Source organism: Microbacterium arabinogalactanolyticum, assembly GCF_030268005.1.
GTDB lineage: Bacteria > Actinomycetota > Actinomycetes > Actinomycetales > Microbacteriaceae > Microbacterium > Microbacterium arabinogalactanolyticum.
On sequence record NZ_BRZC01000007.1, the window covers coordinates 335794 to 393464 of the forward strand.

General features: G+C 70.4%; 51 protein-coding genes, 1 tRNA gene and 1 other RNA gene (1 of these 53 running past the window's edge). 19 read left to right on the forward strand and 34 right to left on the reverse strand.

Going from position 1 to position 57671, the window contains the following annotated elements:
• The first annotated feature begins 16 nt into the window (after window positions 1-16).
• Window positions 17-1987, forward strand: coding sequence for an acetate--CoA ligase (gene acs / locus MIAR_RS13115; RefSeq protein ID WP_285636693.1), 1971 nt, complete (start codon window positions 17-19; stop codon window positions 1985-1987).
• A gap of 80 nt (window positions 1988-2067) precedes the next feature.
• On the opposite strand, the gene MIAR_RS13120 is transcribed toward acs, so the two are convergent.
• Both MIAR_RS13120 and sp36 read right to left on the reverse strand, forming a co-directional pair.
• Complete coding sequence (locus MIAR_RS13120; protein WP_285636696.1) at window positions 2068-2526, reverse strand: RidA family protein; 459 nt, start codon at window positions 2524-2526, stop codon at window positions 2068-2070.
• On the reverse strand, window positions 2523-2747 hold the full coding sequence (gene sp36 / locus MIAR_RS13125; RefSeq protein ID WP_285636699.1) for a Sp36 family protein: 225 nt from the start codon (window positions 2745-2747) through the stop codon (window positions 2523-2525). The genes MIAR_RS13120 and sp36 overlap by 4 nt, the downstream gene beginning before the upstream one ends.
• A gap of 81 nt (window positions 2748-2828) precedes the next feature.
• Here sp36 and MIAR_RS13130 point away from each other — a divergent pair, with 81 nt between their 5' ends.
• The 4 genes from MIAR_RS13130 (at window position 2829) to MIAR_RS13145 (ending at window position 7696) form a co-directional block, all read left to right on the forward strand.
• A complete protein-coding gene (locus tag MIAR_RS13130) occupies window positions 2829-5423 on the forward strand; it encodes a transglycosylase domain-containing protein (RefSeq protein WP_285636702.1) in 2595 nt (864 codons plus the stop codon).
• Complete coding sequence (locus MIAR_RS13135; protein WP_285636706.1) at window positions 5420-6358, forward strand: metallophosphoesterase; 939 nt, start codon at window positions 5420-5422, stop codon at window positions 6356-6358. The genes MIAR_RS13130 and MIAR_RS13135 overlap by 4 nt, the downstream gene beginning before the upstream one ends.
• Window positions 6359-6503: 145 nt before the next feature.
• A tRNA-Pro gene (locus MIAR_RS13140) sits at window positions 6504-6577 on the forward strand.
• A gap of 345 nt (window positions 6578-6922) precedes the next feature.
• Entirely contained in the window at window positions 6923-7696 is a 774-nt protein-coding gene (locus tag MIAR_RS13145; RefSeq protein WP_285636708.1) for an HAD-IIB family hydrolase, read from the forward strand.
• Window positions 7697-7829: 133 nt separating this feature from the next.
• On the opposite strand, the gene MIAR_RS13150 is transcribed toward MIAR_RS13145, so the two are convergent.
• The 20 genes from MIAR_RS13150 to MIAR_RS13245 all read right to left on the reverse strand — a co-directional run bounded on the left by MIAR_RS13150 (window position 7830) and on the right by MIAR_RS13245 (window position 31806).
• Window positions 7830-9089 (reverse strand): alpha-hydroxy acid oxidase, encoded by a 1260-nt coding sequence (locus MIAR_RS13150; RefSeq protein ID WP_285636711.1) that lies wholly within the window; start codon window positions 9087-9089, stop codon window positions 7830-7832.
• Window positions 9090-9115: 26 nt separating this feature from the next.
• Entirely contained in the window at window positions 9116-9829 is a 714-nt protein-coding gene (locus MIAR_RS13155) for a FadR/GntR family transcriptional regulator (protein WP_285636713.1), read from the reverse strand.
• Window positions 9830-9888: 59 nt separating this feature from the next.
• Entirely contained in the window at window positions 9889-10518 is a 630-nt protein-coding gene (locus MIAR_RS13160) for a thymidine kinase (protein WP_285636715.1), read from the reverse strand.
• Window positions 10519-10528: 10 nt separating this feature from the next.
• Window positions 10529-11989 carry a malate dehydrogenase (quinone) gene (gene mqo / locus MIAR_RS13165; protein ID WP_285636717.1) on the reverse strand — a complete coding sequence of 487 codons (1461 nt, stop codon included), beginning with the start codon at window positions 11987-11989 and terminating at the stop codon, window positions 10529-10531.
• 47 nt (window positions 11990-12036) lie between these two features.
• Window positions 12037-13110 carry an aspartate-semialdehyde dehydrogenase gene (locus MIAR_RS13170; protein ID WP_285636719.1) on the reverse strand — a complete coding sequence of 358 codons (1074 nt, stop codon included), beginning with the start codon at window positions 13108-13110 and terminating at the stop codon, window positions 12037-12039.
• A gap of 141 nt (window positions 13111-13251) precedes the next feature.
• A complete protein-coding gene (locus tag MIAR_RS13175; RefSeq protein ID WP_285636721.1) occupies window positions 13252-13734 on the reverse strand; it encodes a GNAT family N-acetyltransferase in 483 nt (160 codons plus the stop codon).
• A gap of 145 nt (window positions 13735-13879) precedes the next feature.
• Window positions 13880-15166: an aspartate kinase gene (locus tag MIAR_RS13180; protein ID WP_285636723.1), complete on the reverse strand. Its 1287-nt coding sequence runs from the start codon at window positions 15164-15166 to the stop codon at window positions 13880-13882.
• Window positions 15167-15253: 87 nt separating this feature from the next.
• The gene (locus MIAR_RS13185) at window positions 15254-16177 is read right to left on the reverse strand and encodes a DMT family transporter (RefSeq protein WP_285636725.1); all 924 of its coding nucleotides are present in this window, start codon (window positions 16175-16177) and stop codon (window positions 15254-15256) included.
• A complete protein-coding gene (gene recR, locus MIAR_RS13190) occupies window positions 16174-16767 on the reverse strand; it encodes a recombination mediator RecR (protein ID WP_285636729.1) in 594 nt (197 codons plus the stop codon). Before recR ends, MIAR_RS13185 begins: the two co-directional genes overlap by 4 nt.
• Window positions 16767-19463, reverse strand: coding sequence for a DNA polymerase III subunit gamma and tau (locus MIAR_RS13195; RefSeq protein ID WP_285636732.1), 2697 nt, complete (start codon window positions 19461-19463; stop codon window positions 16767-16769). The genes recR and MIAR_RS13195 overlap by 1 nt, the downstream gene beginning before the upstream one ends.
• A gap of 41 nt (window positions 19464-19504) precedes the next feature.
• Window positions 19505-20569 (reverse strand): DUF2207 domain-containing protein, encoded by a 1065-nt coding sequence (locus MIAR_RS13200; protein ID WP_285636735.1) that lies wholly within the window; start codon window positions 20567-20569, stop codon window positions 19505-19507.
• A gap of 2 nt (window positions 20570-20571) precedes the next feature.
• Entirely contained in the window at window positions 20572-23064 is a 2493-nt protein-coding gene (locus MIAR_RS13205) for a glycoside hydrolase family 65 protein (protein WP_285636738.1), read from the reverse strand.
• A gap of 34 nt (window positions 23065-23098) precedes the next feature.
• The gene (locus MIAR_RS13210) at window positions 23099-23854 is read right to left on the reverse strand and encodes an HAD family hydrolase (RefSeq protein WP_285638519.1); all 756 of its coding nucleotides are present in this window, start codon (window positions 23852-23854) and stop codon (window positions 23099-23101) included.
• 380 nt (window positions 23855-24234) lie between these two features.
• Window positions 24235-25269, reverse strand: coding sequence for a GTP 3',8-cyclase MoaA (moaA, locus tag MIAR_RS13215; protein ID WP_285636740.1), 1035 nt, complete (start codon window positions 25267-25269; stop codon window positions 24235-24237).
• Between the two features lie 49 nt (window positions 25270-25318).
• Window positions 25319-27619, reverse strand: a complete 2301-nt coding sequence (locus MIAR_RS13220; protein WP_285636742.1) for an FdhF/YdeP family oxidoreductase — start codon at window positions 27617-27619, stop codon at window positions 25319-25321.
• Between the two features lie 84 nt (window positions 27620-27703).
• The gene (fdhD, locus tag MIAR_RS13225; protein WP_285636744.1) at window positions 27704-28618 is read right to left on the reverse strand and encodes a formate dehydrogenase accessory sulfurtransferase FdhD; all 915 of its coding nucleotides are present in this window, start codon (window positions 28616-28618) and stop codon (window positions 27704-27706) included.
• Window positions 28619-28796: 178 nt separating this feature from the next.
• Window positions 28797-29708 (reverse strand): ABC transporter ATP-binding protein, encoded by a 912-nt coding sequence (locus MIAR_RS13230; protein ID WP_285636747.1) that lies wholly within the window; start codon window positions 29706-29708, stop codon window positions 28797-28799.
• On the reverse strand, window positions 29705-30535 hold the full coding sequence (gene modB / locus MIAR_RS13235) for a molybdate ABC transporter permease subunit (RefSeq protein ID WP_285636750.1): 831 nt from the start codon (window positions 30533-30535) through the stop codon (window positions 29705-29707). Before modB ends, MIAR_RS13230 begins: the two co-directional genes overlap by 4 nt.
• Window positions 30535-31386 (reverse strand): molybdate ABC transporter substrate-binding protein, encoded by an 852-nt coding sequence (modA, locus tag MIAR_RS13240; protein WP_285636753.1) that lies wholly within the window; start codon window positions 31384-31386, stop codon window positions 30535-30537. The genes modB and modA overlap by 1 nt, the downstream gene beginning before the upstream one ends.
• A gap of 27 nt (window positions 31387-31413) precedes the next feature.
• Window positions 31414-31806, reverse strand: coding sequence for a TOBE domain-containing protein (locus tag MIAR_RS13245; RefSeq protein ID WP_285636756.1), 393 nt, complete (start codon window positions 31804-31806; stop codon window positions 31414-31416).
• Between the two features lie 96 nt (window positions 31807-31902).
• Between MIAR_RS13245 and MIAR_RS13250 the strand changes: the two genes are divergently transcribed.
• Genes MIAR_RS13250 through MIAR_RS13275 form a run of 6 tightly spaced genes read left to right on the forward strand, consistent with a single transcriptional unit; the run spans window position 31903 to window position 35868 of the window.
• Window positions 31903-32988 carry a ThiF family adenylyltransferase gene (locus MIAR_RS13250; RefSeq protein WP_285636759.1) on the forward strand — a complete coding sequence of 362 codons (1086 nt, stop codon included), beginning with the start codon at window positions 31903-31905 and terminating at the stop codon, window positions 32986-32988.
• Window positions 32985-34205 (forward strand): molybdopterin molybdotransferase MoeA, encoded by a 1221-nt coding sequence (locus MIAR_RS13255; RefSeq protein ID WP_285636762.1) that lies wholly within the window; start codon window positions 32985-32987, stop codon window positions 34203-34205. The genes MIAR_RS13250 and MIAR_RS13255 overlap by 4 nt, the downstream gene beginning before the upstream one ends.
• The gene (gene moaC, locus MIAR_RS13260) at window positions 34202-34681 is read left to right on the forward strand and encodes a cyclic pyranopterin monophosphate synthase MoaC (protein WP_285636765.1); all 480 of its coding nucleotides are present in this window, start codon (window positions 34202-34204) and stop codon (window positions 34679-34681) included. The genes MIAR_RS13255 and moaC overlap by 4 nt, the downstream gene beginning before the upstream one ends.
• 2 nt (window positions 34682-34683) lie before the next feature.
• Window positions 34684-35376 (forward strand): molybdenum cofactor guanylyltransferase, encoded by a 693-nt coding sequence (gene mobA / locus MIAR_RS13265; protein WP_285636768.1) that lies wholly within the window; start codon window positions 34684-34686, stop codon window positions 35374-35376.
• Complete coding sequence (locus MIAR_RS13270; RefSeq protein WP_285636771.1) at window positions 35373-35633, forward strand: DUF6457 domain-containing protein; 261 nt, start codon at window positions 35373-35375, stop codon at window positions 35631-35633. Before mobA ends, MIAR_RS13270 begins: the two co-directional genes overlap by 4 nt.
• 1 nt (window position 35634) lies before the next feature.
• Entirely contained in the window at window positions 35635-35868 is a 234-nt protein-coding gene (locus tag MIAR_RS13275; protein WP_285636775.1) for a MoaD/ThiS family protein, read from the forward strand.
• 150 nt (window positions 35869-36018) lie between these two features.
• Here the strand turns inward: MIAR_RS13275 and MIAR_RS13280 are convergent, their stop codons facing one another.
• Window positions 36019-36444 (reverse strand): molybdenum cofactor biosynthesis protein MoaE, encoded by a 426-nt coding sequence (locus tag MIAR_RS13280; protein ID WP_285636778.1) that lies wholly within the window; start codon window positions 36442-36444, stop codon window positions 36019-36021.
• Complete coding sequence (locus tag MIAR_RS13285; protein WP_285636781.1) at window positions 36441-36920, reverse strand: MogA/MoaB family molybdenum cofactor biosynthesis protein; 480 nt, start codon at window positions 36918-36920, stop codon at window positions 36441-36443. Before MIAR_RS13285 ends, MIAR_RS13280 begins: the two co-directional genes overlap by 4 nt.
• Window positions 36921-37080: 160 nt before the next feature.
• Between MIAR_RS13285 and MIAR_RS13290 the strand changes: the two genes are divergently transcribed.
• Window positions 37081-38871, forward strand: a complete 1791-nt coding sequence (locus tag MIAR_RS13290) for an HNH endonuclease signature motif containing protein (protein WP_285636784.1) — start codon at window positions 37081-37083, stop codon at window positions 38869-38871.
• 36 nt (window positions 38872-38907) lie between these two features.
• Here MIAR_RS13290 and MIAR_RS13295 read toward each other — a convergent pair whose 3' ends face one another.
• Window positions 38908-39540 carry a hypothetical protein gene (locus MIAR_RS13295; RefSeq protein WP_285636787.1) on the reverse strand — a complete coding sequence of 211 codons (633 nt, stop codon included), beginning with the start codon at window positions 39538-39540 and terminating at the stop codon, window positions 38908-38910.
• The gene (locus MIAR_RS13300; RefSeq protein WP_285636790.1) at window positions 39537-40136 is read right to left on the reverse strand and encodes a rhomboid family intramembrane serine protease; all 600 of its coding nucleotides are present in this window, start codon (window positions 40134-40136) and stop codon (window positions 39537-39539) included. The genes MIAR_RS13295 and MIAR_RS13300 overlap by 4 nt, the downstream gene beginning before the upstream one ends.
• A gap of 85 nt (window positions 40137-40221) precedes the next feature.
• Between MIAR_RS13300 and MIAR_RS13305 the strand changes: the two genes are divergently transcribed.
• The gene (locus MIAR_RS13305; RefSeq protein ID WP_285636793.1) at window positions 40222-41109 is read left to right on the forward strand and encodes an arginase family protein; all 888 of its coding nucleotides are present in this window, start codon (window positions 40222-40224) and stop codon (window positions 41107-41109) included.
• A gap of 74 nt (window positions 41110-41183) precedes the next feature.
• Here MIAR_RS13305 and ffs read toward each other — a convergent pair.
• Window positions 41184-41280, reverse strand: an RNA gene (gene ffs / locus MIAR_RS13310) — signal recognition particle sRNA small type.
• A 93-nt stretch (window positions 41281-41373) separates the two neighbouring features.
• Here ffs and MIAR_RS13315 point away from each other — a divergent pair.
• From MIAR_RS13315 to MIAR_RS13330, 4 genes are all read left to right on the forward strand, one after another.
• Window positions 41374-44265: a DEAD/DEAH box helicase family protein gene (locus tag MIAR_RS13315; RefSeq protein ID WP_285636796.1), complete on the forward strand. Its 2892-nt coding sequence runs from the start codon at window positions 41374-41376 to the stop codon at window positions 44263-44265.
• A 66-nt stretch (window positions 44266-44331) separates the two neighbouring features.
• Window positions 44332-45339 (forward strand): AAA family ATPase, encoded by a 1008-nt coding sequence (locus MIAR_RS13320; protein WP_285636799.1) that lies wholly within the window; start codon window positions 44332-44334, stop codon window positions 45337-45339.
• A 5-nt stretch (window positions 45340-45344) separates the two neighbouring features.
• Window positions 45345-46526, forward strand: a complete 1182-nt coding sequence (locus tag MIAR_RS13325; protein WP_285636802.1) for a DUF58 domain-containing protein — start codon at window positions 45345-45347, stop codon at window positions 46524-46526.
• The gene (locus MIAR_RS13330; protein ID WP_285636805.1) at window positions 46519-48717 is read left to right on the forward strand and encodes a transglutaminase TgpA family protein; all 2199 of its coding nucleotides are present in this window, start codon (window positions 46519-46521) and stop codon (window positions 48715-48717) included. The genes MIAR_RS13325 and MIAR_RS13330 overlap by 8 nt, the downstream gene beginning before the upstream one ends.
• On the opposite strand, the gene trhO is transcribed toward MIAR_RS13330, so the two are convergent.
• From trhO to MIAR_RS13360, 6 genes are read right to left on the reverse strand one after another with little or no spacing between them, the layout of a single operon-like run.
• Window positions 48701-49615, reverse strand: coding sequence for an oxygen-dependent tRNA uridine(34) hydroxylase TrhO (trhO, locus tag MIAR_RS13335; RefSeq protein WP_285636808.1), 915 nt, complete (start codon window positions 49613-49615; stop codon window positions 48701-48703). The genes MIAR_RS13330 and trhO overlap by 17 nt on opposite strands.
• 46 nt (window positions 49616-49661) lie before the next feature.
• On the reverse strand, window positions 49662-50660 hold the full coding sequence (locus MIAR_RS13340; protein WP_285636811.1) for a carbohydrate kinase family protein: 999 nt from the start codon (window positions 50658-50660) through the stop codon (window positions 49662-49664).
• Window positions 50661-50664: 4 nt separating this feature from the next.
• Window positions 50665-51855 (reverse strand): trans-sulfuration enzyme family protein, encoded by a 1191-nt coding sequence (locus MIAR_RS13345; RefSeq protein ID WP_285636814.1) that lies wholly within the window; start codon window positions 51853-51855, stop codon window positions 50665-50667.
• A 46-nt stretch (window positions 51856-51901) separates the two neighbouring features.
• Window positions 51902-52816 carry a carbohydrate ABC transporter permease gene (locus tag MIAR_RS13350; RefSeq protein WP_285636817.1) on the reverse strand — a complete coding sequence of 305 codons (915 nt, stop codon included), beginning with the start codon at window positions 52814-52816 and terminating at the stop codon, window positions 51902-51904.
• Window positions 52813-53757: a carbohydrate ABC transporter permease gene (locus MIAR_RS13355; RefSeq protein ID WP_285636820.1), complete on the reverse strand. Its 945-nt coding sequence runs from the start codon at window positions 53755-53757 to the stop codon at window positions 52813-52815. The genes MIAR_RS13350 and MIAR_RS13355 overlap by 4 nt, the downstream gene beginning before the upstream one ends.
• Before the next feature lie 37 nt (window positions 53758-53794).
• Window positions 53795-55084, reverse strand: coding sequence for an ABC transporter substrate-binding protein (locus MIAR_RS13360; RefSeq protein ID WP_285636823.1), 1290 nt, complete (start codon window positions 55082-55084; stop codon window positions 53795-53797).
• Window positions 55085-55201: 117 nt separating this feature from the next.
• Between MIAR_RS13360 and MIAR_RS13365 the strand changes: the two genes are divergently transcribed.
• Window positions 55202-56053: a MurR/RpiR family transcriptional regulator gene (locus MIAR_RS13365; RefSeq protein ID WP_285636825.1), complete on the forward strand. Its 852-nt coding sequence runs from the start codon at window positions 55202-55204 to the stop codon at window positions 56051-56053.
• A gap of 34 nt (window positions 56054-56087) precedes the next feature.
• Window positions 56088-56765 (forward strand): phosphoribosylanthranilate isomerase, encoded by a 678-nt coding sequence (locus MIAR_RS13370; RefSeq protein ID WP_285636827.1) that lies wholly within the window; start codon window positions 56088-56090, stop codon window positions 56763-56765.
• Window positions 56766-56792: 27 nt separating this feature from the next.
• Here MIAR_RS13370 and MIAR_RS13375 read toward each other — a convergent pair whose 3' ends face one another.
• On the reverse strand, window positions 56793-57671 hold the 3' end of the coding sequence (locus tag MIAR_RS13375; protein ID WP_285636829.1) for a transketolase-like TK C-terminal-containing protein. It continues 1446 nt past the right edge of the window; the window shows 879 of its 2325 coding nt (coding positions 1447-2325); its start codon lies beyond the right edge, outside the window; the stop codon is at window positions 56793-56795.

Below are 57671 nucleotides of genomic sequence, written 5' to 3' on the forward strand. Positions count from 1 at the left end.
AAAGGAGCGAAGTGCCATGAGCAGCCAGATCGACCACCTCCTCGACGAGTCGCGGAAGTTCCCGCCGTCTGACGAGTTCGTCGCCCACACCATCGACGACCCGGCTCTGTACGAGCGCGCGAAGGCCGACAGAGAGGGCTTCTGGGGCGACCAGGCCCGCGAGCTCATCACCTGGAGCAAGCCGTTCACGCAGGTGCTCGACTGGTCGAACCCGCCGTTCGCGAAGTGGTTCGACGACGGTGAGCTGAACGTCGCCTACAACTGCCTGGACCGCCACGTCGAGGCCGGCCTCGGTGACCGCGTCGCCATCCACTGGGAGGGCGAGCCGGGCGACTCCCGCAGCATCACCTACGCCGAGCTGACCGAGGAGGTCAAGCGCACGGCGAACGTGCTCTCCGATCTGGGCATCGGACACGGCGACCGCGTCGCCATCTACCTGCCGATGATCCCCGAGGCGGTCATCTCGATGCTCGCCGTCGCCCGCCTCGGCGCGATCCACTCCGTCGTGTTCGGCGGGTTCAGCGCCGACAGCCTGCGCTCGCGTATCGACGACGCCGGCGCGAAGGTCGTCATCACCGCCGACGGCGGCTGGCGCAAGGGCAAGGTCTCGGCGCTCAAGCCCGCCGTCGACCAGGCGCTCAGCGACCGGAACGGCGAGGGCGAGCAGGCCACCGTCGAGCACGTCCTGGTCGTCAAGCGCGGCGAGAACGAGGTCGACTGGGACGCGGATCGCGACGTCTGGTGGCACGAGGTGGTGCCGCAGGCATCCGCCGAGCACGAGGCGCAGGCGTTCCCCGCCGAGAACCCGCTGTTCATCCTCTACACCTCCGGCACGACCGGGAAGCCCAAGGGCATCCTGCACACCACGGGCGGATATCTGACCCAGGCCGCGTACACGCACAAGTACGTCTTCGACCTGCATCCCGAGACCGACGTCTTCTGGTGCACGGCCGACATCGGCTGGGTCACCGGCCACACCTACGTCACCTACGGTCCGCTCGCCAACGGCGCCACCCAGCTGATGTACGAGGGGACGCCGGATGCCCCGCATCCCGGCCGCTGGTGGGAGCTGATCCAGAAGTACGGCGTGACGATCTTCTACACGGCCCCCACGGCCATCCGCTCCTTCATGAAGACCGGCCGTCAGATCCCGCAGCAGTTCGACCTGTCCAGCCTGCGCCTGCTCGGCTCGGTGGGCGAGCCCATCAACCCCGAGGCGTGGATGTGGTACCGCGAGGTCATCGGCGCCGACAGGACGCCGATCGTGGACACCTGGTGGCAGACCGAGACCGGTGCGGCGATGGTCTCCCCGCTCCCCGGCATCACGGCGGCCAAGCCCGGTTCCGCGCAGGTGCCGCTGCCGGGCATCTCGATCGACGTCGTCGACGACGACGGCAACGAGGTCGGCAACGGCAACGGCGGCCTGCTGGTCATCACCGAGCCGTGGCCCTCGATGCTGCGCGGCATCTGGGGCGACCCGGAGCGGTTCAAGGAGACGTACTGGGAGAAGTTCCAGGACAGGGGCTACTACTTCGCCGGCGACGGCGCCCGCCTCGACGAGGACGGCGACCTCTGGCTGCTCGGCCGCGTGGACGACGTGATGAACGTCTCGGGCCACCGCCTGTCGACCACCGAGATCGAGTCCTCGCTGGTGGCGCACGAGGCCACCGCCGAGGCGGCTGTCGTGGGCGCGAACGACGAGACCACCGGCCAGGCGGTCGTGGCTTTCGTCATCATCAAGCAGAGCTACCTCGACCAGCACTCTCCCGAGGGCCTTGTGGCGCAGCTGCGCGGCTGGGTCGGCGAGCAGATCGGCCCGATCGCCCGTCCGCGCGACGTGTACATCGTGAACGAGCTCCCCAAGACCCGCTCCGGCAAGATCATGCGCCGCCTGCTGCGCGACGTCGCGGAGGGCCGCGAGGTGGGCGACACCACGACGCTGGCCGACACCATGGTCATGACCACCATCACGAGCCAGGTCAAGTAGCACGGATGCAGAAGGCGGTCCCTCCCGTTCGGGAGGGACCGCCTTTCGTTCGCAGCTGGGTCGCTGAGCCTGTCGAAGCGTCAGGCGAGGAGGAACGCGACCTCGACCTCGACGGGGGTGTCCAGCGGCAGCACGGTCACGCCGACCGCTGCGCGGACGTGCTTGCCCGCGTCACCGAAGATCTCGCCGAGCACCTCGCTCGCGCCGTTGATCACACCGGGCTGGCTCGTGAACGACGGGTCGGATGCCACGAAGCCGCCGACGCGGAGCACTCCGGCGAGCCTGTCGACTCCGCCGGCGGCCGCGGCCGCCGCGGCGACGGCGTTCAGCGCGCAGGTGCGGGCATAGCCCTTGGCAGCATCCACGTCGACCTCCGCGCCGACCTTGCCGGTCTCGGGAAGCGCGCCGTCCACGAACGGCAGCTGGCCGGAGGTGTACACGACGCCGCCGTGCACGACGGCGGGAACGTACGCGGCCACAGGTGCGGCGACGGCGGGAAGCTCGATGCCGAGCTCCTCGAGGCGGGTGGCGATGCTCACTTGGTGTCTCCTTCGAACTGACGTGCCGCTTCCGCGGCGGCGGCGAGGCCGGTGTTGGCCGCCTGATCCTGGCTGACCGGGCGCTTGAAGTAGGCGACCAGACCGCCCTCGGGACCCTGCACGACCTGCACGAGCTCCCAGCCCTGCTTGCCCCAGTTGTTGAGGATGGCCGCGGTGTTGTGGATCAGCAGCGGCGTGGTCAGATACTCCCACGTGGTCATGGCACTCCTGCGTGTCGTCGGCGCGCCGGACGGTCCGTGCGTCGAGGCTTCTATTCAGGGAACTCCCCTAGCATCAAGCGTATGCCTCAAAAGAATCGGACGCTGAAGGGTGTGCTCGGCGGTCTGCTGGGCCTCGTCGGCCTGAGCGCTGTCGCCGGCGTGCTGGCCACGGCCGCCGTCACCCCCGCCATCGCCATCGCCGGTGTCAGTGGCTCGCAGGCCCTCTCGATCTTCGAGAACCTGCCTGATGCGCTCAACCCCAGCACCCCGATGGAGCCCACCGTCTTCTACGCGACAGGCGCCGACGGAAAGCCCTTCGAGCTGGCGAGGTTCTTCGACCAGAACCGCGTGCCCGTGACCTTCAATCAGGTCTCGCCCGTCATGTACGACGCGCTCCTCTCCAGTGAGGACAAGAGCTTCTACGAGCACGGCGGCGTGAACCTGGGTGCGACTGTCAAGGCGGTCTACGACAACGTCCGCGGCACCTCCTCCCGCGGTGCTTCGACGATCAGCCAGCAGTTCGTGAAGAACGTGCTCATCCAGAAGTGCGAGCAGGACGTCTCGGCAGGCGATCCGAAGTACAGCGAGAAGCTCAACGCCTGCTGGAATGACGCCACCAACGCCACCGGCGCCAAGGGCGTCGAGCGCAAGCTGCAGGAGATGCGCTATGCGATCCAGATCGAGAAGGACTACTCCAAGAACGACATCCTCCTCGGCTACCTGAACATCGCCAACTTCGGCGGTCAGACCTACGGCATCGAGGCCGCCGCGAACTACTACTTCGGTACGACCGCCGCCAAGCTCACGCTCGACCAGGCGGCCACGCTCGCCGGCGCCGTGCAGAACCCGAACCGGTTCCGCTTCGACAAGCAGGGTGGGTCATGGACTGACAAGACCGGCAAGGCGAGGAACAGCAAGGAAGACGGCTACGCCGACACCAAGTTCCGCCGCAACTACGTGCTCGATCGCATGCTGATCGACGGCAAGATCACGAAGAAGCAGCACGATGAGGCCGTGGCGCTGCCCATCACCCCGAACATCCACTCGACGACCCAGGGCTGCCAGGCCGCGGGGCAGCAGGGCTACTTCTGCCAGTACGTGAAGAATGTGATCGAGGACGACAAGGTCTTCGGTGCCACCGTCGGCGACCGCCGAGACACCCTCCGTCGCGGCGGTATGAGCGTGTACACCTCGCTCGACATGCGCGTTCAGAACGCCGGCAACGAAGCGATGGCGGCGAGGGTCCCCACCCATCTCGACGACCCCAACCACGTGATCGCCGGCAGCGCGGTCACCCTCGAGGCCAGCACGGGTCGCATTCTCGCAATCGCGCAGAACACCCAGTTCAACGAATCCGCGAATGCCAACAGCACTCCGGGGCAGAGCAGCTTGGTATATGCAGCGGACCGCGACCACGGCAACTCCGAAGGATTCCAGCCGGGTTCGTCGTACAAGGTCTTCACCCTGCTCGATTGGCTGGAGAAGGGTCACTCGGTCAACGAGACGCTCGACGGGCGTCGCAGTTCCCTCCTGCCGAGTTCGACGTACCAGACGTGCGGAGAGCCCGTGACGTACAGCGGCAGCGCCAACATCTCGAAGAACTACGGCAGCGTTCCTGGGTATGTGGGCACCCCGATGCGCTTCACTGCGGCCTCGCTGAACAGCGGTTTCTACGCCATGGCGAAGGACCTCGATCTCTGCGACATCAACAAGGTGGCCGAGCGACTCGGCGTGCACCAGGGCAACATGGTTCCCGTCACCAAGACCAACACGCTGTACGAGTCGATCCTCGGTTCGCGCAATATCGCACCGATCCAGATGGCGGGCGCCTATGCCACGATCGCGAACAAGGGCGTCTACTGCACGCCGAAGGCGATCGACAAGATCGTCGGAGCCGACGGCAAGGAGATGCCGCTGCCGGAGTCGTCCTGCACGCAGGTCATCTCTCCCGAGGTCGCGGCCACTGCGTCATATGCGCTGCACGGTGTGATGAACGCGACGGGCAGCGCGGCCAACACGAGGGATGGCATCCCCATGTTCGGCAAGACCGGAACCCACCAGGAGATCGGTACCGCTATGGCGCTGTCGAGCACGAAGACGACCACCTTCGTGTACGTCGGGAAGAACGGCGGCAAGGACTTCCCGATCGCCAAGAACTTCTACAAGGGCAAGTCGCTGAACACTGCGAGATTCGACATCGCCAGGGCCTTGGAGCGTGCCGCGAACAAGGTGTACGGCGGAGACGCGCTCCCCAGCCCCGACAGGAACCTCACCCGTCAGGTCCTGAAGGATCTGCCCAACGTCGTCGGGATGTCCATCGAAGAGGCCACCAAGACGATCGAGGACGCCGGGTTCTCGGTGCAGGTCGGCGCCCCCGTGGACAGCACCGTCGGTGCCGGGCTGGTCGCGACCCAGACGCCGGGTGCCGGTCAGGCGCCCGGCGGCACGACCGTGACTCTCTCGCCGAGCACGGGCAATCCGCCCGCAGCGAACGTGCCGAACGTGGTGGGCGCGAAGTTCAGCGACGCGAAGAAGACCCTGGAGGATGCCGGGTTCAGCGTCGACGACAAGGGCTGCAACGGTGGGACGCCCGTGACAGCTCAGAACCCGCCAGGAGGCTCCCCTGCGCCGCCCGGCAGCACGGTGTCGGTGGTCTGCATCGGAAACGAGCATTGACCTCGCGAGGTTCCGCGCACCCGGCCCTCATCGCGCTCGGCGCGGTGGGGGCCGCGGGCGTCGCGGCGACGGTGTGGGGCGTCGGGATCGAGCGGTACCTGTTCACCGTCCGTGAGGTGACCGCCCCGGCGCTTGCTCCGGGGAGTCGCCCTGTGCGCGTGCTGCACCTCTCGGATGCCCACATGGCGCCGTGGCAGCACCGCAAGCAGCGCTGGCTGGCGACGCTCGCCGCGCTCGAGCCTGATCTCGTGGTGAACACCGGCGACAACCTCGGGCATCTCGACGGGCTCTCCGGCATCCGCCGTGCCTTCGATCCCCTTGCGGGGATCCCCGGCGTGTTCGTGCACGGTTCGAACGACGTGCAGGCCCCATCGCCCCGCAACCCGTTCAAGTACTTCATGGGACCCTCGAGCGGCGCGAAGCGGATCCAGTCGCTCGACACGGATGCCATGGACGAGTACTTCATGGATGAGCTCGGCTGGCACAACCTGAACAACGCCGCGGCGCGGATGGAGGTCGCCGGGAACAGCATCGACTTCCTGGGGGTCGATGACGCGCATCGCGACTGGGACGAGCTGGACGTGCTCCCCTCGGCGCTCGGCGCGCTCGGGGAGCGGCCGGCAGGTTCCTCCGTGATCGGCGTGACGCACGCGCCGTACCAGCGCGTCCTGAACCGCTTCGTGGAACTCGGGGCGGATGTCGTGTTCGGCGGCCACACGCACGGCGGCCAGGTGTGCCTCCCGGGCTACGGGGCGCTGGTCGCGAACTGCGACATCCCGCTGAAGCAGGCCAAGGGTCTGAGCACCTGGACGCGCGATGGGCGCACCGTGCCGCTGAACGTGAGCGCGGGCTGCGGGCACTCGATCTACGCGCCCGTGCGCTTCGCCTGCCGCCCCGAGGCGACGCTGCTGACTCTGACCGCCCGCAGCGCCTGAGCCCGCGCAGTGGCGTGCGTCCGTATTCGCCGCTGGTGAGCGTCGCTCCGGGCGGGCACCGCCTGCGACGCGCGCGGGCGACCGGTGCACGCTCGCCGATTCGTCGTTGAGGCCGTTCGCATGTAGACTCGAACGGTTGCAACAACGGGGTGTGGCGCAGCTTGGTAGCGCGCTTCGTTCGGGACGAAGAGGCCGCAGGTTCAAATCCTGTCACCCCGACTCAAAGCCGAAGATCCCCCGCCCGGAGGGCGGGGGATCTTCGGCTTTTCCGTCCGGGACGCCAGAGGGGCCCCGCCGCGCAGGAGGCTCCGCCCGCCGCCACTCCGGGCAACGCGACGAACCTCCCCGACGAGCGGTGGGTGGAGGGCGCGGCGGGGATGCACCCCGTCGCAAGCCGACAGAGCGGCACGCCGCGAAGCGGTGGGCCGCCCCACGCCGCCGCGATGCCGCGCAGCGGCGAGCAACGCCCCCGCCCGATGCCGCGAATCGCCACGTGGACCGGGATATGCGTCGAACAGCCCCCTCCGCTCCCCCACAGCTCCCCTCCGATACCCTGTAATCACTATGCCTACGCCTCGCCTGGTCGCCTTCGACCTCGATGACACGCTCGCCCCGTCGAAGGGCGAGATCGACGTCCGCATCGCGGATCTGCTGCGCGCACTGCTGCAGCGCGTGGACGTGGCGATCATCTCGGGCGGCAACGAGGATCAGTTCCGCACGCAGGTCATCGCCCGCCTCGCCGACACGATGGCATCCGATCTGGCCCGGCTGCACCTGCTGCCCACCTGCGGCACCCGCTACCTGCGGCACGACGGCGCGGCATTCGCCGCGGTCTACGCCCACGACCTCACCGACCAGGAGAAGTCCGACGCGCTCACCGCGCTGCGCGAGGAGGCCGAGCGCCTGGGTCTGTGGGAGAGCCGCACCTGGGGCGAGATCCTCGAGGACCGCGGATCGCAGATCACGTTCTCGGCGCTGGGGCAGCAGGCCCCCCGCGACGCGAAGCACGCCTGGGATCCGGACGGCGCAAAGCGGGCCCTTCTCCGCGACGCGGTCGCTGCACGCCTGCCCGGCCTGGAGGTCCGCTCCGGCGGCTCCACGAGCATCGACATCACTCGCGCCGGCATCGACAAGGCCTATGGCATGCGCCAACTCGCCGACCACACCGGCATCCCGCTGACCGACATGCTTTTCTACGGCGACCGGCTGGACGAGGGCGGCAACGACTACCCGGTACTCGCGATCGGCGTCCCCTCCGTGGCCGTGGAGGGCTGGGAGGACACGGCCGACAAGCTCGACGAGCTCATCGCGGGTCTGCCGGAGCGCGTCGCCCGCTGACGGCGTCCGCAGCCGCGTCCCAGAAGATGCGGGTCACGAGGCGGCAGACCGGTCCGTTCTGAGACAGACCGTGCGCCATGTCTCAGAAGCGGCGGGCCCGGGCTGACCCGACCCGCCGCTTCTGGGACACGCCTCAGCGGACGACAGACTCCGCGGCGCCCTCGGCCACCGGCACCAGGCGCGCCAGCTGCGTGACATGCTTCGGCTCGAGCTCGGCCAGGGTGGAGACACCCAGCAGACGCATCGTGCGCTCGATCTCGGTCCGCAGGATCGCGATCGTGCGGTCCACGCCCTGACGCCCGCCGGCCATGAGGCCGTACAGGTAGGCGCGGCCGATGAGGGTGAAGTCGGCCCCCAGGGCGACGGATGCCACGATGTCGGCGCCGTTCATGATGCCGGTGTCCACCATCACCGTGAAGTCGTCGCCCACGGCCTTGCGCACGTGCGGCAGCAGACGGAACGGGATGGGCGCGCGATCGAGCTGACGCCCACCGTGGTTGGAGAGCACGATGCCGTCGACGCCGGCATCCTTCAGCCGCACCGAGTCCTCGACGTTCTGCACGCCCTTGATGACGATCTTGCCGGGCCACAGGTCGCGAATGACGGCGAGGTCGTCGTAGCTGATCGTGGGGTCCATGGCGGCGTCCAGCAGCTCGCCGACGGTGCCGCCGGTGGTGCTGAGCGAGGCGAACTCGAGCTTGGGCGTAGTGAGGAAGTCGTACCACCACCACGGCCGCGGGATGGCGTTGATGATCGTGCCGAGGGTCAGCTGCGGCGGGATGCTGAAGCCGTTGCGCTTGTCGCGCAGGCGGGCGCCTGCGACGGGGGTGTCGACCGTGAACTGCAGGGTGTCGAAGCCGGCGGCGGCGGCGCGGCGGGTGAGCTCGTAGGAGATCTCACGGTCGCGCATGACGTACAGCTGGAACCAGTTGCGTCCGTTCGGGTTGGCGGCCTTCACGCCCTCGATCGAGGTGGTGCCCAGCGTGGACAGGGTGAACGGGATGCCCGCGGCGGCCGCCGCTCCCGCACCTGCGGTCTCGCCCTCGGTCTGCATGAGGCGGGTGAAGCCGGTGGGCGCGATGCCGAAGGGAAGCGCGGACGGACCGCCGAGGATCTCGACGCTCGTGTCGACGGTGGGGGCGGGCTTGAGGATGCCGGGGTGGAACTCGACGTCCGCGAAGGCCTGGCGGGCGCGCGCCAACGACAGCTCGCCCTCTGCCGCGCCGTCGGTGTAGTCGAAGGCGGCCTTCGGCGTGCGACGCTTGGCGATGGTGCGCAGGTCGTAGATCGTCAGCGCCGCGTCGAGACGGCGCTTGCGCCCGTCCAGCTCGGGCTTCTTGAACTTCATGAGCTCGAGCAGCTCGGCGGGGTTGGGCAGCTGGCGCTGGACCATGGTGTCTCTCCTCTGCAGGGTGTGCGTCAGTGGTCGCCGGGCACGAGCCCGGCGGCGACGTAGTAACCGGTGATGTGGTCGTGGACGAGGGCGCGTGCGGCATCCGCCCCGCCCGCCTCGACGGCGTCGACGATCGCGTGATGCTCCGTGCGCAGCCGGGATGCCATGGCGTCCCAGTCCTCGATGCGCGCCGAGCCCTCCAGCACGTAGGACTCGATCGCGGTGCGCAGGCCCGCCATCATCGCGGCGATGACGGTGTTCCCTGAAGCCTCGGCGAGGGCGTAGTGCAGCTCGGCGTCGAGCGCGAGGAACACGGGCGCAGTGAGATCATCCGCATCCATGGCGGTCAGGATGCCGCGGATGCCGGCGAGATCGCGCCGCGGGTCAGCAGAAAGACGGGCGACGACGGCATCCTCCAGCACGAGCCTGGTCTGGACGACATCCGCCAGCGGGAAGCCCTGTGCGGCCACCTGCAGCCGCAGCAGTGTGGACATGCCTCCGGAGGGCGCGGCGATGACGATCGCGCCCGCCTGGGGTCCGGAGCCGGTCGCGGTGCGGATCAGCCCCATCACCTCGAGCACCCGCAGCGCCTCACGCACGCTCGAGCGCCCCACGCCGAGGTCAGCGGCGAGGTCGCGCTCCGACGGCAGCCGGTCCCCCGGGCCGAGCACGCCGTCGAGCAGATCGCTCTCCACCCGTGCGAGCACGGTGCGCCAGGCGCGCGCAGTGGTCTCCGGCATCCGTCCTCCTGTGGTCAGACCACAGGCTATCCGATGTGGTCAGACCACGCAAACGGCCCTCAGCCGAGCACTCCCCCGGACTCCTCGAGATAGCAGTTGCCGCACAGCGACTCGTACGTCACGGCAACGCCGTCGATCGCAACCTGGTCGCCGTCGAACACGAATCGGCCGTCGACCTTCCGCCCGTTGAAGACGGCCTTGCGGCCGCAGCGGCAGATCGTCTTCAGCTCCTCCAGAGTGTGGGCGATCGCCAGCAGCCGGGCAGAGCCCGGGAACGCATGCGTGCGGAAGTCGTTGCGGATGCCGTAGGCGAGCACGGGAATGCCGTCCAGCACCGCGATCCGGAACAGATCGTCGATCTGCTCGGGCGTGAGGAACTGCGCCTCGTCGATCAGCAGGCACGCGACGTCGGCGGGCGCCGCGGGGAGCAGCTCCTCGTCGACCTCGTCGCGGATCCGCTGCCGGTGCACCGCGAACAGCGCACGGGCGTCGTCGTCGGAGCCGATCAGGAAGTCGACCTCACGGGTCATGCCGAGGCGGCTCTCGATCTGCGAGGCGCCCTTGGTGTCGATCTCGGGCTTGGCGAGCAGCACCCGCTGCCCGCGCTCCTCGTAGTTGTAGGCCGCCTGCAGCAAGGCCGTCGACTTGCCCGAGTTCATCGCGCCGTAGCGGAAGTACAGCTTCGCCACGGTGGGTCCGTCAGCTCTGCAGCGACAGGGTCGCCGAGGTCTCCGCGAACGTCTTCTCTGCGAGCTCGGGCTGGTCGTTCAGCTTCTCCCCCAGCGTGGGGATCAGCTCGCGCAGCCGGGGCTCCCAGCCCGCGTACTCCTCGGCGAAGCAGCGCTTGAGCAGACCCAGCATGATCGGCACGGCCGTGGACGCGCCCGGCGATGCGCCCAGCAGACCCGAAATCGAGCCGTCCGCCGAGGTGATGACCTCGGTGCCGAACTGCAGGTTGCCGTTGTGCATGACCTGGGCGCGCTGACCGGCCTGACGCAGCGTCCAGTCCTCGTCCTTGGCATCCGGCATGAGCTCACGCAGGTCGTCGACCTTGCGGCTGTGGTTCTTGAGCAGCTCGGTCACCAGGTACTTGATGAGATCGAAGTTGGTGACCGCGACCTTCAGCATGCTGAACAGGTTCGAGGGACGCACCTGCGTGACGATGTCCCAGTTCGAGCCGTTCTTCAGGAACTTCGGGCTGAACGTGGCGAACGGTCCGAACAGCACCGAGGTCTCACCGTCGACGACACGCGTGTCCAGGTGCGGGACGGACATCGGCGGGGCGCCGACGGTCGCCTTGGAGTACACCTTGGCCTGGTGCTTGGAGACGATCTCGGGCTTCGTGGTCATGAGCCACTGGCCGCCGATCGGGAAGCATCCGTAGCCCTTGATCTCGGGGATGCCGCTGTTCTGCAGAAGCTTGAGGGCCCAGCCGCCGGCGCCGACGAACACGAAGCGCGCCTTGACCTGGCTGGGGGTGCGGCCGACCGTCTGGCGGTTCTTCACCAGCCAGGTGCCGTCCTTCTGCTTCTTGAGCGAGCGCACCTCATGGTTCGGGAGCACCTGCACGCCGGAGCTCTTCAAGTGATCGAAGAGCTGGTGGGTCAGGGCGCCGAAGTCGACGTCGGTGCCACCGGTGACGCGCGTCGCGGCGAAGGGCGCGTCCGCGGTGAGCCGCTTCTCCATGAGCAGCGGCGCCCACTTGTTGATGACGCGGGAGTCCTCGCTGTACTCCATGTCGGCGAACAGCGTCTGCTTCGACAGCGCCTCGTAGCGCGTCTTCAGGAAGGAGACGTTCTTCTCGCCGCGCACGAAGGTCATGTGCGGAGTCGGGTTGATGAACGTGTCGGGCTCGCTGAGCACGCCGCGGTCGACCAGGCTCGACCAGAACTGCCGGCTGAGCTGGAACTGCTCGTTGATCGAGACCGCCTTGCTGACGTCGACGCTGCCGTCGGCCGCCTCCGGCGTGTAGTTCAACTCGCAGAGCGCGGCGTGCCCCGTGCCCGCGTTGTTGAACGCGTGCGAGCTCTCCTCGGCGACGTCGCTGAGTCGCTCATAGGCGACGATCTTCCAGTCCGGCTGCAGTTCGTGCAGCAGGGTACCCAGAGTGGCGGACATGATGCCCCCACCGATCAGAACGACATCGACGGTTTCAGTCACCCGATAAGTCTAGCCGTCGGCATCCGTCCCGATTTCCGCGCGACGGCTCAGGCGGATGCCGGGACCAGGCGCTTCGCGAGCTCCTCGGCGATCTGCACGGCGTTCAGCGCCGCACCCTTGCGCAGGTTGTCGTTGCTGATGAACAGCACCAGTCCCTTGCCCTCGGGAGCGGACTGGTCGGCGCGGATGCGGCCGACGAAGCTGGGGTCCTTGCCCGCCGCCTGGAGCGGGGTCGGCACCTCGTCGACGACGACGCCCGGGGCTGCGGCGAGGACCTCGTAGGCGCGCTCCGGGGTGATGTCGTTCGCGAACTCCGCGTGGATCGACAGCGAGTGGCCGGTGAACACGGGCACGCGCACGCAGGTGCCGGCCACGCGCAGGTCGGGGAGGCCGAGGATCTTGCGGCTCTCGTTGCGGAGCTTCTTCTCCTCGTCGGTCTCGTTGTCACCGTCGTCGACGATGGAGCCGGCCAGCGGGATGACGTCGAACGCGATCGGCGCGACGTACTTCTCCGGCTGCGGGAAGTCGACGGAGGAGCCGTCGTGCACGAGCCGCAGGGTGTCGCCCTGGGCGAGCACCCCCTCCACCTGACCGAGCAGCTCCTGGGCACCGGCGAGACCGGAGCCGGAGACGGCCTGGTAGGTGCTGACGATCAGTCGCTCGAGACCGGCCTCGGCGTGCAGCGCCTTCATGACGGGCATCGCGGCCATGGTGGTGCAGTTCGGGTTGGCGATGATCCCCTTGGGGCGCTCGTCCATGGCATCCGGGTTGACCTCGCTGACGACCAGCGGGACCTCCGGGTCCATCCGCCACGCACTGGAGTTGTCGACCACGACGGCGCCGGCTGCGGCGAACTTCGGCGCGTAGGCGCGGCTGGCGGTCGCGCCGGCCGAGAACAGCGCGATGTCGATGCCCGAGGCGTCCGCCGTCTCCACGTCCTCGACGATCACGTCGGTGCCGCCGAAGTCGATGCTCGTCCCGGCCGAGCGGGCGGACGCGAACAGCCGCAGCTCACGGATCGGGAACGAGCGCTCGGCGAGGATCTCGCGCATGACGGTGCCGACCTGTCCGGTCGCGCCGACGATGGCGATCGAGAAACCTGAGTCTGAGATGCGGGTCATGAGCAGTCCTTGGCGTGGAGACGGTGCGCCAGGCTCAGCCCCGGGTGAGGATGCTGCGCCCGGCGCCGATGTCAGGGTTGCGGCGAGTCTACCTGCTCGCGATGGGGGCGGGACCGGTCGTGACGCGGGCGGAGGTTCGCGTCAGACCTGGTCGATGTACGTGTGGAACGGCGCGCGGAGGGCGACCCGGTCGTACAGGCGCTGGGCGTCGGTGTTGGTGTACGAGGTGATCCAGCGCACCTCGATCAGCCCCTGCTCGCGAGCGATCTCGTGCAGCCGGGTCAGCAGCGCTCGGCCCACTCCCCCGCCGCGCACGCCGGGCGAGACGAAGAGGTCGTCCAGGAAGATGGCCGTCGCGCCGCGCGACGGGCGGGCGAAACGACGCCAGTGCGCGATGCCGATCGGGGCGCCGTCGCGCACCGCGAGCAGCGCGTTCAGCTCGTGGCCGGCATCCTGCAGCCACTCCCAGACCGTGTCGATGACGGCGTCATCGTGCTCGAGCTCGTAGAAGTCGCGGTAGCCGCGGAACAGCGCGGCCCAGGCGTCGCGATCGGCCGGCTCCAGGTCACGGATCGTGAGAGCTTCCGCGCCCGATTCGGTCTTCGCCCCGGCATCCGTCGTCATCCGACGATCGTATCGGGCCGGCACCGGTGCACGTCGGGCACGGATGCACGGCGAGGGAACGGATGCACGGCGAATCCGGGGCTCCGGCCGTGCAGGCGTTCCCCGCTCGTGCAGGTGTCCCGGGCTCGGACGGCGTCGGGAGGCGTCAGCGGCCGGTGCCGGCGTGGACGACCGCTTCGATCTCGCTGTCCAGACCGTAGGCGGTGTGCACGGCCTGCGCCGCCTGAGCCAGGTCGGATCCGCGCACCACGACCGAGATGCGGATCTCGGAGGTGGAGATCATCTCGATGTTCACGCCGCCGCGGCTGAGCGCGTCGAAGAGGATCTCGGAGACGCCCGAGTGCGTGCGCATGCCCGCGCCGACGACCGAGAGCTTGCCGATCTGGTCGTCGTGCAGCAGGTTCTCGAAGCCGACCGCGGACTGCTCGGCGGCGAGAGCCTTGATGGTGCCGGCGGCGTCGGCCTTGGACAGCGTGAAGGAGATGTCGGTGCGGCCCGTGGAGGCGGCCGACACGTTCTGCACGATCATGTCGACGTTGGCGCCCGACTTGGAGACGATCTTGAAGATCTCAGCGGCCTTGCCGGGAACGTCCGGCACGCCCGCGACGGTGATCTTCGCCTGGCTGAGGTCGGTGGCGACGCCGGCGACGATGGGTTCTTCCATGGCTGCTCCCTCGGATTCGCGGGGGTTCTTCATGCCCTCGCCCAGAACGTAGGTGCCCTCGGCAGACGAGAACGTGGATCGTGCGTGGATGAGCACGCGATGACGGCGCGCGTACTCGACGGCGCGGATGTACAGCACCTTGGCGCCGTTCGCGGCGAGCTCGAGCATCTCCTCGCTGGAGATGTGGTCGAGCTTGGCGGCGCGCGGGATGACGCGCGGGTCCGCCGTGTAGATGCCGTCGACGTCGCTGTAGATCTCGCAGACGTCGGCCTTCAGCGCTGCCGCCAGCGCGACGGCGGTGGTGTCGGAGCCGCCGCGGCCGAGCGTGGTGATGTCGCGGGTGTCGCGGTTGAAGCCCTGGAAGCCGGCGACGATGACGATCGCCCCCTCGTCCAGTGCCTCGCGCAGGCGCACCGGGGTGACGTCGACGATGCGCGCCTTGCCGTGGTGCGAGTCGGTGATCATGCCGGCCTGGCTGCCGGTGAACGATCGCGCCTCGAAGCCCATCGAGTGGATGGCCATCGCCAGCAGCGCCATCGAGATGCGCTCACCGCTGGAGAGCAGCATGTCCAGTTCGCGCGGGGCGGGGATCGGCGCCACCTCGTGCGCGAGATCCAGCATCTCGTCGGTGGTGTCGCCCATGGCGCTCACGGCGACGACGACGTCGTGGCCGGCGCGACGGGTGTCGACGATGCGCTTGGCGACGCGCTTGATGCTCTCTGCGTCGGCGACGGACGAACCGCCGTACTTCTGCACGATCAGGGCCACGATCACTCCCGGGGACGGTGGGCGGAACCGCCCAGGATCATTGTACGGATCGGCTCCATGCCGTCCCGCGCATGTGACGGCGGTCCGTTACTCGACGGCTGCAGGCGCCGCCTCGGATGCCCGGGGCTTCAGCCTCCCGCCGGTCGCGGCGAACCAGCATCCGATCAGGATGATCGGGAAGCCGATCAGCAGACCGGGAGTGATCGGTTCCGCGACGAGGACCGTGCCGAGCACGATCGCGACGATCGGGTTGATGTAGGTGAACAGCGGGGCGCGCACCGGCCCGACCTCGCGGATCAGCGCGAAGAAGGCGACGAACGCGAGCGCCGTGCAGATCACTCCGAGGAGCAGCAGTGATCCCGCGGAGCGCACGGTCGGCGGCTCGTGCGGGGTCAGCAGCGCCGCCGGCAGGTACGCCAGTCCGATCGCGAACAGCGCCAGCGTGATCGTGCCGATCGAGGGGACGTCGGAGAGCTTGTAGGCGATGACGAACGGTGCGATCGCGTACATCACGGCGGTGAGCAGGATCTCGCCGATCGCGATCATGCTGGCCGGCTCGTGCGGGAACAGACCGGGCCCGGCGACGACCACCACCACGCCGGCGAACCCGACGAGCAGACCGCCCAGCCGGATCGGCGCGAGCGCGGACCTGTCGCCGCGCAGCAGGGCGATGATCACCGCGAACAGCGGCACCGTCGCCACCAGGAGCCCGGTGAGCCCCGAAGGCAGCTGCGTCTCGGCATGGCTGAGGAGCAGGAAGGGCCCGCCCATCTCCAGCAGACCGAACACGAGCACCCACGGCCAGTGCTTCCAGGCCGCCTTCAGTGCGCCGCTGCGGATCGCGAACGGCAGCAGCACGAGTCCACCCAGCAGCGTGCGTCCGGCGACCACCGCCGGCGGCCCGAAGGTGTCGACCGCCTCCTTGATGAACAGGTACGTGATGCCCCACACGAACGCCATGACGGCGAACAGGATCCAGCCCTTCCGGGTGAATCCCGCCTGCGCGTTCACAGGCGGCGACGGCCCTCGAAGGCCCGTCCCAGCGTCACCTCGTCCGCATACTCCAGGTCGCCGCCGACGGGCAGGCCGGATGCCAGCCGCGAGACGGTGATCTCCATGCTGGTCAGCAGCCGGCTGAGGTAGCTGGCCGTGGCCTCGCCCTCGAGGTTGGGGTTCGTGGCGAGGATGACCTCCTGCACGGTGCCGTCGGCGAGACGGGTCATCAGCTGGGCGATGCGCAGGTCGTCGGGGCCGACGCCCGCGATGGGGCTGATCGCGCCGCCGAGCACGTGGTACAGACCGCGGAACTCGCGGGTGCGCTCGATGGCCGCGACATCCTTGGCGTCCTCGACCACGCAGATCAGTTCGGCGTTGCGGCGCGGATCGCGGCAGATCGCACAGCGATCCTGCTCGGACACGTTGCCGCACACCTCGCAGAACCGCACGCGGGCGCGCACCTCGGTGAGCAGCTCCGACAGGCGCGCGACGTCGAAGGACGGGGTCTGCAGAATGTGGAACGCGATGCGCTGCGCGGACTTCGGGCCGATGCCGGGGAGCCGGCCGAACTCGTCGATCAGCTCCTGGACGATGCCGTCGTACATCAGTTGAACCTCGTCGGGGGCTGATAGGGCTCTTCACGCAGGAATCTGGCTCCGAGCACCTGGCGGATCACGGCCTCTCCCCGTCGCTCGACGCCGCCGGCGGCGGGCGCGACGCGGGAGACGACCGGCGCGGACGCACGGGACTCGGCTGCAGACGGCGCCGGCGCGGCCTGCGAGGGTGCGGCGGGCGGGGCCGGGGCGGCCTGCGCGGGTGCGGACATCGCACGTGCCGGTGCCGACGATCCGCGACCGTAGGAGGCGGATGCCCTCGGATCGTCCTGCGGACCGTCGTAGGCGGGGTCGTAGGGGGGCTCGTCGTCGAACGGAGGCGCATCGTCGAACGGTGGGTAGTCCACCTCGGGCGGGGAGTCGATCGCGCCGTCGACCGGAGGCTGCGGGGCGGATACCGATGCCTCGGCGTCGGCCGGCTCCTCATCCACCGGGAACTGCTGCTGCACGACGGACACCGGTGCCGAGGGCGCCGGTGCGGTGAGCACGGCGCCCGCGGGCGCCTCGGGCGCGGAGGTCGGGATCGGCGCGACGGCCCACTCCGTCACCGCGGCGGCCGCAGAACGGGACGACGCGGATGCCGCGGGCGCACGGCCGCCGGATGCAGCGGGGGAACCGCCGCCGGACGCACCGCCGCTGCGCACGGAGTCGCCGATCGACTCGGGCGCGCTCATCGGGTTGGCCCAGCCGGCCGCGGGTGCATCGTCGCCGGCAACCGGCTGCGGAGGAGCGGGCGCGGGCGGCGCAGGCCGGGGAGCGGACCCGCCGCCGGACGGCGGCAGCGGAGCGGGAAGGTACTTCACGGTGACGCCGAGCTCCTGCTCGATGGCCGTGCGCAGGTGGTCGGACGGCCCCTGCCCGGGTTTGGTGCCCTTGAACTTCGGCACATCGGCGGGGCTCGCGAATCCGAGCGTCAGCACACCGCTGTCGGGATCGTAGGCGAGCGGCTGAGTGCCGGTGGCCACCAGCCAGGACGAGCGGCTCGCCGTCGCGAGACGGTCCAGCACTGCTGACCACGTGGCGGCGATGCGGTCGAACGTGACCGGGCCGGTCGGGACGGCGGTCGCAGGCTCGGCGTCCGACCGCACAGGCTCCGAAGCCGACGTCGGATCGGCGCCGTCCGCCGATGCAGCGGTGCCGCTCGCGGCCGGCTCGTCGCCGGCGTGCTCGCCCGATCCGGGCGATGGAGTCGCTGATCCCGCGGTCGCATCCGCCTCGGACTCGGCAGTCCCGGCGGTTCCCGCCGTCGCAGCGGTTCCGTCGGACGGAGCATCCGCAGCCGTCGACGAGACAGGCTCGGCGGAATTCGACGTCGCGGCGGCGGATCCGGATGCCGGCGTCGCCGCTGCGGGCGCGGACGGAGCAGCGGGAGCGGACGAAGCAGCGCCGGATGCGGCAGCACCCGAAGTGGCCGGAGCAGAACCGTTCTGAGCCGACGGGGAGGTGGCCGACGGTGACAGAGCGGAACCCGCCGCCCCCGTGCCCGAGGCGGAACCGGCACGGGCCGGCGCGGGCGCAGCGGCGGCGGGCGCCACAGCCCGAGGCGCGGTCGACTGCACCGACGCCGCCTGGCCCGAGGCATCCGCGGGCGCACCGGCCAGCACGCGAGCGACCAGCAGCTCCAGGTGCAGGCGCGGCGAGGTCGCACCGGTCATGTCATCGAGCGCCTGGCTCACCAGGTCGGCGGTGCGCGAAAGACGTGCGGGGCCGAAGCTCGCGGCCTGCGCGATCATCCGCTCCATCTCGTCGGCGGGCAGCCCGCGCAGCACGGCCGAGGCGCCGTCGCCGACCGCCGCGATGACGATCAGGTCGCGCAGCCGCTCGAGGAGGTCGTCGACGAAGCGACGCGGGTCCTGGCCGGTCTGCACGACGCGGTCCACCGCGGGGAAAGCCGCAGCCGCATCGCCCGCGGCGAGCGCCTCGACGATCTCGTCGAGCAGGGCTGCGTGGGTGTAGCCGAGCAGCGCGACCGCGCGTTCGTAGGTCACGTTGCCCCCGTCGGATCCCGCGATCAGCTGGTCCAGCAGCGAGAGGGTGTCACGCGGCGAGCCGCCGCCGGCGCGGACGACCAGCCCGAGCACGCCCGGCTCGACCTGCACACCCTCCTCGACGCACAGCTTCTCGACGTACTCGATCATCGCCGCAGGGGGCACGAGCCGGAACGGGTAGTGGTGCGTGCGGGAGCGGATGGTACCGAGCACCTTCTCGGGCTCGGTGGTCGCGAAGATGAACTTCACGTGCGCGGGCGGCTCCTCGACCAGCTTCAGCAGGGCGTTGAATCCCTGCGGCGTGACCATGTGCGCCTCGTCGAGGATGAAGATCTTGTACCGGTCGCGGCTGGGCGCGAAGGTGGCCCGCTCGCGCAGGTCGCGGGCGTCGTCGACGCCGTTGTGGCTGGCCGCGTCGATCTCGACGACATCCAGCGAGCCGCCGCCGTTGCGGGACAGCTCCACGCAGCTCGGGCACACGCCGCACGGGGTGTCGGTGGGGCCCTCGGCGCAGTTCAGGCAGCGCGCGAGGATGCGCGCCGACGTGGTCTTGCCGCAGCCGCGCGGACCGGAGAACAGGTAGGCGTGCCCCACCCGGTCGCCGCGCAGTGCGGTCATGAGCGGGTCGGTCACCTGGGACTGCCCGATCATCTCCGCGAAGGTCTCGGGCCGGTAGCGGCGGTAGAGGGCTGTCGTCACCCACCCAGCCTACGGCGTGCCTGGGACACGCGCTCGGCCGCTCACGCGTCCAGCAGGCCCCCGGCCAGCTCCGCCACGCCGCCGAACGCGTCGCCCAGGTCGACCACCGCTCCGACCAGCTGCACCGCGTCGCCGATCAGCTCGATCACCTGCAGCACCAGCGCGGTCGCCTCGAGCACGTCGCCGACGCCCTCCACCGCGGGCAGCCCATCGGACTGCACCCGCACGAGCTGCGCCCAGGAGCGCTCCATGCCGAACAGCACGGCATACGGAAGCAGCCGCTCGTTGAGCAGGAACCGCTGCAGGCGCTGCGCTGCGGCATCCGCCGACACGTCGCCGGAGAGCAGCGCGCCCTCCGTCGACTGCAGGAACCGCAGAGGCTCGGCCTCGGCGAGCGCCATGTACTCGCGCAGGCCGGCGAGGTGCGCCCGCGCGGGGTCGGATGCGGGCAGGAACGTCCGCCACGCCCGCGGCACGACGACCAGCGCGGCCAGGCACACCAGCATCCCGCACCCCAGCAGGATGGACGCCGCCAGCGGCCCCTCGGCCAGCGCAGCGATCAGCAGGAAGCCGTTCCACAGCAGCAGGATCACTGCGGCGGCGCGCAGCAGCGCGACGGGCCAGTGCCGTCGGCCGGGCCGGATCATTCCGGCAGCCTGCAGCCGCTCCCGCGCACCGTCGAGCACGGTCCTCACCCGGTGCGCGAGCGCGCGTCCGCTCGACGAGAGCCGCCGCACCCGCTCCCGGCCGGCGCCGTCGCCCAGCACGGCCTCCAGCACCTTCAGCTCATCGGCGCTGAACTCCGCGCCCTCGACGATCTCGACGCCGACTGGTGTGCGCCGGCGTGCGCGCCGACCGATGCCATCAGGCTCCTCCGCGAGCAGCCGGATCCGCCTGCCCACCGCCATGTCGACGAGCATCGCGGCGGCCGCCCTGTCGTCAGCATCCAGCAGCAGGGCGTCGTCGAGCACCTCCGCGCCCGCGAGGGGCGCGAACTGCGGGCCCGGCGACGCCGGTGCCCGGTTCGACGCCACCCGCGCGAGGATCGCGAGGACCAGCGCGATGAGTGCCGGGATCAATCCCAGCACGATGACGGCTACCGTCATGCCTAGTCCTCGAACACCCCGATGACCGGAATCGACGTGGTGGTCACGGGCACGGTCGGCTGCATGAGCGTGCCGTCGTCGCGCCGGGCATCCTCGAACTGGCGCAGCGTCGGGCGGCCGGGCCGCACGGGCCCCTGACCCGCCAGCGCCACCACAGCCGGCTCGGCGACGGATGCCCGGTACGCGACCCCGCGCACGCTGAAGTCCACCGGATCGCCCGAGCGCACCTCGAGCCGCAGCGCCTCGCGCGTCACGGTCACCTGCAGCTGCGAGCCGTGCCACTGCAGCGCGTACGACAGCTCAGGCCAGTCGGCCGGCAGGCGCGGGTCGAAGCTCAGCAGTCCGTCGTGGTCGCGCATGCCGCCGAAGCCGCTGACCAGCGCGGTCCACACGCCGCCGGCGGATGCCACGTGCACGCCGTCCGAGGAGTTGTGGTGCAGGTTCCCCAGGTCGACGAACAGCGCCTGCTCGAAGTACTCGCGCGCCAGATCCTGGTATCCGACCTCCGCCGCCATGATCGACTGCACCACGGCCGACAGGGTCGAGTCGCCGGTGGTCAGCGGGTCGTAGTAGTCGAAGTCGGCGAGCTTCTCCTCGTCGGTGAAGTGGTTGCCCTGCAGGAACAGCGCCAGCACGACGTCCGCCTGCTTGAGCACCTGGAACCGGTAGATCACCAGCGGGTGGTAGTGCAGCAGCAGCGGGCGCTGGTCGGGCGAGGTGCCCTCCAGATCCCACACCTCGCGCTCCAGGAACAGCGAGTCCTGCGGGTGGATGCGCAGCGCCTCGCTGAACGGGATGTGGATCGCCTCGGCCGCCCGGTCCCACGCCTCCCGCTCCCCGGCATCCAGACCGGTGCGCTCCACCAGCGCGGCGTAGGCCGCCGGGTCCTGCTCGGCCATCTCGCGCACCACGCGCGCCGCCAGCCGCAGGTTGTACCGCGCCATCACGTTCGTGAACAGGTTGTCGTTGACGACCGTGGTGTACTCGTCCGGACCGGTGACGCCGTGGATGTGGAACGTCGAGTGGCCGTTGGTGCCGCGCCAGAAGCCCAGCGTCGCCCACAGCCGCGCGGTCTCGACCGCGATGTCGGCGCCCTCCCGGCGCAGGAACTCCTCGTCACCGGTGGCGCGCACGTACTTGCCGAGCGCATAGCTGACGTCGGCGTTGATGTGGTACTGCGCGGTGCCTGCGGCGTAGTACGCCGACGCCTCCTCGCCGTTGATCGTGCGCCACGGGAACAGAGCGCCCGCCTCGTTGAGCTGGGCGGCACGGCGTCGGGCGGCGGGCAGCATGAGCACCCGGGCGCGCAGCGCGTTCTTCGCCCACTGCGGCGAGGTGTAGGTGAGGAACGGCAGGACGTAGATCTCGGTGTCCCAGAAGTAGTGGCCGCTGTAGCCCGAGCCGGTCAGGCCCTTCGCCGGGACACCGGTGCCGTCGGCACGGGACGCCGCCTGCGCGAGCTGGAAGAGGCACCACCGGGTGGCCTGCTGCAGGTCGTCGTGGCCGGCGATGCGCACGTCGGAGCGCTCCCAGAACGCGGCGAGCCACGCCTCCTGGGCCCGGAACAGGGCGTCGACGCCCTCCACGCCCACGCGGTCCAGCGAACGGCGGCAGCGGTCGACGAGCTCACGCGGCGGCACGCCCCGCGAGCTGTGGTAGCTGACGATCTTGCTGATCCGGATCGGCACGCCGGCCTTCGCCTGCACGCGGAACACGTTCTTGGCGATGTCCGGCTCGATGAGCGTGCGGGCGCTGTAGTCGTTCTCGGTCTCGATGACGTGATCGGCCACGACCGCGACGCTCATGCCCGAGTCGGTCACCCGGTACGACAGCGCGGAGCGCAGTCCGTCCTGCCAGTACTCCACCGGCTGCAGCACGCGCTCGGTGATCTTCTCCGCCTTGCGCGGGTCGAAGCCCGCCTTGCCCTCGGACTTCGACGCCATCGGGTCGCCGGCGTAGATGCCCGCGCCGTCCTGGCGGTTCAGCAGCTGGCAGCTGATCGTGACCGGGGCGTCGGCGTTCTCCACGACGACCTCGAGGCGCAGCACCGCCAGGTGCCGCTCGTCGAAGCTGACGATCCGCTCGTCGTGCATGCGCACGCGCTTGCCCGACGGCGTCACCCACACCACGGTGCGCGACAGCACGCCGGTGCGCATGTCGAGCACCCGGGAGTACTCGTGGATCTCCGTCTCGTCGAAGGACAGCGGCTCGTCGTCGATGTAGACGCGCATCACCTTGGCATCCGGCGCGTTGACGATCGTCTGCCCCACCTCGGCGAACCCGTACGCCTGCTCGGCGTGGCGGATCGGCCACGTCTCGTGCAGACCGTTGATGAACGTGCCGTGCTCGTGCGCGCCGCGTCCCTCGATGTGGTTGCCGCGCAGGCCGAGGTAGCCGTTGCCGACCGAGAAGAGCGTCTCGGACACGCCGTCGTCGTCGTAGCGGGTCTCGATCAGGCGCCAGGGGTCCACGGGGTGGCGTTCGCGGTCGATCATGCGTTCTCCGAAGGGATTCTGAAGGGTGAGGGGCTCAGCGCGGGTCGCGCCCGGGTTCAGGACCGGAGAGCAGACGCGCAAGATCATCGACGATACAGGTGGCACCGGCCTCGCGCAGCGCGTCGGCGCCCGCGCCGCGGTCGACCCCGACGACGGTCGCGTAACCGGCGGATGCAGCGGATGCCACGCCGGAGACCGCATCCTCCACGGCGATCGCCTCGGAGGGGTCGACGCCCAGCATCCGTGCGCCCTCGCGGAACATGTCGGGGGCGGGCTTGGACGCGAGGTGCTCGTGCTCGGCCACCACGCCGTCGACGACGATGCGGAAGAAGTCGCGGATGCCGGCGGATGCCAGCACCTCGGGCGCGTTCTTCGAACTGGAGACCACGCCCATCGGGACCTCGGCGGCGCGGAGCTGCTCCAGCAGTGCGAGCGAACCCGGGTACGGCGCGATGCCTTCGCTGCGCAGCGCGGCGGCGAACGCGGCGTTCTTGCGGTTTCCGACGCCGCAGATCGTCTCCGCCTCGGGCGGGTCGGTGACCTCGCCCCACGGGATCTCGACGTTGCGGCTGCGCAGCAGGCTTGCCACGCCGTCGTAGCGCTTCTTGCCGTCGACGTACGCGAAGTAGTCGGCGTCCGTGTACGGCTCGGTGACGCCCCAGCGGGTCAGCACCTCGTCGAACACGGCCTGCCATGCGCGCATGTGCACTTCGGCGGTCGGCGTGAGCACGCCGTCCAGGTCGAACAGCACTCCCGCAGCGCGGCGCAGGTCGGGCAGGTCTTCGGACACGATGGGACTCCTGGGGACGGTGCAGTTGTCGGGCACGGGTGCTTCGGCGGCCATGGCGCTCGGATCCGGTGTGGCGCTCCCCTCAAGCGTAGCGAGAACCACCCGCGGGGTCTCCCCCATCACCGGACCCTTTTCGGCGCAGATCCGCAGGATCGCCGCGACCGCGGCATCCGTGTCGGCGAGGGACTGCTCCGTGCGGTGCCGGATGCTGAGCACCGTAGGCGCCGGCTCCCCCGGACGCACCGGCGGACGCACGGTGTGGACGATGTGCGCGAGCGCTCCGCCGATCCCGTCGACCGTGCCGTGCGCGAGCTCGGCCCCGTCGTCCTGCACGCGGTACGTCAGCGCGTCACCGCGCCGGTCGATCATCAGCTCCGCGCTCATCCGCCGATGTACGACATCTCGATGCGCTCCGCAGCGGTGTCCGCGGAGCGCATCTCCGAGTAGCGGTCGTCGCGTGCGCCCCAGATCCGCGCCAGGGCGGCCTCCAGCTCGGCATCCGAGCTTCCGCCGCGCAGCAGCGCGCGCAGATCGTGCCCGCCGGAGGCGAACAGGCAGGTGAACAGCTTGCCGTCGGCCGAGATGCGCGCCCGGCTGCAGGTGCCGCAGAACGGCGCCGTGACGCTGGAGATCGCGCCGATCTCCCCCGCCCCGTCGAGGTAGCGCCAGCGCGTCGCCGTCTCGCCGTGGTAGGCGGGCTGCAGCGGTTCGAGCGGATGCACGGCGCCGATCCGCTCGATGATCTCGGCCGAGGACACCACCTGGTCGAGGTTCCAGCCGTTTGTGGTTCCCACGTCCATGAACTCGATGAAGCGCACGGTGACACCCGTGCCGCGGAAGCGCTCGGCGATGCGGAGCACGTCGTCCTCGTTCACGCCGCGCTTGACCACCGTGTTGACCTTGATGGCGTCGAAGCCGACCTCCTCTGCCGCGCGAATGCCGTCGAGCACCCGCGCCAGCGGGAAGTCGATGTCGTTCATGGCACGGAAGGTCGCGTCGTCGAGGGAGTCCAGCGAGACCGTCACGCGATTCAGGCCCGCATCCCGCAGCGCCTGCGCCTTGTGCGCGAGAGCCGAGCCGTTGGTGGTCAGCGCGATGTCGAGGCGCTCCCCCTCGCGCGTGCGCAGTTCGGCCAGCATCGCGATCAGCGTCTCGATGTCGCGGCGCAGCAGCGGCTCGCCGCCCGTCAGCCGCAGCTTGTGCACGCCGTGTGCGACGCCCGCCCGGGCGACGCGCACGATCTCCTCGAAGCTCAGCAGCATGGTGTGCGGCAGGAAGTCGTGGTCGCGGCCGAAGACCTCCTTGGGCATGCAGTACACACAGCGGAAGTTGCAGCGGTCGGTGACCGAGATGCGCAGGTCGCGCAGCATCCGCCCGCGGGTGTCCCGCAGGCGTGATCCGAGCTGCAGTGCCATGTCCTCCACCGTAGTCGTCGTGTCCGTGCCGGCGGCCGGATCGGACCGCTCAGCGGGTGACCGGCTCCAGCCGGACGACCACGCCCTTCGAGGCGGGCGTGTTGCTGCCGAACGCCGTCAGGCCCAGCGGCACCAGCGGGTTCCCCTCCGGGAAGTACGTCGCGGCGCATCCGCGCGATGTGGGATAGGAGACGGCCTTGAACTCATGCACGACCCGGTCGACGCCGTCCTCGTACTCGCTGTGCACGTCCACGATCTGGCCGTCGGCGATGCCGAGCTCCCTGAGGTCGTCGGGGTTCACGAAGATCACACGGCGGCTCTTCCGGATGCCTCGGTAGCGATCGTCGAGACCGTAGATCGTCGTGTTGAACTGGTCGTGCGCGCGCATCGACTGCAGCAGGAGTCGGCCCGGAGGGCACTCCAGGTACTCCAGTTCGTTCACGGTGACCATCGCCTTGCCGGTCGCCGTCGGGAACGTCCGGGAGTCGCGCGGCCCGTGCGGGAGGATGAACCCGTGCTCCTCGCGCAGGCGCGCGTTGAAGTCGTCGAACCCGGGGACGACGTGCTCGATGTGCTCCCGGATCCGGTCGTAGTCCTTCTCGAACCCGGCCCAGTCGATCGGGCCGTCATCGCCCCACAGCGCCCGCGCGATGCCGACGACCACCGACACCTCCGACTTGAGCTGATCGGAGATCGGTTCGACCTTGCCCCGCGTGGCGTGGATCGCGCACACCGAGTCCTCCACCGACAACGACTGCTCGCCGGCCTCCTGCCGGTCGATCTCGGTGCGTCCGAGCACCGGCAGGATGATCGCCTCGTCCCCGACGGTGAGGTGGTTGCGGTTGAGCTTGGTGGAGACCTGCACGTTCAGCCCGACGTTGCGGAAGCCCTCCTCGGCGGCGTGCGTGTCCGAGACGGCCGCGACCATGTTGCCGCCCATCGCCATCCACACCCTGGTCCTGCCCTCGCGCATCGCCTGCACCGATTTGACCACGTCGTAGCCGTGCTCGCGCGGGACCGTGATGCCGAACTCCCGGTCCAGGGCCGCGAGGAAGCTCTCCGGCATCTGCTCCCAGATGCCCATGGTCCGGTCGCCCTGCACATTGCTGTGGCCGCGGATCGGCGAGGCGCCGGCGCCCGGCTTGCCGATGTTCCCGCGCAGGAGCAGCAGGTTCATGACCTCCTTCAGGATCTTCACCGCATCCCGATGCTGCGTGAGCCCCATCGCCCAGGTGATGATGACCCGCTCGGAGTTCAGGTAGCGGTCGGCGAGCTCGTCGATCTCGGCCTGGGAGAGGCCGGTGGCCTGCAGCACCCTGTCCTCGTCGAGCGTCCTGACGTGCTCACGGAACTCCTCCAGTCCCTGGCAGTGCTCGTCGAGGAAGGCGTGATCGAGCACGGTCCCCGGTGCCGCGTCCTCCGCTTCGAGGACCTTCTTCGAGACGGCTTTCATCAGCCAGCCGTCGCCGCCCGACCGGATGAGCAGGTACTGGTCGGCCAGACCCGTGCCGCGGCCGATGATGCCGCGCACCCGCTGCGGGTTCTTGTAGCGGGTCAGCCCCGCCTCGTGCAGCGTGTTGACGGCGACGATCTTCGCCCCGTTGTCCTTGGCCTCCTCCAGCGCGGTGAGCATGCGCGGATGATTGGTGCCGGGGTTCTGGCCCATCACGATGATGAGGTCGGCCTTGCCGAAGTCGTCATAGGAGATCGTGCTCTTGCCGATACCGATCACCTCGCCCAGCGCCGTGCCGGTGGACTCGTGGCACATGTTCGAGCAGTCCGGGAGGTTGTTGGTGCCGAGGGTGCGCGCCATCAACTGGTAGATGAAGGCGGTCTCGTTCGCGGTGCGGCCGCTCGTGTAGAACGTCGCCTCGTCGGGCGAGTCCATCGCCTTCAGGCGGTCGGCGATGAGCGTGAACGCCTCATCCCAGGAGATCGGCCGGTAGTTATCCTCGCCCTGGGGCTTGTAGACGGGTTCGACCAGACGACCCTGCATGCCCAGCCAGTACTCCGACTTGGTGAGCAGGCTGCTGATGGAGTTCTGCGCCCAGAACGCCGTGGGGATCGTGACGGGCGCGGCCTCCCAGGTGACGGCCTTCGCGCCGTTCTCGCAGAACTCGAACGTCTTGCGGTGGTCGGGATCGGCCCACGCGCAGCTCATGCAGTCGAAGCCGTCCTTCTGGTTCATGTCCGTGAGCAGGGTCAGTGCGCGCCGCACGCCCATCTCCCTGATGCCGGGCACCATCGAGTGCAGCACTCCCGGCACGCCCGCGGCCCATTCCTTCGGCGGTCCGACCTCCGCGTCCCTCGCGTCGTCACTGATGTCCTGGATCGGGGCCTTCGCCGCCATCACGTGCTCCTTCGCCTGGGTCTCTCTCCGGGGTACCAGCCGCATGCCGCCCATGCAAGGGCCTGAGGTGCTTTCGCGGTCCGGTCACACGGGCGCGGGCACTGCCTCGCGCACGCGCTCGGGACGCGAGTAGACGTTCATGCTCGCGCCGCGCACGAAGCCGACCAGGGTGAGCCCCGTGGATTCGGCCATCTCGACGGCCAGCGACGACGGCGCCGATACGGCCGACAGCATCGGGATGCCGGCCATGACCGCCTTCTGCACCAGTTCGAAACTCGCCCGCCCCGACACCTGCAGCACGGTGCCGGTCAGCGGCAGGCGTCCGTTCAGCACCGCCCATCCGACCACCTTGTCGACCGCGTTGTGCCGGCCGACGTCCTCCCGCACCACCAGGAGTTCGCCGGTCGCGGCGTCGTAGAGGCCCGCCGCGTGCAGTCCGCCGGTCTTCTCGAACACCTCCTGCCGCGAGCGCAGCATGTCCGGCAGCTCGGCGAGGGTCGCGGCATCCACCTCCAGCGGATCCGCGGAGACGTCGAACGCCGAGGTGGTCGCGACCTGCTCGATGGACGCCGCACCGCACACACCGCAGGCGGTGGTCGTGTACGAGTGCCGCGCGCGCGACGGGTCGGGCAGCGGCGTGCCAGGTGCCAGCGTGACGTCCAGGACGTTGTAGGTGTTGCCGCCGTCGGCCGCCGATGCGCCGAGGGCATAGGCGCCCGGCGCTGCGACGGACCCGCCGGTGCCCGGCCCGCCGCAGTGGATCGCGGAGGCGAACTGGTCGTGGTGCCGGATCACGCCCTCCGAGACGAGGAACCCGGCGGCGAGCTCGACGTCATGTCCCGGCGTGCGCATCGTGACCGTGAGCGGTGCGCCGGACACGCGGATCTCCAGGGGCTCCTCGACCGCGAGCGTGTCGAGCCGGCGCACGGCCGCGCCCTCGGCGCCGTCTGTCGCGGCAGTGATGTGAACGACCTTCTTGCGGGTGGTGATCCTGCCCATCGCGTCCTCCCGGGTGTCCGTCCTCGCTGCCCGCCACGGTACTCCCCCCGGGGCGGACCCATGGCTCGGTACGGATGTCGGCAGGCCCGAATCCGGCGTCCTGACCGACATCCGTGTTCTCGACCGACATCCGTACCGAACGGCGGGGGGCGGAGGCGGACGCGGAGGCCGTGGAGGGTCAGGAGGCCGGCGGGCGGATGCTGATCGTCGAGCCGGATGTGACGGGCGAACCGGCCGGGAGGATCAGCTCGACGAGATCGCCGTCGGCGGTGCGGGCGTGAGCGCGGATGCCGTCGGCGCTCGTCTCGGCGCTCTCGACGCGCGCCTGCCATGACCCGTCCGTCCCGGGCAGGGTCGACGCGACCGCGGCGATGAAGGGCGTGGCCGGTTCGCCGAGGACGGCATCGGGTGCGCCCTCGGCGGTGACGCCGCCGTGCTCGAGCACGATCAGCCGGTCGGCGAGCGCGCGCGCATCCGCCGCATCGTGCGTGGCCAGCACGGCGGTGGTCCCGGTGGCGGCGAGCTCGTCGCGCAGCAGGGAGCGGATGCCGTCGGCGGTGGCGGGATCGAGCGAGGTCAGCGGCTCGTCGAGCAGCAGCACGCGCGGCGACACCGCCAGCGCCCGCGCGAGCGCGACGCGCTGCTGCTGTCCGCCCGACAGCCGCGCCGGGCGCCGGGCGCCGAAGCCCGGCAGGCCGACCCGCTCGAGCCAGGCGTCGGCGCGCATTCCGGCATCCGCTCTGCGCACCCCGTGCGCACGCATCCCGAAGGCGATGTTGTCGCGCGCGCTCAGGTGCGGGAACAGCCGCGCCCGCTGTCCGAGCAGGATCACGCCGCGTTCGCGCGGCGGCACGTCGACGCCGGCCGCGTCCTGCACCGTCCTGCCTCCCAGCTGCACGGTTCCCGCCGTCAGGGGTGTGAAGCCGGCGATCGCGCCCAGGAGCGTCGACTTGCCCGCACCCGACGGGCCCATCACGGCGAGGGTCTCCCCTGCGGCCACTCTCAGCTGGGCGTCCAGGGCGAAGCCGCCGCGGTCGACGCGGATGCGGGCGTCCAGCACGGCGTCCCGGCCGGCGGCATCCGCGCTCATCGCAGCTCCTCCGCGACCGCGGTTCCCCCGCCGGGCCGCCAGCCGCGCACCAGCAGCAGCACCGCCACCGACGTGACCAGCAGCATCAGCGACAGCGCGATGGCGCTGCCCTGGCTGACGCCGGCACCGTTGAACGCCGTGTAGATCGCCAGCGGCATGGTCTGCGTCACGCCTGGCGCGTTGCCCGCGAACAGCGCAGTCGCGCCGAACTCGCCGGCCGCCCGCGCGAAGCACAGCACGGTTCCCGACAGCAGTCCCGGGCCTGCCAGTGGCAGGGTGACCCGCCACAGGATCGTCCAGCTCCCGGCCCCCAGGCCGGCCGCCGTGCGCTCGTACTCCACGCCCGATGTGCGGACGGCGCCCTCCAGCGCCAGCACGAGGAACGGGAGCGCGACGAACACCTGAGCGAGCACGACGGCCGGGGTCGTGAATGGCACCTGCCACCCGGTCCAGCCCAGCCAGCCGGATCGGCCGAACAGGAAGAGCAGCGCCAGCCCGCCGACCATCGGGGGCAGCACCAGCGGCACGGTGACGACCGCGCGCAGCACCGCGGCGGTGCGCGGAGCGGCTCGGGCGATGGTCAGTGCCAGCGGGATGCCGATCAGCAGGCAGATCGCCGTGGCGACGAGCCCGGTGACCAGCGACAGCCGCAGCGCGCCGAGCGCCTCGACCGAGGTCACGTCCTGCCACAGCGTTCCCCACTGCACGCGCCCGACGAGGGCGGCGAGAGGCAGCACGAGGAACACGATTCCGAGCGCCGCGGGCACGATCAGCACCCGCGGCGCATGACCGCGGGCGCCGGTCGTCTGCGAGCCGCGTCGAGGCATCACGGCCCGTCGAAGCCGAAGGACGCGAGGATCTTCTGCCCCTGCGTGCCGGTGATGAACGAGACGAACGTCGTCGCGGCATCGGGGTTCGGAGCATCCTTCAACGCCACGATCGGGTAGGCGTTCACGACCTGATCGGCGCCGGCCGGGGTGAACGAGCGGACGTCGGCGGTCGCGGCGGCGGCATCCGTCTTGTAGACGAGCCCGGCGTCAGCCTCGTCGCTGCGCACCTTGGTGAGCACGGCCGTCACGTTCTGCTCCTGACTGACCGGCGTGAGGGTGACCCGCTGGGCGGCGAGCAGCTTCTTCGACGCCGCGCCGCAGGGCACCTCGGGTGCGCAGAGCACCACCTTCACACCGGGCTTGGCGAGATCCGCGAGCGTCTTGATTCCAGCCGGGTTCGCCTTCGGTGTCACGACGACCAGCGTGTTGCGTGCGAAGACCGCAGGGCCCGATGCCAGGCCGGCGCCGGTGACCCTGGCCATGTTCGCCTCGTCGGCGGAGGCGAACACGTCGACCTTCGCGCCGCCGTCGATCTGGGTGGCGAGCGTGCTGGAGCCGTCGTAGGTCGCGGTGACGTGCACGCCGGGGAAGAGCTTCTCGAACTGCGCGATCGCCTGGTCGAAGGCGCCCTTCAAGGACGCCGCTGCCGAGACCGACAGTTCGCCGGTGAGCACATCGGCATCCGCCGGCGACGGCGCGTCCCTCGGCGCGACGCCTCCTCCGGACGCATCCGATCCCCCCGTGCGGCTGCTCGTGGGGGTCGTGTCGGGCGATGCCGTGGACGCGCAGCCGCCGAGCAGCAGCGCGACGGCCGCGGTGGCGACGGCGATGATCGGGATGCGGCGCATGGCTCTTCTCCTCACGTGCGTGCGCGGTCAGCGCGGGGTCTCGACGATGACCGTCGTCGCCTTCACCACGGCGACGGCGAGCGATCCGACCTCGAGGCCCAGCTCCCGCACGGCCTCGGCGGTCATCAGCGAGACCACCCGGTGCGGGCCCGCCTGGATCTCGACCTGGGCGGCGACGGTGTCCATCACGACGTTGGTGACCAGGCCGGTGAAGCGGTTGCGTGCGCTGGAGCGCACGCCCGTGGCGTCCTCCGCCGACTTCGCCAGGGCGATCGCGTGCCGGGCGAGCGCCTCGCCGGGTATATCGGCCGGACTGGCGTCGGTGACCGGCAGCACGCCCTGGTCGACCCAGCGGCGCACCGTGTCGTCACTGACCCCGAGCAGGTCCGCGGCGAGTGCGATCTTGTAGCTTGCGGACATGTCCGCAGACTATCACCGCATGTGCGGATGAAAGCAGGCTTCTTGTCCGCAGAAGCGGAGTCCATCCGGGTCGAGGCGAGGTCTACCCTGGAGGTCATGTCCCTCCCCCCGCTGGTCGAACCCGTCGATGCGCTCAGCAGCAGGGAGCAGCTGCGCACGGCGCGGCATCAGTGCCTCGCCGCGCTCGGCTCCGACGGGCAGCGCCGCATCGCCGCAGCCAGCGTCGGCGTCATCGGCGCGGGCGGTCTGGGCGCCCCGGTCGTGCTCGCGCTGGCGGCCGCGGGAGTCGGCACCATCGTGGTGTTCGACGACGACGATGTCGAGCTCTCCAACCTGCAGCGCCAGGTCATCCATCGCCTGCAGGACGTCGGGCGACCCAAGACAGACAGCGTGGTGCGCGTGGCCGCCGACCTGTCCGAGACCGAGGTGCGGGTGGTGACCACCCGGCTCACGCACGAGAACGCCGCCGAGCTGATCTCCGGGGTCGACCTGGTGCTCGACGGCACGGACTCCTTCGAGAGCCGCGAGGTCGTGGCCGCCGCCTGCGAGCGGCTGGCCGTGCCGCTCGTATGGGGCACCGTGCAGGAGTTCGCCGGGTTGGTGACGGTGTTCTGGTCGGCGCCTCCCAAGCCTGCGGAGGCGGTGCGCCTGCATGACCTGTACCCGCCCGGGAGCGAGGCGCCGTCGTGCTCGGCCGTAGGTGTCTTCGGTCCGCTGTGCATCCAGGCGGGCTCGATGATGGCATCCGAGGCGCTCAAACTGATCACCGGCATCGGGCGGCCCCTGCTGGGCCGGATCGCGATGATCGACGCGCTCGCGGGCACGGTGCGCGAGGCGCCGCTGCGTGCGTCGCGGGCGACGGCATCCGCTCCGCTGTCCGATGCCGTCGAGGCCGTCGGCGAGGTCGACCACCCGGCCGACGGAGCCGTCGTGATCGACGTGCGCGAGGCCGAGGAGGTCGCCCGCGGGATGCTCCCCGGGGCGCGGCACCTGCCGCTGGCGGCGCTGCTGGAATCGGTCGACTCCGCGGCGGCGGAGCTGGCCGGCAGCGAGGTCGTGGTGGTGTGCCAGGTGGGGGCGCGCGCACGACGTGCCGCTCAGGCTCTGCGCGGCCGGGGAGTGAACGCCGTGGTGCTGCGCGGCGGCATGGACGGATACGAGCGCAGGAGGCAGCCGGCATGACCGCGCAGCTGATCACCGTGGAGGAGCATCGTGCGCGGATCCTCGCGGCCGTGCGTCCGCTCGAAGCCGTGCGGATGCCGCTGCCGGGCGCGCTCGGCCGCATCCTGCGCGAGCCGGTGCGCTCGGCCGTGGACCTGCCCCTGTTCGACAACTCCGCGATGGACGGCTTCGCGGTGCGGTTCGACGACGTGGCGGATGCCGCCGCCGGCGCGCCGGTGGACCTCGAGGTGGTCGCCGACGTGCCGGCCGGCAGCGCCGAGGACCCGTCGTTCGGGCGCGGGCAGGCGGTGCGGATCATGACCGGGGCGCCGGTGCCGAACGACGCCGACGCGATCGTGCCGTTCGAGGACACCGCAGGGGGTCTGGCGGAGTCGCTGGGCCGCATCCGTGTGCTCGCCGCCCCGCACGCCCGCGGTGCGCACATCCGACAGCAGGGCGATGAGTGCCGTGCCGGCGACGTGATCCTGCCCGCCGGCGCCGACCTGGGTGGTCGGCAGCTGGCGGGGATCGCCGCGGCCGGGGTGCACGAGGTCGTCGTCTCGCGCGTGCCGCGCGTCGCGGTGATCTCGACCGGCGACGAGCTGCGCCCACCGGGTGCGCCGCTGGAGCGCGGGCAGATCCCGGAGTCCAACGGCACTCTGCTGGAGGGGCTGTGCCGCGAGAACGGCGCCGAGGTGATCATGACGACCTCAGTCACCGACGATGGCGACGGCCTGCGTGCGGCGCTGGCGGATGCCGCGGCCCTCGGCGCGGATGTCGTGATCACCTCCGGGGGCGTCAGCGAGGGCGCGTACGAGGTGGTCAAGAGCGTCGCCCGGATGCGGTTCGACAAGGTCGCCATGCAGCCGGGCAAGCCGCAGGGGTTCGGCGACGGCCCGGACGACGGCGGACCGCTGCTCTTCGGGCTGCCCGGCAACCCGGTGAGCGTCGCCGTGTCGTTCGAGGTGTTCGTGCGTCCCGCACTGCGGGCGATGCAGGGCGCCGCCGACCTGGACCGACTGATCGTGCGCCTGCCCGCGGTGGAGGCGTGGCGCACCCCTCCCGGCCGCCGCCAGTACCGCCCGGTGCTGGTCACGCGCGACGGGGTGGCGCCGGCGTCGTCCGGCGGGTCGCACCTGGCGGCCAGCCTCGGGCGTGCGGAGGCCTATGCGATCATCCCCACCGACGTCGACCACGTCGGAATCGGCGACGTCGTCGATGTCATGCTGGTGCCATGAGCTTCACGCACCTGGATTCCGCTGGTCACGCCCGCATGGTCGATGTCACCGAGAAGCAGCCGACAGTGCGCTCGGCGACAGCGCGGGGGTTCGTGCACTGCGCCCCGCGTGTCGTGGCGGCGCTGCGGGATGACACCGTGCCGAAGGGCGACGTGCTGGCGGTGGCGCGCATCGCCGGCATCGCCGGGGCGAAGCGCACTCCCGAGCTGCTGCCGCTGGCGCACGTGATCGGCGTGCACGGGGCGGCGGTGGATCTGCGGATCACCGACGAGGGCGTGGAGATCGAGGCGACCGTGCGCACGGCCGACCGCACCGGGGTGGAGATGGAGGCGCTCACGGCCGTGTCGGTCGCCGCGCTCACCGTGGTCGACATGGTGAAGGGGCTCGACAAGGGCACCTCGATCGCGAACGTGCGCATCGTGGCGAAGACCGGTGGCAAGTCCGGCGACTGGCATCGGCCGGACGAGCCCGCCTGATCATGGTCGTGCGGTTCGGTGCGGTGCTGCTGGCCGGCGGTCGCGCCTCGCGCATGGGCGGCATCGACAAACCGGGGCTGCTCGTCGACGGGGTGAGCATGCGCGATCGGGCGATCGCCGCGGTGGTCTCCGTCGGCGCGGATCCGATCGTCGTGGTGGGGCCGGAGCCGGATGCCGTCGTGCCGCCGGCTGACGCCGATGCTTCGCAAGATGCAGAGCATGAGCCGGCAGCTGCTGCGACTGCTTCCGACACGACATCCGCATCCGGCACTGCCCGCGCGGCCGTGAGGTGGGTGCGGGAGGACCCGCCGTTCTCCGGGCCGGCCGCCGCCATCGTGACCGGGCTGGAGGTTCGGGGGGCGGATGCCACGGAGTGGACCTTCCTGCTGGCCTGTGACCTGCCGCATCCGGACGTCGCCGTCGCCCGCCTGGCGGCCGGCATCCCGGCTCTCCCGCCGGAGACGGACGGCGCGTGTCTGGTCGACGAGACCGGGCGGGCGCAGTGGCTCACGGGCGTGTATCGCACGCCGGCGCTGGTGAGTGCGGCATCCGCTCTGCCGGACGGCGGGCGCGACCAGCCGGTGCGGGCGCTGCTCGCCGGGCTGTCCGTGGAGCTCATCCACGACTCGGGCGACGGAGCCCAGGACGTGGACACATGGGACGATTACGAGCAGTTGACGAAGGAGCATCCATGAGCGAGCACCTGCCACCCGAGACGCTGGACAGCTGGGCGGATGCCCTGCGGGAGCGCTTCGATCTGAGCGCCGACGACGTGCCGATCTCGCTGATCCTGGACCTGGCGAAGGACGTCGCGAACGGCGTCGCCCGGCCGGCCGCGCCGTTCAGCGCGTTCGTGGCGGGCCTGGTCGCGGGTCGCCGTGGCGGCTCGCCGGACGACATCCGCGCGGCGGTGGCGGATGTGACGAAGCTCGCCGGCGAATGGCAGGCCTGACGTGGCACGGGTGCGGTTCTTCGCCGCGGCCGAAGAGGCAGTCGGCAGCTCCGAGCTGACCGTGGATGCCGCGACTCTCGCCGCGCTGACTGCAAGCCTGCGCGACGATCACCCGGCTCTCGCGGAGATCCTGCCGCGCTGCTCGGTGCTGGTCGACGGCGCGCGAGTGGACGACTCGTGGACGCTGACCGACGATACGGTGGTCGACGTGCTGCCGCCGTTCGCCGGCGGCTGAGCCCCGCGTCTCCTGAGCGCCCTTCGTCTCCTCGCTGGTGCTCGTCGCTCAGGAACCGCAACCCACCCCGGTCCCTGAGCGCGCGCACACCCCGGTCCCTGAGCGAGCGCGCATGCCCCGGTCCCTGAGCGAGCGCAGCGAGACGAAGGGTCAGCCGCCGAGCCCCTTCCAGACGGTGGCGCCGTCGGCTTCGATCTGCCGCTTCCAGATGGGCAGGCTGTGCTTGATGGCCTCGATCAGCGCGCGGGACACGTCGTACGCGACGCCGCGGTGGCCCGATGCGACCGACACGACGACGGCGGCCTCGCCGACCTCCAGGCGCCCGATGCGGTGGCTGGCAGCGACGATGGCGTCCGTCTCGCCGACGGCGTCGGCGATCAGCGTGCGCAGGGTCTTCTCGGCATCCGGGTGGGCCGAGTACTCCAGTGCGACGACCGGGGTGGCGGCGTCCTCGTCATTGTCGCGGACGCGGCCGACGAAGGTGATCTCGGCGCCCATGCGAGGGTCGTCGACGGCGGCACGGTGGGCGTCGATGTCGAGCGGCTCGGTGCTGATCTGCGCGAGGCGGATGGTCATCGATGGTCCTCCCCTTCGAGCTGCCCGAGCGCGTGGTGCGCGATCTCGAGCACGAGTCGGATGCCGTCGGTGACGGCTGCGGTCGAACCGGGGAGGTTGACGATGAGTGCGTTCCCGGCGACGCCCGCGAGTCCGCGGGAGAGCAGGGCCGCAGGCTTCTCGGCGGCGCCTCGGCGGCGCAGCTCCTCGGCGATGCCCGGCAGCTCGCGGTCGAGCACGCGGGCGGTTCCCTCGGGGGTGCGGTCACGCGGGCCGATGCCGGTGCCGCCGGTGGTGACGATCAGGCGGATGCCGCGCTGCAGCGTCTCGCTCAGTGCGCGCTCGACCTCATCGGCGTCGTCCGGGATGATGATCGCGTCGTCGCAGTCGAAGCCGGCGGCGCGGAGCGCCGCGACGCCGATGGGCCCGGATGCGTCCGCGCGCTCACCGCGGGCGGAGCGGTCCGAGACGGTGATGACTGCGGCTGCCGGCGACATGCCTTCAGCCTAGCGAGGGCCCCTGCTACCGGCGCCTTCCAGCACTCGCGCTGCGCCGAGCATCCCATCGACACTGAAGACCGGAAAGCCCCAGTTCAACTCCGAAAAGCAGTTCAGGATCTCTCTTCCATCCTTCGAACATATGTACTACACTGTAAGCATGATCCAGGACTTCGATGCACTCCACCGGCAGCGGGTCGCGCTGCTGGATGCGTGGGTGTCGAAGCAGCATGAGATCGCCCGCCTGCAGGCCGAGGCCGCGGAGATCCTCGCGGATCGGTGGGAGCTGTTCGAGCAGGAGCTCCAGGTCGAGCCCGTGCACGCGCGATCCATCGAGAGATCGATGCTGGCGCAGTACGCGGCCACCGGACACATGTCGAAGGGGTCGATGGAGTTCGCGTTCACCGATGCGCGGATGCTGCGCCAGTTCCCTGCCGTGCGCGCCGCGTTCGCCGACGGGAGAGTCACGCCGTCGCATGTGCGCGAGATCATCCGCGAATCGCAGCCGGTGCGTGAGGCGATCGACACCGGCCAGATCACCCCTGACACGCTCGCGCTGTACGAGCAGGCCTGCCTGGAAGTCGCCGAACGCGACACCGCGGCGCGCACCAGAGCGCATGCTCGGCAGGTCGCCGCAGCGCTGGCCGGGCTGACCGTCACCGAGCAGCAGCAGAAGGCGTTCTCCGAACGGACCGTCACCGTCCGTTCCGTCGGCGACGGCCTCGCACTGCTGCAGGCCGTGCTTCCCGAGCATCTCGCCGTCGCGATCTACGACCGGCTCACGAAGATGGCCGAGCACCTGTGCGGGCATCCCGAAGACCGCAACCTGCCGGCTGAGGAGCCGACCGAGGCTCAGTGGGCGGCTTGGGAAGCCGAATGGGCCAGTGCCGAGCATTCGGAGCAGGCCCTGTTCGAGGAGATCGCCCGCATCGCCGCCGCAGAGTCAGAGGCAGCCGCGGCCGAAGCTGAGGAGGCGGATGGCACGCAGGCACATGAGGAGCAGGCTCCAGACTCGGCCCTCGCAGAGGCCGACTGCCCCGCGAGCGACTGCCCCGCGAGCGACGGCCCCGCGGTCCACGGCGCCGATGCTGCACCCGCGGGCTCCTCCTGCAGCGATGCGGATGCCGATATCGAAGCCACCTTCCAGGAGCTGATCGCCCGCCATCTCGACGCGGATGGCTTCTGGCCTGACGACGACGATCCCGATCCCGGCGGGCCGCCACCTGAACCGGACCTGGGTCGCTGGACGGACCCGCAGTTCGATCCGGACAGCCCCTGCATCACCCGCCTCCCAGACGAACTCCGGACGTTCGATCAGCTGCGCGCCGACCTGCTCACCGACCTTCTGCTGGCCAGCGACCCGTCAGAGGCGCACGGCGCGGGGCTCGACGGCATCCGGGCGACCATCCAGGTCACCGTCTCCGCCACGACCCTGATCGGTCAGGATGACCGGCCCGGCGAGTTGGACGGGCACGGGCCGATCCGCCCTGAGGTCGCTCGAGCCCTCGCCGGCAGCACGAAGGGATGGACCCGGCTGTTCCTCGACTCGGAGGGGTTCGTCACCCAGACCGACACCTACACGCCGACCGAACCGATGGTCAGGTTCCTGCGCGCGAGGGACCAGCACTGCCGCTTCCCCGGCTGCCGCCAGCCCATCCACCGATGCGAGCGGGATCACAACGAGGACTGGGCACTCGGCGGTTCGACGTCGATCGACAATCTTGCCCACTTCTGCAAGACCCACCACACGCTCAAGCATCCGGACCTCCCCGACTTCGCCCGCTGGACCGCACGCCAGGCCCCTGACCGGACCGTGCAGTGGACCGACCCCGACGGCCGCACCCACCGCGACGTCGAACGGCCACGCGTCATGTTCGTCCCGACCGACTCGCTTCGGAGCATCTGGACAGATACGCCCCTGACGCTGGAGGACGCCGGATCGCCTTTCTGACGAGGAACGAGGTGTTCCGTCCAGGATCGCGAAGCTTCACCCAGGACACGGCCCCGACAGGGCATCCACCACCGCCGTCGCGTCGTCCTGGAAGCGCGCGTAGTGCTCCTGGTCGGCGTTGATCTGCACCCGGTGGATGGCGTGCGAAGGCGGCAGCTGCTGCCAGCCCGCGATCTTCCCCAGACGCACGTAGAACTTCGTCGCGGCGGTGGCAGGATCCATCCGCTCCTCATCGCTACCCCACCACTTCTGCTGCTGGAACAGCCCGATGCTGGACGTGCGGCTGCCGTCGGGGTTCCTGACGCCCGAGGTCTCCCAGTCGCCGTAGCCGATGTTGTGCAGCGAGCTCTCCCCCATCGCCGCCATGACGCCCAGCACCTGGCCGTCACGCCCGAAGCCCAGAGTTCGCGCGGTGCTCACGATGATCGCCGCGTTCATGAGCTGGTCGCCGCTCCACCCGGCCACGCCCTGATCGGGGAACGTCTGAGGCCGCTCTGCGCAGTACCGCTCGCCCCGCGGAGCAGTGAGCAGCCCCACCCCCACGAACACGGCGGAGAGAGCCAGAGCGACGGAGATCGTGATCGCTCCGATCCGCAGCATCCGCTTCCTCTCCCGGCGACGACGAGCGCGGCGGCGCAGCACGGTGGCGCGGGATCGGCGCTGACTCACGCGGCCGGGTCCCTCCGCCTGCCGATGAAGGCCACCAGCCCGCCGCCGATCGCACCGAACAGGTGCGCCTGCCAGGAGACGCCGGGGCCCGCCCCGAAGATGCCGGTCAGCACCGTGGTGCCGTAGAGCACGATGACGATCACCGCGATGCCCGCGTAGGCGATGCGGTGCGCGAGGCGCCCCGGCGCGATGACGCGCAGCACGACGTACCCGAAGTAGCCGAACACCAGCACGGATGCTCCGACAGTGAGCGTCCCCGGTGCGTTGAGCAGCCAGGTCCCGGCGCCTCCGACCAGTGCGACCACCGCCGTCACCAGCCAGAACCGCCTCGCGCCCTCGACGGCGACGAGGCATCCGAGGATGAGGAACGGCACCGAGTTGCCGATCAGGTGTGTCCAGCTCGCGTGCAGCAGCGGACCCAGCACGAGGCCCTGCAGGCTGCCGAGATCCCATGACCGCAGCCCCCAGCCGACGAAGGTGCCAGGCAGCACGGCATCCGCGAGCTGGATCGCCCACATCAGCGCGAGCAGGCCGATCGGCGCGAGGAAGCGCGTCGCCTTCGGCGAGCGCGCGACGGGAGGAGCGGTTGCTGTCACACGACGATCCTCGCAGGTGCGCTGGGGAGTGGACTGAGCGCGCACGCCGACGCGTGTGTCCGTCCCCGCCCGTAGCATCACGCTCATGGGCCCGTTGACTCGTGACAAGAGGATCGCACTGCTCGATGCGCCGTCCAACCTCGGCCTGCGACCGCCCGCGGACGGCGTCGCCCCGGGGTGCTACAAGGCGCCGTGGGCATTGCGCGACGCCGGGCTGCTCCCTCGCCTCGGCGCGAACGATGCCGGTGCCGTGGTCCCGCCGCGCTACGTCTCGACGTGGTCGCCGGGTGCCGGCGTGCGCAACGGCAGAGCCATCGCGACCTACGCGGGCAGACTCGCCTCGCGCATCGGCGGAATACTGGATGCCGGCGAACTGCCGGTCGTGCTCGGAGGCGACTGCTCGATCCTGCTCGGCCCTGCTCTGGCGCTGCGCCGGAGAGGACGTTTCGGTCTGGCCTTCATCGACGCTCACGACGACTTCCGGCACCTCGGCAACTCACCGCACGTCGGCGCGGCGGCTGGAGAAGAACTGGCACTCGTCATCGGGCGAGGCGAGGACTACCTGACCGACATCGACGGCCTGCGCCCGTATTTCCGGGAAGAGGACATCGTCGCCATCGGTGTTCGTGATCCCCAGATCTTCGCGGACTTCACCGAAAGCGATATCGCTCTCGTCTCGGGGGTGGACGGGCCGGCGGATGCTGCGCGCGACGTCCTCGTCAGGGACGAGCTCGACGGGTTCTGGATCCACGTGGATGCCGACATCCTCGACCCGTCCGTCCTGCCGGCCGTCGACTCCCCCGAGCCCGGCGGACTCAGCCCAGATCAGCTCATCGACCTGCTCGCAGGCCTTCTCGCGTTGCCCGGAGCGATCGGCATGGAGTTGACCGTGTTCGATCCTGACCTCGACGAGGACGGAGCTCAGGCGGCCCTTCTCACGGACATCCTCGTGGAAGCGGCGAGCCGGCGCTGAACCGGCAACGACTGCGCTCGAGCGCCTCTGACAACGGGCTTCTGCGCGGCACGGTGCACGGGCATCAGGGCAAAAGAAAAGACCCTCCGCGCACCCGACAGAGCCCGGTTACCCTTGCTACGTTTCCGTCCTGGGGGAATTGGCCTGGATGCCGTCACGCGGAGAGCCGTCCACGAGTCTACCCGACCGGAGGGGCGCCCTTGACCGCCGGTCCGCGCTCCGCTCGCTCAATGACCGGAGACTCCCCCGCTACGCTCGATCACGATGACACCGCAGCCCGGACCGCTCGCCGACTGGCGGTACGACGGCGAGCTGCGCTCCTACCAGTCCGAGGTGCTGGCGCAGATACCGGCTTCCCCGGCGGACGCCGCGATGCACATCGTCGCACCGCCCGGATCCGGCAAGACACTGCTCGGCCTTCTGCTGGCGGTGCGCGAGCAGCGTCGCGCACTCGTGCTCGCCCCGACGGTCACGATCCGAGAGCAGTGGGTGCGCACGGCACGCTCCCTCACAACGGACGAGGCCCGCGTCGGAGACGACCCCACGGTGCTCGCCGACCTCACGGTGCTGACTTATCAGCTGCTGAGCGTCACGGGCGACAGCTCCCCCTTCGACGACCTCGCCCGGGCGCAGTGGGCTGACGAGCTGGCCGCGGCGGGCCGCACCGAGGCGGATGCCGCGACCTGGCTCGCCACGATCGCGATCGACAACCGGGCGCAGTATCTGCGCGGCATCCGCAAGCGCGCCGCCTCGCTCCGCCGCCGCTTCGCGCAGGCGCGGCCCGACCTTCTCGCCCGGGTACTGCATCCGAACGCGCTCGCCCTGATCGAGCGCATCGTCGACGCCGGCGTCGACACGATCGTGCTCGACGAGTGCCACCATCTTCTGGATCACTGGGCGATCGTCGTCGCCTACCTGCGGGCGCGGATCCGCGAGCGCGGCGGGAGCGGCCTGCTCATCGGCCTGACGGCGACGCTGCCCTCCCCCGACGACGGCACCGGGTTCGAGAACTACACCGGCCTGCTCGGCGATGTCGACTACGAGGTGCCGACCCCGGCGGTCGTGAAGGAGGGGCACCTCGCGCCGTACCGCTCGTACGTGCGCTTCACCGAGCCGGTCCCGCAGGAGGCGCACTTCATCCGCCGGAGCGAGGCGCAGCTGCACGAGCTCATGGCGCAGGTGCTCGCCTCCCCCGACGGCATCGCCTACCTCGAGGCACAGCTGCAACCGGCCGCTCCTGTGCAGGATGCGGAGGTGGATGCCGATCAGCATCCGCTCCCGCCCGAGGAGATCGCCCGCCGTGGGATCGACCGTGCCCTCAGCGACGACTTCCCCCTAACCCGCACCTGCGGCGCCGTGCTGCGGGCGATCGCGCCCGAGCATCCGCTCGCAGCGCTTCTCGATCCGCAGCTCTTCGGCCGGGCGAGCACCGACGATCTGCTGCTGGTGCTGTCCCGCTTCGCCCTCGCGCGGCTGCTGCCCGACCCCGCCGCACGCGACCAGTGGCGCTACGTGAAAGGCGCGCTGGCCGACTTCGGGCTGCATCTGACGGATCGCGGCATCCGCCGGGGACGCAACCCGCTCGAGGCCACGCTGTCGACCTCGGTGGGGAAGGATCACGCCGCGGTCGACATCCTGCGGGACGAGCTGCGCTCCCCCGACGGCGGGCGCATCCGCGCGGTGGTCGTCACGGATGTCGTGGAGGCCGGCGACAATCGCGGCCTCACCGGGGATGCCGCGCCCGGCGCCCTGCGTGTGTTCGACCTGCTGGCATCCGAGCCGGAGACCGCCGCGCTCACGCCGGTGCTGCTCACGGCTCAGCACCTGTGCACGACCGCCGCGGATGCCGAGCGCATCGCGAGCGCGCTGAGCCCGATGCTCGACACCGCGGTCGAGATCGAGGACGGATTCGGCCCCACCCGGGTGCTGCGCGTGCCGGGCTTCGGCGGCGGGCGGCTGGTCGCCGCCGTGTCGCAGCTCGTGACCGACGGCAGCGTGCGGCTGCTGGTGGGCACGCGCGGGCTGCTCGGTGAGGGCTGGGACTGCCCCGCCGTGAACACGCTGATCGATCTGACCAGCGTGGCGACGAGCGTCGGCACGCAGCAGCTGCGCGGTCGCACGCTGCGACTGGATCCGGCGTGGCCCGAAAAGGTCGCTCACAACTGGTCGGTCGTCTGCCTCATCCCACCGCATGTGGAGCTGGATGACGTCGCCGAACTGACCCGGCTGCGCCGCCGCCACGATCACCTCTGGGGGCTGAGCGCCGACGACCACGCCCGCGTGATCACAGGTCTCGGCGCCGCGCTCGATGCGCCCGCGCAGGCGCTTCTCGATCGCATCGTGGCGAAGGACGCGACCGCCTCGATCGCGCAACTGAACGAGGCCGTCCGGGCCGGGATGCGGTCGCGAGCGCAGACGCTGTCCGACTGGCGCGTCGGCGAGCCGTACGAGGCCAGGGAGCGCGACGTGGTGGCCGTGCGCAGCATCCGTCGCTCCGAGCTGGTGCAGACCCTGCCCGCGGTGGCTGCGGGCGCGACGCCCTCACTGCTGTTCAGCGCGCTGACCGGCGGTGGCGTGGTCGGCATGGGCAGCGGCTTCCTGGGCTGGGATCCGCCGCTCGCGTTCGGGATCGGCGCCGCCCTCGGCGCGCTCTTCCCCGCGAGCCTTCGGCTGGGCGCGATCACGAAAGCGGTGCGGCAGCGGCGCGATCCCGCGCAGACATATCGCGCGGCCGCGCAAACGGTCGGTCAGGCGCTGCAGGATGCTGGCCGCGTCCCGCCGCTGCCGGAGGGAGCCATCGAGGTCGAACTGCAGCGCCTTCTCGACGGCTCGTCACGTCTGCGGCTGGCCTTCCAGGGTCCGGCCCGGACGAGGCGGATGCTGGCGGATGCCGTGCAGGAGCTGTTCGGCCCGGTGCGCACGCCGCGCTTCCTGCTGCGTCTCCCCGGTCGCCGCTCTCCGGTGTTCCTTCCGGTCCCGACGCAGATCGCCCGGCGACGAGCGGATGCCGAGCGCTTCCGCGACCTGTGGACGCAGGTCCTCGGTCCGTGTGAGCTCATCGAGCTGCAGGGCGAGGCGGGTCTGGTGACCCTCCGCGCCGCCCGCGCGCAGCCCGCCCGGTTGGACGAGGTGCCGCGCACCACGCTGTGGGGCTGAACGCTCCCCCCGTTCACCTCCCCGCGTTACGATCAGAGTTCGCACCGTCGCGCAGGGAGCCACCGCATGCCAGAGCAGATGACCGAGCAGAGCACCGCCCAGATCACGCCTGAGATCACCGCCGAGCGGTTCGCCGAGCACACCTCGCAGATCATCGCCTCGGTGTCCTCCGTCATCGACGGCAAGCCCGAAGCCGTGCGCAGCGCGCTGACCTGCCTGTTCGCCGAGGGGCACCTGCTCATCGAGGACGTCCCGGGCGTCGGCAAGACCATGCTCGCGCGCGCCCTCGCCGCCAGCGTGGACGCCACCGTCCGCCGCATCCAGTTCACCCCCGATCTGCTCCCCGGCGACGTGACCGGCGTGGCGGTGTACGACCCGGTGGCGCGCGAGTTCGAGTTCAAGCGCGGCGCCGTGTTCGCCAACATCGTGATCGCCGACGAGATCAACCGCGCCTCGCCCAAGACCCAGTCCGCACTGCTGGAGGCCATGGAGGAGGGCCAGGTCACGGTCGACGGCTCCACCCATCACCTGCCCGCGCCCTTCCTCGTCGTCGCGACGCAGAACCCGCTCGAGATGGAGGGCACGTATCCGCTGCCCGAAGCTCAGCGCGACCGGTTCATGATGCGCATCTCGATGGGGTACCCGGATGCCGCCGCCGAGACGCAGATGCTGCGCCAGCGCGAGACCTCCAACCCGCTCGCCGCGATCACGCCGGTGACGGATGCCGCCACCATCGGCGCCCTGATCGCCTGGACGCGACGGGTGCACGTCGCCGAATCCCTCGAGGAGTACGCCGTTGCGCTCGCCCAGGCCACCCGCCAGGACCCGAGCCTGCACCTGGGCGCGAGCCCCCGCGCGACGCTGCAGCTGGTCCGCGCGGCGAAGGTGCGCGCCGCGCTCGACGGACGCGAGTTCGTCGTGCCCGACGACATCGCCGACCTCGTGATCCCGGTCTTCGCCCACCGCCTGCTCGCCGCGCGCGGCGTGCACCGCGCCGGCACCCAGCCGGTCGAGGCCGCGCTGACCCAGATCATCTCCCGCGTGCCCGTGCCCTTCGCCGGCACCCGCCGCTGATCCCCATGAAGCGCCGTCCGCTGACCGGCCGGGGGTGGGGATGCCTCCTCTCCGGCGTTCTGCTGATGCTCGCGGCCAACATCGTCTCGGCGCGTCCGCTGCTCTACCTCGGCGTGCTGCTCCTGGCGCTGCCGCTGATCTGCCTGATGATCGTGCGGGTGCCGCGGCGGCGAGGCGAGGTGCGCCGGCAGATCTCCACCGACCTGCTCGCGGTCGGCGAGACCTCCCGGGTGCAGGTGCGCTTCGACCTGTGGGCCTTCGGCGTTCCCAATGGCATCTGGCACGACACGCTCCCGTCCGCCGTGCGCGGCGAGGCGACCGGCGCCTACCCCCAGGACGCCCTGCGCTACGACCTGGAAGGCGTCCGCCGCGGCATCTCCACGCTCGGCCCGCTGATGCTGCGCACCACCGACCCGTTCGGTCTCGCCCAGCGCGAGCAGGCCTTCGGCGACACGCGCACCATCACCGTCATCCCGCAGACAGTCGCGCTCGACCCGCTGCCCACCAAGGTGGGAGCGGCCGGCGGCACCGCCCAGACCCGCTCCACGCGGATCGGGCAGGGCGCCGACAACCTCATCCCCCGCCCCTACGCCGCAGGCGACTCGCGTCGCCGCATCCACTGGCGGGCCACCGCGCACCGCGGATCCCTGATGGTGCGGCAGGAAGAGGAAGAGGCCAGCCCGGATGCCATGGTCGTGCTCGACCGCGCAGCCGACCGCTGGGACCGACCAGGCGAGGAGCCCGATCCGCTGTTCGAGAGCGCGGTCACCCTGTGCGCCTCCGTCGCCCTGCGCCTGGCACAGGACGGCTACAGCGTCGACGTGGTCGACAGCTCCGGCAACGCACTCGGGGCGCTGCGCGGCCACGAGGAGGACCGCGACGATCTCATGATCGCCCTCGCGATGGTCGCCCCGCGCGGCGAATCGCACGATCTGCGGTCGGTGGTGGGCAGCACTCCCCCCGGCCCGCTGGTACTGATCACCGGGCACCTTCCGGACGAGGACGCCGAGAAGCTCAGCACCGCCGGCGCGGCCTCCCCGCTGCTGTTCGCGGCGGAGGCCTCGGATGACGCGATTGCCACCGTGCGCGAGCACGGCTGGCGCCCGGCCCAGCTGCCGTCCTCCGCCGTGGACCTCGCCGACACCTGGGCATCCGTGCTCCCCTTCTCGACGGTGTCGCATGTCTGACCGTGCCCGCGAAGGCGCATCCGAGCGTCGACCGGTCAGCCCGGCCGGCGCCGGCGCCCTGACGGCGCTGGCCGCCTTCGTCTCACTGTGGTCGTACACGGGCGCCGTGCTGCCCGGCGTGTGGACATTCGTGCTCGGAGTGCTGATCGTCGTGATCGTGCTGACCGGCATCCTCATGCGCCTCGCGGCCGCGCGTGTGCGCACCGGCATCCGCGCCGTCGTGGTGCTGATCGCGCAGGTGATCGCGGCGGTCGCGGCACTCACCACCATGCTGGCCGGCGAGACCGCGCTGCTGGGCATCATCCCCACCGATCAGTCCGTGCGCCTGATCGGACTGCGGCTGCAGCAGAGCGTCGACGAGATCATGAACGGCGTCGCCCCGATCGCGGCATCCATGCCGATGGCGACCCTGCTGGGCCTCGCCTTCGCGGTGGTCGTGATCCTGCTCGACCAGCTGATCGCCCACCGGCAGGTGATGCTCGCCGTGCTGTTCACCTCGGTGGTCGGCGTCATGCCGATGCTGATCTCCTTCGGCGCCGTGAACATCGCCTGGTTCCTGATGCAGGCCATCGTCATCCTGCTGCTGCTGCGGTTCGGTGCCAGCCACGACCGGCGCGCGCCGCAGGGCGTCTCCTATTCCGTGGCCACCTCGGCCGGGGTCGTCGCGGTGGTGCTCGCGCTGGTGCTCGCGCCGGTCCTGCCGGTGGCATCCGCTCTTCCCGGCACCGGACCGATGCTGACCGTCAACGCCGACCTGCGGCTCGGCGAGGATCTGCGCCGCCCGGAGGGCATCGAGGCGCTGACCCTGGTGACCTCGGCCCCGCTGCCGCCGTACCTGCGCATGGCGACGCTGTCCCGCTTCGACGGCGACGTGTGGCGACCGGACAGCGGCGACCGGGTGCCGCTCAGCAACGGATTCGGCGAGCGCGACTGGGCGGACCCGATCAAGACGGTCGACACCACCGTCTCCATCCGGGTCACCGGCGTCTCCAGCGACCGTCTGCCCGTGCCGTACGCTCCGCAGCGGGTGACCGATGTCGGCAGCGGCTGGTCGGCGATGCCCGGGAACCGCACCGTCGTCAGCCGCACGCAGGACGCCGCCGGCGCCGACTACACCGTGCAGGTCGCGACCGCCGCGCCGACGCTGGAGCAGATCCGCGCATCCTCCGCGACCGGCCCGATGGCTGAGCTCCCCGCCGACCTCCCGCCGGTCATCTCGCAGCTCGCCCATCAGGTCACCGCGAACGCCGACACCGACTACGACCGGCTGATCGCCCTCCAGGACTGGTTCCGCACCGACTTCACCTACTCGCTCGAGGCTCCCGTGACCGAGGGCTTCGACGGCACAGGAGCGGATGCGGTGGCGACCTTCCTCGAGAAGCGCACCGGCTACTGCATCCACTTCGCCGGCGCCTTCGCGCTGATGGCCTCGTCGCTCGGGATGCCGGTGCGGATCGTCGTCGGTTACCTGCCCGGCACGACGACCGATGAGAAGCGCGGCGACGACGTCGTCTACTCGGTCTCGAGCGACCAGCTGCACTCCTGGCCGGAGGTGCACTTCGAAGGGATCGGCTGGGTGCCCTTCGAGCCGACCGCCACGTTGGGCGTGCCGACCGACTTCGCATCCGAGTCGGCAGGTGGCAGCAATGGCGAGGGACCGGATGCGCCGCAGCCGAGCGCCGGGCCCTCCTCCAGCGCGACCCCCACCCCGACCGGCGGTCCGGCCGAGGAGCGCGATCCCGGCGGAACCGGCGCGGTCCCCCTGCAGCGGCTGGATCCGACCCCGGTGACGCTGACCGTGTTCGGCATCCTGATCGTGCTGCTGCTGCCGATGCTGGTGCGCGAGCTGCGTCGCGCCGCGCGCGTGGGGCGTGCGCGGGGCGGGGATGCGATGGCCGCCTGGCGGGAGCTGAGCGACACGCTCGTGGATCTGGGGCTGGCAGCACCCGAGGCGCAGACCGCGCGCGTGCGCGCCGACGTGCTCGCCATGACCCGCGGGGTGGACCCCGCAGCCCTCGCGCCGCTGGTGCGGGCGGTCGAGCACACCAGCTACGCGCAGTCGAGGCCGGATGCCGGGAACCTGGCGAACCCGCTGAAGATCGTGATCGCGCAGCTGGCTACGAGCGTGGACTCTCGTCAGCGCGTGCTGGCCAGGCTGCTGCCGGCCTCGCTGTTCACGCGGAGGCGCTGAGCGGCACTGCGGCGGCGTGCTCGGTGCAGGGCACGGCCCCGCAGCCCGCGCACACCACGAACTGCCGTCGGCAGGATGCGTCCGGGCAGTTCGCCGTCCGGCTGGTGGATGCCCCGCATCCGACGCATTCGCCGATGACGGCGGCGTGGTCGGAGAAGTCGACCGAGCCGCGCTTGTCGAACACGTACAGCGAGCCCTCCCACAGGCCGTCGTCGCCGTAGGCCTCGCCGTAGCGGACGATGCCGCCCTCGAGCTGGTACACCTCTCCGAAGCCGCGCGACACCATCAGGCTGGAGAGCACCTCGCAGCGGATCCCGCCGGTGCAGTAGGTGACGACCGGCTTGCCCTTCAGATCGTCGTACTCCCCCGAGTCCAGCAGGCGCACGAAGTCGCGGGTGGTCTCGGTGTCCGGCACGATCGCGTTCCGGAACCGGCCGATCTCCGCCTCGAGCGCGTTGCGCCCGTCGAAGAAGACCACCTCGTCGCCGCGCTCGTCCATCAGCTCGTGCAGCTGAGCCGGGGTCAGCCGCTCGCCGCCGCCGACCACGCCGTGCTCGTCGACCCGCAGCTCGCCGGGAGCCCCGAACGAGACGATCTCCTCCCGCACCTTGACGCTGAGCTTCGGGAAGTCGATGCTGAAGCCGTCCGCGTCGATCCCGGTGCCCTCGCTCCACTTGATGTCGGCGTCCTTGAACGCCGCGTGGTCGCGGAACCGGCGCACCCACTTCTTCAGCGCGGGAAGATCACCGCCGAGGGTGCCGTTGATTCCGTCCTTCGAGATGATGATGCGGCCGCGCAGGTGCAGCGCCTCGCCGAGGTCGCGCTGCCACAGCCGGATGGCATCCGGGTCGGCGAGCGGCGCGAACGCGTAGAACAGCACGATCTTGGGGGTGGGCACCAGGAGATTCTAGGCCGCACGGGCTGAGGACACCCCGTGACGGACGCTACCTTGGGGCGATGACCGGGATCAGCTCCGCGCTCAGATCCGACGGCAGCCCTGCCACGGCGGCGAGGATGCCGTCGATGCCGGGGAGCCCCGCGCCGGCGCCGGGAACGCCGACCGCCGCGGCCCCGCACGCGTTCGCGAGCGCGGCGATCCGCATCGGATCCTGCATGCCGCGCACCACTCCGAAGATGATGCCGGCACCGAACGAGTCGCCCGCCCCCGTCGTGTCGACGGTCTTCACCTCAGGCACCGGCGCGCGCACGAACCCCGCGTCGGTACGGAGCAGGGATCCGGCCGCACCGCCGGTCAGCGCCACGGTCGCCGGGCCGCGGCTCGCCAACGCATCCGCCGCCCGCTCGTCATCGGGCTCCGCTGTGAGCCGGCGCGCGTCGCCTGCTCCGACGATCACGACGTCGACCGAAGCGAGGAAGCCCAGCAGCACCTCCGGCACCGCGTTCACCGGGTCGACGGGCACGTCCAGCGACACCGTCATCCCCGCGCGACGGGCGTGCTGCGCGGCCGCGATCGCGGCGGAGCGCTGCGGATCGGCGAGCAGGGCGTAGCCCGAGATGTGCAGGTGCCTCGCGCCGCGGAGATCCGCCGGCACCGCCTCCGGTCCGAGCTCGGCGCTCGCCCCGCGGTACGCGAACATCGTCCGCTCGCCGTCCGGGGTGACCGTGATCACGTTCAGGGAGGTGGGCTCGGTGGTGCAGCGCCGCACGAGGGCCGCATCCACGCCTTCCGCCGCCAGTCCGGCGATCGCCTGCGCGCCCCAGGCGTCGTCGCCGACGCAGGCGATCATCGCCGAGCGGATGCCGAGCCTCGACAGCATCACCGCGGTGTTCGCGGCCGACCCGCCGAAGCCCATCCGCTGCCGGGTGGCGACGCCGTCGCCACCCGGCCCCGGATAGACCGGGATGTCGAGGTGCAGGTCGACATTGAGGTCGCCCAGAAGCACGACCTCCACGTCCGGCGCCCCGCCATCCCTGTGCTGCACGTCGTCAGTCTCCCAGTGCCTGTGCGAAGTCGGCGATGAGGTCGTCGATCTTCTCAATGCCCGCCGACACGCGGATCATGCCCTGGGTGACGCCCATCTGCTGACGCTCCTCCTCGGGGATGTCGAGGAAGGCCATGGTCGCCGGCAGCTGCGTCACCGTGCGCACGCCGCCGAGGCTGGCCGCGAACGAGGCGAGCTTCAGGCTCTTGCACACCTGCGCCGCCTCCTCCTCGCTGGCGACGCTGAACGCCAGCATGGCGCCGGGAGAGTCGAGCTGCTCCCGTGCCGCGTCGTACTGCGGGTGCGACGGATGACCCGGGTAGTAGACGCGCCGCACCTTGGGGTGCGCCTCCAGCCACTCCACGAGGCAGCCGGCGTTCTCGGTCATCCGCTCGACGCGCAGCGGGAGGGTCTGGATGCCGCGCAGCAGCAGCCAGGCGTTGAACGGCGACAGGGCACCACCGAGCTTGGTCAGCGTGTTCCAGCGGATCTTCTCCAGCCAGTCGGCGGGAAGGATCTCGGAGTTGATGCTGATGATGCCGCCGACGGCGTCGTTGTGCCCGCCGATGAACTTCGTGGCACTCTCGATCACGATGTCGACGCCGTGCTCGTGCGGACGGCAGACGATCGGGCTGGCGAAGGTGTTGTCGCAGATCACGACGATGCCGCGCTCGTGCGCGATCTCGGTGATCGCCCGGAGAGGGGCCACCTTCATGGTCGGGTTCGCGATGGTCTCGACGTAGACGGCCTTGGTCTCGGGGCGGATCGCCGCGCGCACCGCCTCCACATCGGCGGAGTCCACGAAGGTCACCTCGATGCCGAAGTCCTGGATGCGGTGGTCGAAGAACTCGTGCGTGGAGCTGTACGTGGTCAGGTCCACGACGATGTGATCCCCCACCCGCAGCAGGCCGAGCACGGCGTGTGACACCGCGGCCATCCCGGACGCCACCGCCAGCGCGTCCGTCGCACCGGAGATCAGCGCCATCTGGTCGTCGAGCTTGTACTCGTTGGGGTTGCCGCAGCGGCTGTAGATGTTCACGCTGCGCCGGGCGCCCTCGACCACCTGGTCGTACGCGTCGCCGTCGTACTGGTAGTTGGCCGACATGAAGATCGGGTAGCTGATCGACTGCGTGCTCTCCTCGGGCGAGTAGAACACGGCACGGCTGGCGAGGCTCAGTTCCTGCGGGTTGTCCACGGAAGGTCCTTTCTGTTCGAGTGCTGATGCGGCGATTGCCGTCAGATCACTGCTTGAGCGCGCCGCTGGTCAGCCCGCCGATGACGTGGCGCTGGAACACCAGGTACACCAGGAACGAGCCGAGGGCGGCGAGGAGGATCGCGGCGAGCAGCACCGGGTAGTTCGTGGTGCGCTCCCCGACGAAGTCGGTGAGTCCGAGCGGCAGGGTCTTGCGCTCGGGGCTGTTGAGGATGACGAGCGGGAAGAGGAAGTCGTTCCACACCCAGATGACGTTGACGATCGCGGTGGTGAACATGGCCGGCTTCGCGATCGGCACCATCACCCGCGCGAAGGTGGACAGCTCGGATGCCCCGTCGATGCGCGCCGCCTCGATCAGGTCGCGCGGAACAGTGGCGAAGAACCCGCGCATGATCAGCACCGAGATCGGCAGGTTGAACGCCACGGTCGGCAGGATCACCCCGGGGAGCGTGTCCAGCATCCCCATCTCGCGGATGATCGCCACCAGCGGCACGAGGGCGATGTAGGCCGGGATCGCCATCGCGACGAGCATCACGATCTCGACGAGCGGCATCCAGCGCGTGCGGTAGACCACGAAGGCGTACCCGGCCGCCGTGGCGATCGCGACCGTGATGAGCACGGAGACGAGCGTGACGATGAGCGAGTTCCCGGCGTACAGGGCGAGGGACCCGTCGGCGAGCGCCGTGGCGTAGTTGTCCCACTGCAGGCTGGACGGCAGCGACCAGACCGACTGCTGGAACTGCTGGTTCGTCTTGAACGAGCTGTAGATCATCCAGACGAACGGGAACAGCACCACGACCAGATGCACGCCCAGCAGCGCGATGACGGTGACGACGCCCGCGCTGAGCCTGGTGCGCGGCAGCTGCTCGCGCTCGCGTCTGCGCTGCCGACGCGGCGTGAGCGTCTCGTCGGGCATGGTGACGGCCATGGTCGCCTGGCTCATCGTGCGACCTCCTTGATCGTCTTGGGCCGGCGGGGCCGCGTGGCGGTGAGCACGAACACGCCGACGATCACCGTGATCAGCAGCTGCGCGATGCCGATCGCCGACGCATAGCCGGCCTCGAAGTTGCCGAAGCCGGTCTTGAACAGGTACGTCGAGATGACGTCCGTCGCGTTGCTCGGCCCGCCCCTCGTCATCACGAAGACGAGGGAGAAGGTCTTGAAGGAGGTGACCACCGCGAGCAGCACGGTCGCCTGCACGTTCGAGGCGATCATCGGCGCGCTGATGCCGAAGAAGGTGCGGAAGTGACCCGCGCCGTCCAGGGACGCGGCCTCGTACACCGACTCGTCGACGTCCTGGAACGCGGCGACGAACAGCAGGATGTAGAGGCCCAGGTAGGTGAGGTTCATGACCACGAGCACGGCGGGCATCGCGAGGGTCTTGTCGCCGAGCCATCCCTTCGCGAGGTCGCCCAGGCCGATGAGGCGCAGGAACCCGTTGAGCAGGCCGAAGTAGGGGTTGTAGACGAACTGCCACAGCAGGCCGATGCAGATCTCGCTGATCACGACCGGGATGACGTAGAGGAACATCGCGGCGCGTTTGAACCGCGGGATGACCCGCACCAGCCAGTACGCGATCACCATGCCGAGCCCGACCTGGAACACGATCGCCGCGACCGCGATGAGCACGTTGTTCCTGAGCGACGACCAGAACACCCCGTCCGCCGCGAGCCTGACGAAGTTGTCGATTCCGACCCACTCCCGTGGTGAGAAGCCGTCCCACTTGAAGAACGACAGCATGCCCGCGTTGGCGAGGGGGTAGGCGACGAAGATCGCCAGGAACGCCAGGGCGGGGACGAGGAACAGCAGGGCGATCAGCGACTCACGGCGTTTGGCGCGATGCAGCCCACCGCGCCGGGCGCGCTCCGGGAGAGCGCTCGTCATGAGCGCCCTCTCGGACCGGATCTCGCTGGGCACCCGCTCACTTCCCCGCGCTGATCGCTTCGTTGATCGCGTCGACGGCCTGCTGGGCGTCGACCGAGCCCTCGATCAGCCCCTGAAGCGTCGAGTAGTAGACGGTCGTGGCCTTCGGAGGCAGAGCGGTGTCGTAGAACGGATCGAGGTGTCCTGCCGGCTCGATGATGTCGGACACGATGCCCGAGAGCACGGGGCCCGCGACATCCGGCGTGGTCGCGCCCTTCAGCGTCACCATGGTCTTGCGCAGCTCGACGTACTTCTTCATCACGTCGGGGCTCGTCATGTACTGCAGGAACTCGGTGGCCAGCTTCTTGTCCTTCGCCTTCTCGGAGATCGCGAAGGCGGCGGCGACGCCCGCGAGGGTGTCGGTCTGGTCGCCCTTGCCGCCCGCGACGGTCGGGAACGGGAAGTACCCGAGCTCGAAGCCTGCCGGCGCATCGGCGGACATGCCGATCTGCCACGTTCCGTTGAGCACCATGGCCGCCTGCCCGTTCAGGAACAGCAGGTTCGCCTCCTGATCGGACATGCCGTTCGCCCCGGTCGGCAGGAGCTTCTTCTGCGCGAGCGTCTGCAGCGGCTCGGCGCCCTTCGCGTCGAGCGCGATCTTGCCGTCGCCGTTCAGGAAGTCGGTGACCAGACCGCTGCCCTCGGTGCGCATCTGCCCGTACTGGAACCAGAAGGTCGCCGGCCAGCTGTCCTTGTTGCCGAGCGCGACGGGGACGATGCCGTCGGCCGCGATCTTCTCGCTGAGCTGCACGAACTCATCCCACGTCTTCGGCGTCGTCCACCCCTTCTTCTCGAAGAGCGCCTTGTTGTACCAGACGACGGCGGCGTCGATGTCGATCGGCACCGCGTAGGTGGAGTCGTCGAAGGTGACCGAGTCCATCGCGGCAGGGATGAAGCTGTCGCCCCAGCCGTCCTTGGCGAGAGCGTCGTCGAGGTCGGCGACCTGACCGCTCTTGACGAAGGCGTCGAGGAACCCGCCCGGCAGGGTGTAGAAGACGTCGGGCGCATCGCCCGTGGACATCGCGGTCTGCAGCTTGGTCTTGTACGACGACTGCTCGGCGGAGACCTCCTTGATCTTCGCCTCCGGGTGCTCCTTCTTGAAGCCGTCCATCGCCCACTTCATGAACTCGACCTTGTCGGCCTGCCCGGCATAGGCGTGCCAGATGGTCAGGCTGTCGGCGCCGCCTCCCGCGGCGGGGGCCGATCCACTGCCCACGCAACCGGACAACGCGACCAGCGCGCCGACGGCAAGCGCCGCCGCGGCGGCCTTGCGGAGGTGACGGTTCATGAGGACTCCTTCTGACGACACTGTCGGGAAACGTGGTATCACAATATACTCATCGAGTTGGATGTGGTAGCACCACATTACGATCCGCCGGCCAGATCGGAAGCGAGGATAGGACGCATGGCATCCCATGAGAGAGCCGGAGCGATGACGCTCCTGCGCGCAGCCCTTCCCGGCCTTTCCACCACCGAGCGCCGCGTCGCCGACTGGATCCTCACCCGGCCCGAGCACCTGCTCGAGGCGTCGATGATCGACGTCGCGAAGGCATGCGAGGTGAGCGACACCACCGTGCTGCGGATGTGCCGCAATGCCGGGTTCGCGGGCTACACCGACCTGAAGCTCGCGCTCGCCCGGGACCTCGCGACGCCGATGCAGCTCATCCATGACGATGTCGCGGACGGGGACGACCCGATGACCATCGCGCGGAAGGTGTTCGCGCACGCCGCCCTCTCGCTGCAGGACACCGCGGACGTCATCGCGCAGGACGACTTCACCGCCGCCCTCGAACTGCTCGAGACGTCGCGCAGCGTGCTCGTCGGCGGCGTCGGCACGTCGGGCGTCGTCGGCCAGTCGTTCTATCAGCGCTGCCGGCGACTCGGCATCAGCTGCGACGCCCCCCAGGACTCACAGGTGCAGAACATCCACGCCGCGCTGCTCGACCCCGGCGATCTCGTCGTCGCGATCTCGTACTCCGGCGAGACGCGGTCGGTGGTCAGCATGGCCGAGGGCGCCAGGCGCGCGGGGGCGAAGGTGCTCGCCGTCACCGGAAACCGCGAATCCCACCTCGCCAAGGTCGCCGACGTGGTGCTGCAGAGCGTGTCGCACGAGACCAGGAACGAGCCCCTCGCGGCCCGTCTCTGCCAGCTCGCCCTTCTGGACGCCCTCTGCGTCGCCTACAGCCACCGTCATCTCGCCGATGTGCTGAGCAGGGATCAGCGCGCGGGCCAATCCATCGTCGAGAGCTCGTTCTGACTCTCGATCCCACCTCACAGAGGAGTCGTACACGATGATCGTCCAGATCTACACGGCGCAGTCCGCCGATGAAGCGGTCGCGCTCGCAGAGCGGGGGGTCGACCACGTCGGTCTCACGCCGACGACCGTCGGACTGCCGGGCCAGATCAGCGAGGCCGTCGCTGCCGAGGCGGTGGCAGCACTGCGCGGACGCGCACGTTCCGTGGCGCTCAGCGTCGAGACCGAACTGGCCGAGATCGCGCGCATGGCGGCGGCGGTGCGTCCCGACATCCTGCATCTGTGCGGTGAGATCGGCGCCGTCACGCCGGATGACGTACGGGAGCTGCGCGGAATGCTGCCCGCCGGCATGGAGATCATGCAGGCGATAGCGGTGGGTGCCGAGGACGACATCGCGATGGCCAGGGAGTACGCGCAGGTCGCCGACTACCTGATCCTGGACTCGTACACCACCGATGTGCAGGGCGTGGGCGCCGCGGGCGTGACGCACGACTGGTCGCGCAGCGCGGAGATCGTCGCGAGCGTGGATATCCCGGTGATCCTGGCAGGGGGCCTCTCAGCGGCGAACGTCGCCGAGTCGATCGCGGCCGTGCATCCGTGGGGCGTGGACTCGCTCACGCTGACGAACCGTCCGCTCGGAGACGGGCGCTTCGAGAAGGATCTCGACGCCGTGGCCGCGTTCGTCGCAGGCGCCACCGCGGTCGCCGCGGTCTGAGAGCGGGCGCGGTCGCGCGGCACCCGCCTACTCGGCGAGATCGAGCACGGCCCGCACCATGCTGTCCTCGTCGATGCCGTGGTAGCGGTAGACGTCGGCGAGGTCGCCGGCCTGGCCGAACCTGCTGACGCCGAGATGGCGGGCGGGGACCCCTTGGATGCCGGCGAGGAACGCCAGCGCATGCGGATGCCCGTCCAGCACCGTCACCATCGGCACGGCGCGCTCCGCGGGCAGCACCTGATCGAGGATCCACGTGTCCGCACTCCCCTGCCCGCCGCGCGCCTGCACTGCATCGAACAGAAGGCCGGGGCTGGTGACCACGATCACGTCGACCTGCCTGCCGAGCGCGGCAAGACGATCGGCGGCGCGCAGGGCATCCGGGACCATCACGCCCATCGCGACCAGCGTCGCCACCGGCGCATCCGCCGTGCGCAGCCGATAGGCCCCCGCGACGACCTGACGGCGTCGGCGCTCGCGAGCCGCCGGGTCGGCGGGGATCGCAGCCAGGCCCTGGTCCACGGGCTTGGTCGACAGACGCAGGTACGCGGAGCGCCCACCCGGCCGGGCCATCTGCGACATCGCCGCCAGCAGCGACCACTCCACCTCCTGGACGAAGGCGGGTTCGTAGCTGAGCAGGTCGGGCTGCTCGATGCCGATCGACGGCGTCTTGATCGACTGGTGCGCGCCGCCTTCCGCCGCCAGGGAGACGCCCGACGGCGTGCCGATCAGGATCGACTGCCCGCCGGCGTACATGCCATATGACCACGGCTCGAGCGCACGCTCGACGAACGGATCGTAGAGCACCCCGATGGGATACAGCGGCTGCCCCCAGCGGCTCCACGTCGCCCCCAGCTCGCCGATCAGGCTGACCAGGTTGACCTCGGCGATCCCGAGTTCGATGTGCTG

Bases quoted from the DNA above. Each gene is read 5' to 3' on its own strand.
- acs (WP_285636693.1), top strand. From the start codon at position 17: ATGAGCAGCCAGATCGACCACCTCCTCGACGAGTCGCGGAAGTTCCCG.
- MIAR_RS13305 (WP_285636793.1), top strand. From the start codon at position 40,222: ATGGGCCCGTTGACTCGTGACAAGAGGATCGCACTGCTCGATGCGCCG.
- recR (WP_285636729.1), bottom strand. From the start codon at position 16,767: ATGTACGACGGCATCGTCCAGGAGCTGATCGACGAGTTCGGCCGGCTC.
- MIAR_RS13230 (WP_285636747.1), bottom strand. From the start codon at position 29,708: ATGAGCGCGGATGCCGCCGGCCGGGACGCCGTGCTGGACGCCCGCATC.
- MIAR_RS13170 (WP_285636719.1), bottom strand. From the start codon at position 13,110: ATGACCCGCATCTCAGACTCAGGTTTCTCGATCGCCATCGTCGGCGCG.
- mobA (WP_285636768.1), top strand. From the start codon at position 34,684: ATGGTCGTGCGGTTCGGTGCGGTGCTGCTGGCCGGCGGTCGCGCCTCG.
- moaA (WP_285636740.1), bottom strand. From the start codon at position 25,269: ATGGCACTGCAGCTCGGATCACGCCTGCGGGACACCCGCGGGCGGATG.
- MIAR_RS13200 (WP_285636735.1), bottom strand. From the start codon at position 20,569: ATGACGGTAGCCGTCATCGTGCTGGGATTGATCCCGGCACTCATCGCG.
- modA (WP_285636753.1), bottom strand. From the start codon at position 31,386: ATGCGCCGCATCCCGATCATCGCCGTCGCCACCGCGGCCGTCGCGCTG.
- MIAR_RS13285 (WP_285636781.1), bottom strand. From the start codon at position 36,920: ATGTCGCCGGCAGCCGCAGTCATCACCGTCTCGGACCGCTCCGCCCGC.
- modB (WP_285636750.1), bottom strand. From the start codon at position 30,535: ATGCCTCGACGCGGCTCGCAGACGACCGGCGCCCGCGGTCATGCGCCG.
- MIAR_RS13355 (WP_285636820.1), bottom strand. From the start codon at position 53,757: ATGACGAGCGCTCTCCCGGAGCGCGCCCGGCGCGGTGGGCTGCATCGC.
- MIAR_RS13315 (WP_285636796.1), top strand. From the start codon at position 41,374: ATGACACCGCAGCCCGGACCGCTCGCCGACTGGCGGTACGACGGCGAG.
- MIAR_RS13250 (WP_285636759.1), top strand. From the start codon at position 31,903: ATGTCCCTCCCCCCGCTGGTCGAACCCGTCGATGCGCTCAGCAGCAGG.
- MIAR_RS13145 (WP_285636708.1), top strand. From the start codon at position 6,923: ATGCCTACGCCTCGCCTGGTCGCCTTCGACCTCGATGACACGCTCGCC.
- MIAR_RS13320 (WP_285636799.1), top strand. From the start codon at position 44,332: ATGCCAGAGCAGATGACCGAGCAGAGCACCGCCCAGATCACGCCTGAG.
- MIAR_RS13205 (WP_285636738.1), bottom strand. From the start codon at position 23,064: ATGATCGACCGCGAACGCCACCCCGTGGACCCCTGGCGCCTGATCGAG.
- MIAR_RS13350 (WP_285636817.1), bottom strand. From the start codon at position 52,816: ATGAGCCAGGCGACCATGGCCGTCACCATGCCCGACGAGACGCTCACG.
- MIAR_RS13325 (WP_285636802.1), top strand. From the start codon at position 45,345: ATGAAGCGCCGTCCGCTGACCGGCCGGGGGTGGGGATGCCTCCTCTCC.
- MIAR_RS13150 (WP_285636711.1), bottom strand. From the start codon at position 9,089: ATGGTCCAGCGCCAGCTGCCCAACCCCGCCGAGCTGCTCGAGCTCATG.
- moaC (WP_285636765.1), top strand. From the start codon at position 34,202: ATGAGCTTCACGCACCTGGATTCCGCTGGTCACGCCCGCATGGTCGAT.
- MIAR_RS13280 (WP_285636778.1), bottom strand. From the start codon at position 36,444: ATGACCATCCGCCTCGCGCAGATCAGCACCGAGCCGCTCGACATCGAC.
- MIAR_RS13255 (WP_285636762.1), top strand. From the start codon at position 32,985: ATGACCGCGCAGCTGATCACCGTGGAGGAGCATCGTGCGCGGATCCTC.
- MIAR_RS13130 (WP_285636702.1), top strand. From the start codon at position 2,829: ATGCCTCAAAAGAATCGGACGCTGAAGGGTGTGCTCGGCGGTCTGCTG.
- MIAR_RS13330 (WP_285636805.1), top strand. From the start codon at position 46,519: ATGTCTGACCGTGCCCGCGAAGGCGCATCCGAGCGTCGACCGGTCAGC.
- MIAR_RS13360 (WP_285636823.1), bottom strand. From the start codon at position 55,084: ATGAACCGTCACCTCCGCAAGGCCGCCGCGGCGGCGCTTGCCGTCGGC.
- fdhD (WP_285636744.1), bottom strand. From the start codon at position 28,618: ATGGGCAGGATCACCACCCGCAAGAAGGTCGTTCACATCACTGCCGCG.
- MIAR_RS13175 (WP_285636721.1), bottom strand. From the start codon at position 13,734: ATGACGACGGATGCCGGGGCGAAGACCGAATCGGGCGCGGAAGCTCTC.
- sp36 (WP_285636699.1), bottom strand. From the start codon at position 2,747: ATGACCACGTGGGAGTATCTGACCACGCCGCTGCTGATCCACAACACC.
- MIAR_RS13290 (WP_285636784.1), top strand. From the start codon at position 37,081: ATGATCCAGGACTTCGATGCACTCCACCGGCAGCGGGTCGCGCTGCTG.
- MIAR_RS13245 (WP_285636756.1), bottom strand. From the start codon at position 31,806: ATGTCCGCAAGCTACAAGATCGCACTCGCCGCGGACCTGCTCGGGGTC.
- MIAR_RS13155 (WP_285636713.1), bottom strand. From the start codon at position 9,829: ATGCCGGAGACCACTGCGCGCGCCTGGCGCACCGTGCTCGCACGGGTG.
- MIAR_RS13370 (WP_285636827.1), top strand. From the start codon at position 56,088: ATGATCGTCCAGATCTACACGGCGCAGTCCGCCGATGAAGCGGTCGCG.
- MIAR_RS13365 (WP_285636825.1), top strand. From the start codon at position 55,202: ATGGCATCCCATGAGAGAGCCGGAGCGATGACGCTCCTGCGCGCAGCC.
- MIAR_RS13220 (WP_285636742.1), bottom strand. From the start codon at position 27,619: ATGGCGGCGAAGGCCCCGATCCAGGACATCAGTGACGACGCGAGGGAC.
- MIAR_RS13270 (WP_285636771.1), top strand. From the start codon at position 35,373: ATGAGCGAGCACCTGCCACCCGAGACGCTGGACAGCTGGGCGGATGCC.